We start from the raw sequence: 57671 nt of genomic DNA, 5'->3' as shown, positions 1-57671 counted from the left end.
TCAGAGCGAAACCTGTATGCTCAAAAGGCCATAAGCTGGGCAAAACTTGCCTTGGCAGATATGGACGCTGTAGACTATAGGGACGGACAAAACACCTGCAACGAATGTCGGTGGTACATGGAGCAGACACTTCTAATCCTTGACTGGTGCGATGATGCTCTCTCGGATGACGATCGCGAACTGTTTTATGGTACCCTGGACTCCTTGATACCCATGTGGAACGGGGCAAACTGGGGCAATCCAGAATCGCCAAGAAGTAACTTTAATCATGGCTACTGGAGACAAAGCGTCACTTATGGCCTATTGATTTACAATGAAAACAAGTCACTGGCGGTGGAGCTTTTGGAAAACGGGATCAACCAGCGATTCAAAAACTTTAAAGAATATGCATCTACCGGGGGAATCAGTGGTATCCCTTCCGAAGGTGCTTCATACAATTATGCCATGCTCTCCTATCAAATCTTAGTGGCCGGTATATCTATGGCTAATGCTGGCTATGACTATGTGCGGGACACAAAATTCTATGAAAGAGCCTATATGCATACTATTTACAACATTACGCCCGACAAAACCTACATCGGACCTAATGCCACACATGCGTCCTACCTGCCGTTTCCATACGGTGATGGCGGAGCATTTATGAATACCAACGATTGGGGTGAAGTGCTGGGAGAGGGGCATGCCAATTCGATGCTGGCAGCCTCCCTGCTCTGGAGCGGAGTAGGAAAGCTATCGGAATACTATAGAGGCTGGGTGGATAAATATGGTTTCTTCGAGCACAACTACCCGCCCAAAAAATACTTAGAATCCGTCACCTATGATCTTCCTTCGGCAGACATGGCAGAATTGCCATTGGACTATTTCGGACCCGGAGGTGGGCATACACCCTATGGATATACGAGGACCTCTTGGGATAAAGATGCCGCAGCATTGAGCGTACAACTCGGCAAAGCTCCGGGCGGAGGACATGAGCACTTCGATGCCGGCACGTTCACACTTGTGAAAGGAAATCGTTTTCTAATCGTTCCACCGACAGGTAGGGGGTACGGTAGTGGCTGGATGGTGCCAGATTATGACAACAATCTTGCGGTGAACGTAGAGAGTAGCATTTCAAAAAACACAATACTGTTTGGAAAAGAAGGCTCTCCGTCTAGAGGGTATACCATAGACAGCGTGGATAGATTGATGACACATCAGGATTTTTTTTATGCCGCCAATGATATCACGCCAGCTTACATCAACATTGACAATCCCACTGATCCGAATTTCACAAATGAGCACATTGAAAATTTTGTAAGAGAGACCGTATTCATCAGACCTCTGGAAACGGTTGTGATTTTTGATAGAACCGAATCTAAGAAAGGACAGGATTTCACTAAAACTTCATTGTTGCATGTGCAAGGCGAACCTATAAGGCATTCCGAGCGAAAGTATTCCACAGTAAACGGAGACTACGAAGCTATCATTGATATTCTACTTCCCAGGACATTGGACATTACTGTGATCGATGAGACCTCTGTCAATGGCTGTGATTTTTGCGCACCCAGGTCAATGGATGTTCCCCATAGATTGCAAATGGAAAGCACAGGAGAAAAAAAAGTCTACTTCATGAATGTAATACAGGCAAAAGGTGCAAAAGCAAAAGCGCTGGACGTGGTAGAATTGCAAGAGACGGAAAATACCTTCCTACTCACCCTTTCGCACCCTACAAAAGGGCATGCGGTGGTAGAATTTGAAAAAGGACAAAAATCGAAGAACGGAAGAATCGGGTATGATGCAAATAAGATACCCGATGAAATGATCAGCTTCCCTGAGAAAGCACAGGTCATCGATGTCACGGAAGACGGCCCGGTTTGGTATGAAGTAGGAACTTCACCCATCTCTAACACACCGGAGGTAGTCACCACTGTACCCGGAGAAGAACTACATGATTTCCAGTTTTCTGTGTCAGATGGACAACTTCACTTGGTTTTAGGCAGTGTAGTCAATCAAGTCGGTGAACTCAAAATTTATACGACTAGTGGAGCTATGATACACAAATCTGGGCTGGACGTACGTGATGAGAGAGCCAGCATGACCTTGCCAAAATTGGCAGAAAATACCGTCTACATTTTTGATGTACGAACCCAGGACAGAAATAAAAAATTTAAAATGATATTAAAATAGCTGCAATGCCTGCGTAGATATAAGATATCCAATGCAGGCCAGCCCTTAAATCCTCCAATCCCACAATCAGAAGGTGACATAAAATAGCGATGCAAATGGTCTTATAATTTAAATACTGTTGTCAATCGATTTTTATGTTTAGTGTTAAAAAAGAACCCAGTCTTCGGCTGGGTTTTTTGCTTCTCGGCCATTCGGCTTAATTCCTTAATCTGGTCTTGGAAAGCTGACCATTTGGCGATGAAATTTGTTGACAGACCATTTTTCAAAGTCCAACCATCAAATATTTATATTAAACTGTTGATTATCAGTAATATATCTTATTTAATATTTCAATATTGCCAATAGTCACAGTTAGAATTGACAAAAATCAAAAGAATAGTCCATGGGGTAGATATATTTTTACTTTATACAAAAAAACAAAACTGATCTCAACATTCAGCTCGACTGAATAAGCCAACCGTGGTTCGCCAGGAAGAGCATAGAAAGTTGAAATCACAAAGGCGAATAAGACATATGGAAAAATTGAAAGATCGCGTAGCGATCGTTACCGGTGGATCTGCAGGCATAGGTAGAGCAGCAGTATTGAAATTAGCTGACGAAGGAGCCAAAATTGCTATTTGGGATATTGACGAGGCGCAAGGTCAGGAATTGGCAAATGAATTGTCGAGTAGAAGTATTCAGGCCATCTTTCAAAAGGTAAATACTGCAGATCCAGAAGCTGTAAACAGCGCTGCAGAAGAAGTAATTCGGCAGCTGGGCCGTATCGATATTCTGATCAACAATGCAGGAATCACACGAGATGCTACCATCAAAAAAATGACGAACGACCAGTGGGATCAGGTCATCGCAGTCAACCTGACCGGAGTATTCAACTGTATCAAAGCGGCCAGTCCCAATATGATCGAAAATGGATCGGGGAGAATAATCAATACTTCCTCAGTAGTAGGCCTGGCGGGCAATTTTGGGCAGACAAACTATGCAGCCACCAAGGCTGGAGTCATTGGGATGACCAAGACGCTGGCACGCGAACTAGGCAAATATCAAATCACTGTCAATGCCGTAGCACCCGGATTTATAGCTACTGAAATGGTCAAAGCCATGCCCGAAAAAGTAATCGAAATGATGATCTCCAAAACGCCTCTTGGCCGACTCGGTACACCAGAAGACATAGCCAGCGCTTACGTATTTCTGGCCTCTGATGACGCTTCATTTATTACTGGTACTGTCATTAGCGTCGACGGTGCGGTAACATTATAGACCTAACTCTACAAGCATGAACAAAGCACAGATAACCGGTATAGGCTCGCACGCGCCTGCACGAGAAATTCCAAACAGCTACTTCAATGAAGTTCTTGGTGAAGATGTCGACACCTGGTTGAGAGAAAATGTGAACATCACCACCAGATACTGGTGCGCAGAAGATGAGTCTGTCGCGGATCTCTGTGAAGTTGCAGCAAAAAAAGCATTGTCAGATGCCGGATTGTTTGCGGAGTCCATTGATCTGCTGATCATCTCTACCGACACACCTGAGTATATTTCACCGTCTACCGCTTCGGTCATACAGGATCGATTAGGACTAAAAAATGCCGGAACCTTTGATTTGAATACTGCTTGCGCTGGATTTGTGACTGCCATGGATGTAGCTGCAAAGTACATCAGCGCAGACGACAGATATCAGCACATATTGGTCATCGGCGGATATGCCATGAGCAAGTACCTCAACAAAGAAGATAAGAAAACCGTCACCCTATTTGCTGATGGGGCAGGAGCAGTAGTCATGTCCGCCAAGGATGGAAATGACGGCTGGCTGGCCAGCGACCTTCGAACAGAAGGAAAATACAATAGCTGGATGGGTATATATGCTGGGGCTACGCATCAGCCGACAAACGCTCAGGTATTGGCTAATCATGACCACCAGCTCAAGTTTGTTCACAAATTTCCGAAAGAATTGAACCCTAAAACATGGACCGAAATGACGCTCGATATCTGCAAGCGTATTGATAAGGTCCCTGATGATTTCGATCATTATTTCATTACTCAATTGAACTTCAATTCGATAAACGAAACCATGGATAATCTAGGCGTAGCAAGAGAAAAAGCACATATGGTGATGAATAAATATGGCTATACAGGCTCAGCATGTATTCCAATGGCTCTGGACGATGCTAAGGCACAGGGCAAACTCAAGAGTGGTGATCTGATTATGTTCATCGGCTCTGGTGGTGGGTTGGCCTTTGCAGCGGCTGCTGTTCAGTATTAACTTTGGTTTAAAGGATTAGCTATGCAGAATGTCGCATCTACTGAGCAGGTTACAGCCACATGGATAGTGGTCATCATATATATGGCCGCTATCTTATTTTTTGTAATCAGAGGCTCACTCAAAATCAAAAACATTACTGACTATGCTGTGGGTAGCGTGCATTTCTCGCCATTTGCAGTAGGGTTGGCACTGGCTGCCTCGATGACAAGTGCAGCCACCTTCATCATCAATCCCGGCTTCATTGCCCTCTATGGGTTGAGTGGCGTGTTGTCCTTCGGGATTGTTATGCCTCTGGCCATTTTCGTTTCGCTCATCCTGCTGACCAAAGGATTTAGAAAATATGGCACCAACGTTAGTGCTTTGACAATGGCACAGTGGATGGGAAAAGTGTATGATAGCAAAGCCTACGCATTGTTTTTTGCATTCGTATCCCTGTTGCTGGTGACCTTCATCGTATTGATTTGTGTGGGGCTATCGCAAGTGCTGGCCGGTGCATTGGGTGCAGACCCCGTCACAGTATTGGCCTGCGTGGTGATTTTTGTCTTTGGTTATATGATGTTTGGCGGCGCCAACTCCATGGTGTACACCAATTCGATTCAAGCCGTACTTATGTTCGTAGTGGCCATTGTCCTATTGGCATCTGGGGTAGAGTACTTCGGTGAGGGAGTCAACGGTTTTTTACGGCACCTGGAGTCTATAGGTCCCCATTTTGCTGAATGGACCAACCCTGACAGTTTGCTATTCAGAGATTATTTCGAGATCATTTTTTGTCAAATAGTGATCGGCATCGCCATCGTCTGCCAGCCACATATCATTACAAAGTCACTTTTGTTAAAAAATGACAAGGATGTCAACAGATATCTCATCACTGGAATACTCGTTCTCATCGTTTTTTTCCAAGTCGTAATTGTCGGACTATTCGCTCGATTATACTTCCCAGAGCTCTCCATCAACGGGTCAACGATACCGATGGATGGTATCGTATCCGCATATGTTGTTTCACGATTCCCAACTTATGTGGGGGTGCTTGTCATTCTGGGGCTGATATCAGCAGGCCTATCCACGCTGGAAGGGCTGATCCAATCGCTGAGCTCTTCACTCACAGCAGACCTCATCAATCCCCTCTTTGGTAAATATATCTATGCAAATGGTCAGCGAGATAAACGAGAGATCGCAGTTAACAAAGGGATGATCATATTACTGGCCCTGCTCAGTTTTGGACTGTCCTATGAGCAATTACTGCGTCCCAATTTAAGCGTAGGCATCTTTGCTCAAAATGGAGTCTATGCTTATTTCTCGACCGCTTTTGTGCCTGTCATTTTCGGTATGTTTTTAAAACAAGTCAGGCTCAAAACTGTTTTTGTAGCTTCCATAACGGCATTACTCGTGCACTTTTCTGTCTATTATGGCAGGTTTCTTCCATACATGCAAGAGACAGTCAACAATCCTGCTATTGCGAGTACATGGGCGATTCTTTCTTCTATTGTAGTAGGTTTGATTATGCATTACTCAATCAAAAACAAGGAGGCACATGTATAGAAAAGACTGGTTATCGAAATGGGCCATTTACTCGCCGGATAAGGTCGCCATCACAGAGAGTGAATCCGGTCGAAAAATCACTTACCAGAATATGAATAATCAGGCCAATTTTCTGGCTAATAAATGGATAGAGCAAGAACTTCAGTTTGGAGATCGAATCATGATTCTTGCCGAGCATTGCATAGAATATGTAGTGTTATTCTCGCTGGCGCAAAAAACCGGAATCACGTTGGTGCCCATCAATTATAGGTTATCCACGCAGGAAGTAGATTTCCTGATTAAGGATGCAGGACCAAAATTATTAGTAGTAGAAAGGAAGTTTGAGCATTTGATAAAAGACAGACCGGAGAATCTAAAAGTAGTGTGGATGGAGGATCTGGCAGATACATTGAAAAGTGCAACATCGAGTCATTTTACATCGCTGGAGATTGACGAAGACCATCCGCTATTTATACTCTATACATCGGGTACCACAGGATTTCCGAAAGGTGCCATCTACTCACATAAGATGCTACTATGGAACAGTATAAATACTAGTCAAAGCCTGGAAATCACCCCGACCGATCATACCATCTCATGCATGCCGGCTTTTCATACCGGAGGCTGGAATGTATTACTTACCCCACTCTTGCATAGAGGAGGATCTGTAAGCCTGATGAAAAAGTTTGATCCAGATTTACTTCTGAAGCAGCTTGAGGCAACAAAAAGTCAACTCTTCATGGGCGTACCCACCATGCTCAAAATGATGGCAGAATCGGAGTATTTCGACCAAGTTAATTTGTCCAACATGCGCTATTTTATTGTCGGAGGTGAGGCGCTACCGCTTGATGTGATTCGCACCTGGCACGACAAAGGAGTAAAAATAAGACAAGGCTATGGCCTTACAGAAGTAGGTCCCAATCTGACTTCTTTGCATCAGAGAGAGGCCGAAAGGAAAATGGGGTCTATTGGGCTACCAAATTTCTATACAGATCTAAAAATTCTCACTGCCGATGGAAGAGAGGCAAAGAATGACGAGATAGGTGAGTTGTGTTTCTCGGGTCCGCTCGTAACTCCCGGATATTGGCAAAATAAAAAAGCTACCAACGAAGCGCTCACCGATGGATGGTTTCGTACCGGTGACCTTGCCAAAATGGATGCTGAAGGATTTCTCTATATCGTAGATAGAATCAAATGCATGTTTATCTCAGGAGGCGAAAATGTGTACCCTGCGGAGGTTGAGCGCGTCATAAGACTACTGCCTCAGGTCGATGAGGTCGCCGTTATCGGTGTGCCCGACGAAAAATGGGGCGAAGTGGGCAAGGCTTTTTTGACCACCAAGAACAACTCAACCATCGAACTAGAAGAACTCACTCTTCATGTTGAAAAGCATCTGGCCAAATTCAAAGTGCCCAGGCACCTTGAAGTCTTAACGGCTATACCAAAAAACGAAAGTGGAAAAATAGATCGAAAACTGCTAAAAGCATAAGTCATGAAAATTTCAGTTCAAACTTTAATTATATTCATAGCCATGATCACCGATAATATCAGTTTTGGACAAACCAACGAAACCAACATAAGTGATCAGATTGCGGAGTATAAATACGAGACCAAATACGTGTCCATAAATGACAGTACTAATATTGCCTATGTGGATGAAGGCTCAGGAGATCAGATCCTATTATTTATCCACGGTCTGGCTACTTATTTGCCTGCCTGGTACAAAAATATTGAAGGACTTCAGTCAAAATATAGATGTATAGCCATCGACTTGCCGGGATACGGAAGATCTACAAAATCGAACTCTGGTGCCGGTATGAGTAAATATGCGGATGCCGTTTTGATGGTGATCGAAAAGCTGGACTTGAAGAAGGTGGTACTCGTGGGTCACAGCATGGGTGGGCAAGTCGCTGTGACTGCCGTGCTCAAAAAAGAAGATGCATTTGATAAATTAATTTTGCTAGCTCCTGCGGGTATTGAAACGTTTAGCAGCGATCAATCCACTTGGCTCAAAGCCGTTTTTACTCCTGATTTTGTCAAACTAGCGACCGATGAGCAGATAAGAAAAAACTGGGAATTGAACTTTTATAAGATGCCTGATGCAGTAGATTTTATGATTAAGGATCGTATAGCTATGAAGCAGGCTTCAGATTTTGCTCTTTATGGTCAAACTATTGTGGGTGGACTACAGAGTATGCTAGACGAACCTATTATTGGTCAGCTCAGCACAATTCGTCAGAAAACACTTATAGTATATGGAGCCAATGATGCATTGATTCCAAACAAAAACCTAAATCCTACACTGGATACGCAAAAAGTAGGCGAATTGGGAAAATCTCTAATCCCGAATGCAGAGTTGGTAATGATCCCGGAATGCGGGCATTTTATTTCCTATGACAAACCTGAGGAAATCAATAAATTGCTTGATGAATTCTTAACTAACTAGATTACGATTTGAAGGTAAAGCTCAAAAAATTTACAGTCTTTGCATCAGATATTCTACCCCATGAGGCAGACTATCTGATGAAAATACAACAATTTGATGATGAGCAAAAACTAAGCATCCTCAATAAAATCAGAATCAATGCCCATAATAGAGGCAGCAAAGAGCCATTCAATACCTTTATAGATAAGCGGAAATATTCTGGTATGATCAGATGGGTCCAGGATAGATTGGATGCGATCGACGTAGACAAATACTTCGAGTGGATCAATGAGATGGATAGAAAAGTGATCACGGACGCGATCACCCCTCAAGAAGAAAAAGTACTCCTGCGGCGGATAAAGAACTATCAGCACCCCATTCACAACTTCATGAAGTTTTTTGAAATGGTGATCAACTTCAGACACTTTCTGCTCATCAGACTAAGATATGATGCGTACGAAATGGTCAACAGTTTTATAGAGAAGTACCAGCCACAGTATGATCAGTCCAAGGCCGTAAATAGAAAACTGCATGAGGCCACCGTCAGCGTGATAGATCAGTTTAATAATAAGGTGAAAGACACCAGCGAATGGGAAACCTGGATGCTGTCCCTGTTTCATGACAAGTCACTTGATGGATTCAATAGATACATGGCTGTAATTCGTTTGACTTTCCTATACTTCAACAGCCGAGAGTTTGACAAACTAAAAGAAGTGTACGATGAGCTGGATCAGCTGCTGATCGAAGGCAAGTTCTATACCCGAAGAATTTTGTATAATTACTACGCCAACCGACTGATGCTCCATTCTAAGTTCGATGTACTACAGCAGGCAGAAGAATATGGCTATCTATCCATCAGGCAAAAAAACTCAGATCATGTGCAGTATCTGAGCAATTTCAGCTCAATTCTGATCAGACAAGGAAAAATAGAAGAAGCATTAAATCTCCTCAAAGAGTCATTCTCAGAAATTCGAAACATTGACAATTTTTATCATAAAATAGGGTTCGTCTCATTCTATATAAAATGCCTCAATCTGAATAATCAACCGGAGCGTGGTGAACTCATAGCGGACTCCTTTCTTAGGATTCATAAAAACGATATTCTGACCCAGCGCTGGTATTCTTTCTTCACTGGATATGTCCAAGGACTAATCAGGCAGAAGAAATATGAAAAAGTGCTGCAGGTGTTTAAGCGGTACGAATTGCTGCAAAAAGATCAGCGCGATCAGACCAAGGATATTTACCTCCCCACAATAAAATGGTACTACGAAATAGCCCAACTCAAAACGGGTAAGATAAACGCCGAGACCATGCTAGATTCGATCGTAAGTTTGTCTCGCGAGCATTTCACTGATCCTCACAAATCCTTTATTCTCAACCAGGTGCTCACCGAGCTGGAAAATTACATCCCACGCACCGTAACCCTGGCCAAATCAGAATTGCACGGGCAAGCCAAATAAGCTTAATTCTTTTTGAAATACTTCCAATCCGAATCTGATTCGGACTCAGTTATATTATTGCTTAATTTGGCAGTGTATCCTGATAAATTTACCCATAATTAAGTCGTACCCTATATTATTAGTTGTAAGTATTTGATTATTAGATATTTAAATTGATAATTATTGAAAAAAGTAGCTAAAGTCAATGTTTTCGTATTCAGTCCATCTACCAAATCAGGTTAGGGCATTCTCTAAGTTTAAAGAATTAGCCGACGATACATCGGTTGAGGATGATACACTAAAAAACAAAACAATGAATAGAACATTTACGATTATGCTCGTTAGTCTTCTTTTCGTTTGCTTTCAATCACAAGGACAAGGCACAATTTCAGGTAAGGTATTAGAAGCCGGATCTGATGAGCCGTTGATAGGTGCAAACGTAAGACTAACTGATTCAAATCTAGGCACCATTACAGCAGCTGATGGTACCTTCAAAATTGACAACGTGGCCGATGGCAAATACGAGGTTGTCATTTCATACGTAGGCTACAAAGACCGAAGCCTGGAAGTCACAATGACTGGAAGCGATCAGGACATCGGAACAATCAGTTTGAAAGAGTCCTTATTCTTGAGTGATCAAGTAGTAATCTCTGGAACAAGAATGGCTGAAAAGCTCACGGAGTCTCCAGCCACTATCGGCGTGATTACGGCCAAACAAATTGAACAACTACCATCTTTTAACCCAGGAGAACTCCTGGCCAGAGTCAAGGGGGTTGATTATGTACGGTCTGGAGTCGTAGGCACGGGCGTCAATATTCGTGGATTTAATAGTAATTTCAACTCGAAAAATTTGCAAGTTGCAGATGGGAGATTGGCGTCACTTATAGCAACAGGCCTGCCACTTGGACCACTCAATACGCAGATCAAAGAAGATATCGAGCGGGTAGAGGTGATTCTGGGACCCAACTCAGCACTGTACGGACCTAATGCACACAACGGATTGGTGCATATTATTTCCAAAGACCCAAGAACTTCCGAAGGCACTACTTTGGCCGCCGGAGTAGGTAATCAGAACGTATTCTCGATTCGTGCCAGACACGCACAGGTGATCAATGACAAGTTTAGCTTTAAGCTCACAGCAGAGCACACGCAAGGTGAAGAATTTAACTTTGCGGATTCGGTATACATTGATAGAAATGCCGACGGGATCAAAGAAGGTTATGAAGAGTTTGAATTGGACAATGACTTCAATTTCAACAGGGTAGAAGGAGCTTTGTATTTCAGCCCAACTGCAGGATCAGATTTGATTTTGTCCTCCGGCTATAGCAATAGCACATATCTTGCACCAACCAACGTCGGAAGAAACCAGATCAAAGACTGGAATATTTTCTTTACGCACTTGAGATTCACGTCCAACAATTGGTTTGCGCAGGTATACTATACTTCCAGTAAAACGGATAGCACCTATGCCATAGACGAACGTACCAAGCAATATTACAGAGGCAGAGACGCTGGCATGACACATGCACAAGCCAGTGGTCCCAATTCATATGCCAGTGGTGCAGTTTTTCAGGACGACTCCAAGAGGGTAAATGGCGAGATACAGTATAATCAGGCCTTTGGTGACCTGGAGATGGTCACAGGAATTCAGTACCAACAGGATATGGCCAATAGTAATAATACTTATCTGCTCGACGATACCGATGATCTGAATGTCTATCAGATGGGCTGGTATGGACAGTTACAGTATAAATTTGCCGGAGGATGGAAAGCCGTAGGTGCTTTTAGAGCGGACAATCATGAAATCTACGATTTCAATTTCGTTCCGAAACTCGGGCTTGTTAAAACCATGGGCAATGGCTCGTGGAGGCTTACTTATGGTCAGGGAATAGCGGCACCGACTATCTTAAACATGTATGGTGACCTCTTCAGCGGTTTGATTTTAGGAAATGCTGCTGGTTTTACATTGAGTGATGGTACCAGAGTAGAGAAGCAAAAAGTAGAAAAGATACAGACGTTTGAGCTGGGCTATAAAGGACAAATATTGCCAAACAGACTCTTTCTCGATGCTAACGCCTATTACAACATATCCAAAGATTTCCTGAGCCCAGTGACAGTTGTCGGCGTAGCCACTGAAAGGGGCGATACGCCAATAGATCAGGTGCAATCCGGATATGGAATCTACGGCGGTCTGGTAGCAACCTATATCAATTTTGGTAAAGTCAATACCTACGGTGCAGATTTTGGAATCAATTATTACTTTACTGACAACTTGAGTATGGATCTAAACTATTCCTACTTCAACTACTCAGTGGATGAAAACGATTTGGAAAATGACTTCAACAATGATGGAGAAGTCAATGACCTCGACATCCTGGTCAATTCACCAAAAAACAAAATGAGTCTGGGACTAAATTATGCGTCAGACAAATGGTTTGGTACTATATTCATGAGGTGGGTGCAAGCTTACAACTATTACTCAAGTTATCAGATCGCATCAGAAACTAAGCCAGGCTGGACTTATCGTGGTACCCCAATAGTGGAGAACGCCAGAAGTACAGATACCTGGAACTATGGGCCACTTGGCGGATTCGTCAATGTTGATATCGGCCTTGGTTATAATGTCACAGACTACATGACCGTCTCAGGACAAGTGACCAATCTGTTCGACTCAGAAGTGAGAGAGTTTACAGCTTCGCCATTTATCGGCCGATTGTACAGCGCAGAAATCAAATTTAACTTTTAGGAATAGGATTAGACCTGTGTATGAAAGGCTCTCCATCTGGAGGGCCTTTCTATTTTGGATTCTTTAGTCTGGAAGTATATCTTTGATTAATAAGATAATCAGCCTTTTCAATGAAGAAAGAAGCCAAGAGTAACAAAAAATTTCGACTAGTGCCCGACTGGTCTATGGCTCTGGGTGCCAAAAAAAAGGAAGGCGATCTCATTAGAATTCATCCGCATACACTGATTAGATTTACTCAAAAAAAGTGGGGAATAAGTAAGGCTTGCCAGGTAGCACTACTTCTGATCAAGACTAAATATGATAAGAAATTTAATCGTCTTCACGAAAAAGTGCCAAACATGCTAGACGTATCTTAGTGACGAGTTTCTCGCTACTTCATATTGAGCTTCTCTAAATTATTTCTAAAGTGCATTAAAAGAGAAACAGACTCGTCGTTCTGTATATTTTCGAAATTCACTTTCAGCGCCAATTCATTAATGTCACAAATGGTTGAAATCTCCTTGAATCGGTCAGGGTGACCAACTAATGCGTCCATGTAGTCAAGCACGTTTCTAACACCTATTTTCTGAAGCTCTACCGTCTGATTTTGAAACTCAAGTTGCAATTTGGCCTGCGCCACCCAGTCCAGCAAGGTACGCACTGCAAACGGCGTCTTGATGATCAGCATAAAAAAATTGTACTGTGCTAAATTTTGAACATTGTCAATTCCAATTTCATTGAGTCGGATCTTATGCATTTCACTGATGCCTTCAATTTTGCCCAAAGGAAAATTGATATGCTGATCGTCCATTTTAGATGAAAAAATTGTGATCTTCTCCATTAGGACTCGAAGTCCCGTGTCTGGAAATACGCCCGTAAGAAAAGCCAGTACCAGGATGACATTACTGTTTACGATCGGGGTGTCAGACAATACAAACATGATCATTAGTGAAATAAGGGTAGCAAAGACTATTCGTAAACTCACAGAGAAAAAACTTCCTGGTGTAAGGTCTATGGTAGAAAATCTACGATAAATGTATTGCGAGGCACTTACATAACCACCCATAATAGCGAAGGCTATTACCGCCAAACTTCTCCGCTCAGTCTGCAAGGTGTCCGCTTTGGTCCAGAATTCATTTCCAGAAAACAAGACACTTGAATAATCTCCCTCGATGCCATAGATCGCCCATGAGAGAAACAACATAAACATGCCTAAAAAAGTGAGCATGGTGAGAAAGGTCAGGGGAAGAAAATAATCCCCTGGTGCAAATTCTTTCTTTATTCTTTCATGAAGATTTTCTTTACTAATACTTCCGGTCAGGTTCAGCCTCTCAATAAGAAGCATCAACTCCTCTTTTTTTCGCACCAGGCGAAACTTGAAAAATGAATAAGTCAGAATGGGGAAATATGAACTCAGAATAAGTGTCGCTATGACTTCGAGTATTCGGCCTGTATATTCTTCCAATGTAGTAAGGGTTGGTTACGTAATAATAGAATTTTATGTCCGAAAAACCAATGCGACTACAAGCTTAGGCTTAATTTGAACAAACAAAAAAGTATCAAAATGTGTCGTTTCACGTAGCTAGAGTGAGATATAAATTGCCCCAATTCGGATTCCAGTCAATTTAGTTTATATTTCAATAGGCAATAGCAGGAATCCAATTGTTGTAAGCCTAGGGAATAATTTTATGAAACAAATTTTACTTCTTCTTGGTGTTTGTATTGCTCTTCAGAGCTATGGACAATCCGATTCGCTTCAGCTGGATTCACAAGGTCAAAGCAGGAAGCTATATGGATATATAGGAGGAGTGGTGGAAAACGCATTGGTGGATTCGGAACAGACTACGAGCATTGGGTTGCAAGCGGCTGTCATTCTCAAGCGGCATTGGCAATTGGGTATGTATGGCACCAGTCATACAAGCAACAGTTTTAGAGAACAACTCATCTTCCCTAATTTTTTCCAAATGAATTATAAACATGCAGGTGTGCTAGTTGGCTACAGAACCCATTTAGAAAAAAAGTTCGAGTTCAATCTTGAATCAAAAATTGGATGGGGAGAAGTCAAATGGAATCAAGTGGACTCAGGCCAGCCATTTTTGGCGGATCGGATAGGTATAGTACAGCTTCAGGGTAGTGTGGATTTGATTCTGACTGATTTCCTCGTAATCAATGGATTTGCTGGCTATCGTTGGATGAACGGGCTAGCTATCACAGGCCTTGAGAATGATGATTTTGAAGGTATAAACTATGGTTTGGTAGCTAAAATCGGAATATTCAGATGAAAGTCTACCTCAGCATATCTCTATTAATTTTTAGCTTGATCGTGTCTGGTTGCTATTATTATGATGAACTGCCGCCGGATCAAAATGTCTGGCCAGTAGCGCATCCTACTTCCGTAGCACTAGATGCAGACCGCTTGATGTCTATGGACTCGGTTATTCGCACAAATCCGAATGAGGCCGTTAGTTCAATTGTAGTAATCAAAGAAGGTCAGTTGGTTTACGAAAACTACTATTTCGGAACTGATAGGAGTACATTATTTGACCTTGGAGGCATTGGGAATAGTATTTCAAATATTGCTCTGGGACGAGCCGTAGATATGGGATTAATTTTGTCCACGGATGATTCGTTGTACAAATATCTTCCTGAGTATGCGCAGGAGTTTGAAGATGACCCCCTAAAAAAAGGAATCACTTTCGAACACATTATGACGATGAAAAGTGGATTAAGCTGGAACGAATTTACGAGCATTTTTGACGGACAGGAAAACGATATTGATCAGATTATTAGGAGCGACAATTGGGTGGAATATCTAATTACTAAGCCTGTAGATGCTTTGCCTGGTAGACGATTCTCTCACAATCGAGCCAACCCTCTGCTTATCGCCGCTGCCATAGAAAGTCAATACGGAAACAGCTACAAGACATTTCTACAAGATGAGCTTTTTCAAGATTTGGGAGTCAATGATTTTCAAATAAGCGAATTTAATGGCAATGCCAACAATGCATGGGGGATTTCAATGACTACCCTTGATCTGGCAAAACTCGGCTATTTATACCTAAATGAAGGAGACTGGTTTGGACAAGAAATCATCAGTCAGGAATATGCCGAAGCATCTGTCGATGTTCAATCCAGTGTAGACTATACCAACAATTTCGGATGGATGTGGTGGCGATATGCCGACACCAGCAATTTTCTCAGTGCGCTCAGCCAAAACGATGCTTTTTTTGCTGCCGGAGTGGGAGAAGAGCGACTCTACGTCATACCGCATCTGGATTTGGTGGTAGCCATCACAGGTAAAAACGAGCAAGTAGACTTCACTGTGACGGCTCCGTTCCTCCTTAGAAACTATGTCCTCGACGCAATTCAGTAGAATCAGTCCAACTTAGCTTGGTCGATTTCGTAATTCTACTACATTTGCCTATAATACCTAAACAAGATAAGTGCACATATCAGACGAAGATGAATTGATACTTCGCCTATCCAATCATGATAGGGGAGCTTTTGAACAAATTTTTAGAACCTACTACTCAGACTTGACTAAGTTTTGCCTAAAATATGTGCGAGACGAACAGATAGCTGAAGAGGTGGTTCAAGAGGTCTTTATTAATATATGGGAGAGAAGATCAAATCTCACTATCACTACCTCTATCAAATCCTACCTGTTTACAGCAGTTCGGAATAGATCATTCAATTATCTCAAGCTTCAACTGCCCAAAGAACAAAAGAAAGTCGACCTCGAATCCATTGGCTATATGGAGGAGGAAGACCGGGAGCAAGACTTAATAATGAGTGAGCTCAATGAGCATGTGCATTCGGCGATCCAGAGACTTCCCAATAAGTGCAGAATAATATTCAACCTCAGCAGAAATGCAGGAATGACCTACAAGGAGATCGCAGAGGAGTTGGAGATTTCAGTAAAAACTGTTGAAAATCAAATTGGACTTGCTTTAAAAAAATTGAGGGAACAACTCAACCCTATATGGGACAAAATAATGTTACTCGTTTTAATGAATTTAATTTAAGTTTTTATAGGGGGATCGAATGGTTTGCTTGACATATCAGTGAACGACGAATAAAATGCAAGAATTGGAATTTAACATATTGGCCTATTTAAAGGGAGAGCTCGACGAGACAGAGCGATTCCAGGTGGAGCAGTGGGTAGCTCTGTCCAAGGCGAATAAGAGAGCATTTGATGAAATTGAGAAAATTTATCAAGCCTCACTTATTGATACCGAATACTTCCAGCCAGATGTAGATCAGGCATGGGATACAGTATCTGATGCAATCAACAAGAAATCATCTTCAAGCAAAACCTGGCTATATCGACTAGCTGCCATGATTACTTTGGCTATAGGGTTGGGCTTTGCGGTACACGAACTGCAATTTGACTCAAATCTTTTAGTGGAGCGCACTTCAAATGATGAAACCAGAAAGATAGAACTAGCCGACGGTTCGGTAGTTTGGTTGAATGAAAACTCAGTCTTCAAGTTCTCAAAGTCCTTTGATGAAGATGAACGAGTAGTCACTTTAGACGGACAGGCTTATTTCGATATTGCTAAAGATCCTAATAGACCATTTATTATTTCAGGTGAAAAAACTACGGTAGAAGTTCTTGGAACTTCTTTCAATTTGATCTCCACAGCAAAATATTCAAATATCAATGTTACAAGCGGGCGTGTGGCTTTCGCGCTAGCAGATGATCGTGAAATAGAAGTAGTTCTTCACAAAGGGACGCAAGCTACATTTGAAAAGAATCAATTGATCAAGAACGAATCTTTTAATGATAATGCAGCATCATGGATGACTAAGGATTTTGTGTTCAAAAGCTCTCCCTTATCACAAGTAGTGAATACACTAAGCGAGCATTTTGATGTAAAAATAAAAGTCGATGACACCATCAAAAACTGTCTGATAACATCCTCTTTTGAAAACAAAGATTTAGATGAAATACTAGCAACATTAGAAGCCATAGCCAACATTAAAAACGAAAAGAAAGGTAAAGTCATTAGACTTTCTGGACCAGGCTGCTAATAAAGAAACTCGAAGTACAAAGGACAAACCACGCCGGATGCGTGGTTTTTTTTTGTTATAAATTCTTCCCTTTAGATGCAATGCCTAAATTTGGCATAGAATTGCATCTTTTTAATGGTTTATTTGCGTCGCCCCACTACTAGTAAGTGTTTTTTCTTCTTTATTTCACTACTCATTCTGAGCAGTGAGCTTTGTGCTCAAGACTCTATCCTTGAGAGAGAAGTCATTATTTACAAAAAGAAATATAAAACCAGAGATATATTAGAGTCCTTACTGCCTGACCAGGGTTTCAATATTGCCTATCACGACAATATTATCCCGTTCGACAAAGTCATCGAGTTTGGCAAAACGAAGGAAACAGACGTAAAAGACGTCCTTTCACGAATTTGTCATAATGAGGATTTAGATTTTGCTTATCTAAATGGTCAGCTAATGATTCGATACTATGACCGGCCAGAGAATGAATACAGATATTCGGTGAGTGGATTGGTAGAAGACGAATCGTCCGGTGAGGCGCTGATCGGAGCCACTGTGTATATCAAAAATATAGAAACAGGTCTTGCCACCAATGGCTATGGGTTTTATGCCTTTACGCTGCCAAAGGGGAAATATGACCTATTGGTATCATTTATTGGTTACAAGACAATCAGCTATACTATCGAACTAAACAAAGACTTCCAGTTCAATTTTCAATTGATAGAGAATTCCAAGAAGCTTGATAACGTAACGGTAGAAGAAAAAGAATTTTTTGACATCAAAGCTCAAAATGTGCTACTCAGTTCAAATAAGCTGGACATGGACATGGCTAGTCAGATTCCACATATAGCAGAGGTAGACGTCTTTCAGAGTTCTCTATTGCTTCCGGGAATATCTAATGTAGGAGAGGGAGTCTCAGGAGTGAACGTACGAGGGAGTGCGTCAGATGCCAACCTTATTATGCTAGATGAAGCAGTCATTTACAATTCCAACCATTTTTTCGGATTGGTTTCAGTTTTTAATCCTGACGCCGTCAAAGACGTCGAAATCCTGAAGGGAGATTTACCTGCAAAATATGGTGGTAGGAGCTCTTCTGTCATGCACATCAGGCAGAAAGAAGGCAATGAAAACGATTTTCATTTTTCAGGAGGGTTAGGATTGATTACCAGTAGAATCATGTTCGAAGGTCCAATAATGGATGGAAATGCCAACTACTTACTCTCTGCAAGAAGTACCTTCTGGGATTTAATCCTAAGAAACTCTAACAGCCCCACACTTGCAAATAGTAGAGTCAGTTTTCAAGATATCAATACTAAAATCAAGTTCAATATAAACAACACAAACAAAATTTACTTCTCAGGATATTTTGGGGCGGATGCCAACCAATTTGGAATAGATGCCATTCAGAAATGGGGCAATAGAGTCATCTCCGTTCGCTGGAATCGCATTCATAAATCCAAGCACTTTATGAACCTTACGACGTATTTCAGCCAATATGAATATCGCGTAATAGAAGAAAGTGAAGAAGCCAATTTTGTAGGTACGTCGCGAATATCAGATTTAGCGGCAAAGTTTGACATGAGCTCCTACTATAGTCCAAGAAATATTTTCGGCTTTGGAGGCGAAATCATTACTCATCTGATGAGCCCGGGAGAGCGAGTGCCCGGCCTAAGATCCTCTGAAAATCCCGTCAAACTGAATAATGAGCTGGGAATAGAACCCTCTATATATGTATCCAACGAACGACATTTTGGAGACCTTGCCCTTACCATAGGCGCCAGATATTCTGGTTTTCTCAATTTTGGAAAATCTGATTTATATATCTATGACCCATCAGTGTCCAAATCAATAGACTCAAGGATCGACACAATCGAAGCAGGAACCAGCGGAGCGCGAAAATTCTATCACAATTTTCTGCCCAGACTCTCGGCCAAATATCAACTCAATCCTAATACAGCATTGAAAGTTGGGCATTTTGCTACAGTACAATATATGCATCTACTGTCCAATACCTTGTCGCCGGCTTCATCAGATTTTTGGCAAATCAGTGGCGAATACTTGCTTCCAAGTACTATGCATCAGACGACCATTGGCGTCTATCAATATGTGAAAAAATTTGATATGGATTTATCATTGGAGTTTTACTATCGTAAAATCCAAAATGTTATCGACTATAAAAATGGTGCCGACCTCCTGTTTAATGAGTCCATAGAAACCGAAACACTCAATGGAAATGAGAGAGCTTATGGCATGGAATTGTTCTTAAAAAAGAAGTTCGGAAAACTTACAGGATGGTTGGGATATACACTTTCAAAATCCGAAAGGCAGGTGAATGGCGCACATCCGGAAGAGGTGATTAACGGAGGCAGTTTTTTCCCTACCAATTACGATCGGACTCACGATATAGCGATTACTGGAATATACCAACTCACAGAATACCTTTCCTTGTCTTCAAGTTTTGTATACTACACAGGCAAACCGTTCTCTTTCCCGTCATCCAAGTATGAAATAGATGGACTACTAGTACCGCATTATCCTGACAGGAATCTGGATCGCCTCTCCGACTATCATAGACTTGACATTGCGGCCACCTTGAATTTGAAAAAAATCAGAAAAAATGGCAAAGAAAGGCGAGCAGAAAGTAGCTGGGTATTCTCGATTTACAACGTATATGCCAGAAGAAACGCGCAGGCTTATTACTTTAGAGAAAGTGAAGATCAAGCAGGCGTTTCAATTGTAGAAAAGCTGTCGGTATTAGGAACGATGATCCCTTCTGTCACTTATAACTTTAAGTTTTGAGAAATTTCACCCATCATATCGTCTTTAGTTTGATAGGTTTGATATCATTCTCCTGTTTAGATCAGATCAATTTGGATATCGGAACCGGTTCCTCAAGTGTAGTAGTCTTTGGATGGGTCACCAGTGAGGCCAGGCCGTATGAGATAAAACTTAACCTGAGTAATGGATATTCTGATCAGTCTGGATATCCGCCAATCACCGGAGCGGAGGTTTATGTGACGGATCAAATGGGGAATAGATTTGATTTTATAGAAGTAACTGAATCAGGTCGGTATTTTTCGGACCCATCTACTTTTATTGGCGTGCCTAACAACACTTATCAACTGACGATTATTCATGAGGAACAAACCTATACATCTACCCAGGAATTGATGCCGGCTTTGACTCCCGTTGAAGACGCATTTATCAATTTCATTGCGGATCCTGCAGATTTCCAAATAGACCCTACCGATGAAAATTTCTTTGTTTCGGCCTTTGTCGATGATGACCCTAACGTAGATAACTACTACCGTTGGAAGATTTATGTAAATGGTGAACTCAGAAATCAGCCAGAAGAATTGGTTTTGTTTGATGATAGATTCACAAATGGAAATAAATTTAAGTACGATGCTGGAAATGTGGTTTTTACTCAATCAGACAGGCCTAGTTTCGAACACATGTCATTGACCAAGAGAGCCTACGATTTTTATCAGAATCTCCAGAAACAAACCAGTAGTTCTACCCTGAGTCCACGGACTCAACCAGGGATCATCGAAGGAAACATGAAAAATCAAGACGATCCAAACGATTTGATATTAGGTTTTTTTGGGGCCTCTGAAATCATAGAAGTAGAGGTGCCGTTGTAACAATGTCAATCAAGGACAAGAACCTCGTTGATCTGATCCAGTGCACTAAATCGTATTCTCAATATCTTGGTGTTCGACGTAGAATCAGCACAAGTGAGTCGATAAGTAAAAAATTTCTGACCCCGAGTATATAGATGAGTTTCATCAGGATTACCTAAATATTGGATTAACTCAGTTTCGTTCATGCCTAAAAACTGATCGAATTGTTCCTCCATGGCCTCAATAACGCTCATCCGATATTCCTTACAGGCGCCCTCGGCTGCCCAAAGGCTGCTATCAAAGGTTTCGAATTCTATAGATTTGCGCTCACAACCCATCTGCAAAAGCACAATAAATAGCAGTCCCGCGAAGCGCCGAAACAATCCCATTAAAGTTTGACCAGAAAGCAAATAATAATCACTGAAGCATCGAATTGGTAATTTTGAATTTAGTAATAATTTCATTGCAGATATATTGGATTAAATTAATATTTTGATTGATTATTAGATAATTTTATAGGAAAATACAAAGGACACCATAAAGTTGTTATTTAAAAATAATTCTATACATTTAAGGTGTGATTTATAAGTTTATATTAATTAATAAGGTAATTGCTTAGATATGGCCGACGATAAACTCAACGAAGGTTCGGAAGAAGAAAACAAGTCAAATCAGTCTGATGAGGATTTTGGTTTACCAGATTTGGAATTTGATGAATTACAAGAATTAGATTTCAATTTGGATGACTCAGAAGATACTGAATCAGAAAGTGAAGAACAAACTCTTCCTGAGCCCGAAGGAATAGATATGAGTGTGTTAGACGACATAGATGTTCCAGAATCGTCAGATGACGCAGGGTTACAACCGGGTGATTTGGATCCGCCGGATGGATCTGCTCTGGATGATGGGATAGAGGAAGTAGAAGACGTACTGGACAGCGCTCAGCTCATTTCTGATAGGCTTGGTGACGAAGAAGAAGACCCATTGTCTCCGGATTTTAGTTCTGATATCAATTATGACGACCTGATCGGTGATAGCCCAAGTGGTGAAAGCGATGATGTATCATCGGTTGACGATTTAGGACTTGACCTGTCCTCCGACGACTCGATGGATACTGACGATCTTTTGGCTAACATTGATAGCCCAGATCAGTTGGCCGCTCTTGGAATCCTTGATGACGAGGAAGAAGGGGATTCAGCGATGGAAGCGTCAACCCCAAGTGAAGATATAGGAAGTGATGACATCGGATCCTCGCTATTTGCAGCAGATGATTCTTCCAATGATGGAGATTCTATCTTTGCGAATGATAGTGTTTCCCTTGATGAGCCAGCATTTGAAGAGCCAGAGACTCCTTCATTACCCCCTAATTATAAGCCTTATTCTTATGAAGAGTCTTCAGGAGGTTTTGCTAAAGTAATAATCATCGGAGTATTGATCATTACGATCATAGGTGGAGTATTCTACTATTTCTCAACCTCTAACGGAGAAGAAAAAGTAATAGCGAAAAAAGAGACTCCAAAGAAACGAACCAAGAAACCGCCGACAGAGCAGCCTAAGTCTACTACTCCAGCGAAAACAGAAGAGACCAAGCCTGCACCTGCACCGGTGAAAAAGGAAGTAAAGCCGGTAGAGGTAAAACCTGAACCTAAGGTTGCTACAGCAAACCCGGGTGAAATAATCAGGGTGAAGGAACGAACTTCAAGATCATATGTAATCATAGGAAGTTTTATCGATGAAGACCTGGCAATGGATTATGCCACCGTCCTGAGTAGTCAGGGAAATGGAGTCAAAATCATACACCCTTACGGTAAGTCCAAGAGATATCGTGTATCTATCGCAGACTATGCCAGTTATGGCGATGCTGCAAGTCAGTTGGGCAACTTCAAAGGGCAATATGGAAACGAAGTATGGGCACTGCAATATTGATGTAGATACCCCGTTACCGTAATACTTACAAAAAAATAAAAAAGGTCAAATTGGCCTTTTTTTTGTTTACAACACTTTATGCAAATGTTAAATATGATTGTCAGCACTATGCTACAGGAAGTGCCTGTAGAAGAGGCTCTGGAACAACTATCCGTTTTGGAGTTACTATTTAAAGGGGGATTTATGATGATACCCATTCTTATATTATCTATCATCGGAATTTACATTTTTGTGGAACGCCTGTTTACCATAAAAGATGCAGCTAAGACACCTGAAGCCTTTATGGATAATATAAAGCAAATGGTATTGAATGGAAGTATCACCGACGCAATGACGCTATGCAATAGCACGTCTACACCTATTGCCAGAATGATAGGTAAGGGAATATCCCGGATCGGAAGTCCACTTAAAACAATCGAAGCTTCTATCGAGAACGTTGGTAAAATAGAAATATACAAGTTAGAGAAGAACCTCGGCCTTTTGGCTACAATATCAGGAGCAGCTCCTATGATAGGGTTCCTAGGTACGGTTACAGGGATGATACAAGCATTTATATCTATAGCTCAGGAAGAAGGGGCAGTGAGCCCTAAACTGCTTTCTAGCGGTATCTATGAAGCTATGATCACCACTGCAGCTGGTTTGTTTGTTGGGATCTTGACTTACCTGGCCTACAACTATCTTGTGACCAGAGTAAGTAAGCTTATTCATGGTATGGAATACACCTCAATTGATTTTATTGATTTGCTCCAAGAACCTCAGAAGAAATGAATCTAAATTCAAAACATAAGGTTGAATCTTCCTTTTCAATGTCCTCAATGACAGATGTGATTTTCCTGTTGTTGATATTTTTTATGCTCACCTCATCCTTCATTACACCCTCAGGCTTACCCGTGAATCTACCCACTAGTAAAAGCTCTAATATCGTAATGCAAAAGATCAGCGTGACGATTACGCCGGATTTGAATTACTATGTAAATGATAAAAAAGTATCATTTAGCCATCTGGAATCAACATTGAAAGCAGAGCTTAGTGATAAGGAAGGAGTAGTAGTGCTACACTGTGATAAAACTGTACCCGTAGAACATTTGGTAAACGTAGCCAGTATAGCCACCAAGTTGAAGGCGAAGATTTCATTGGCGACAAAACCCGATTAACATTGGAAAATCAAGAAAATAGAAACCAAAAATTGAGTGCTGCAATTTCAGTCGGAATTCATTTGGCTCTATTGTTGGCTTTTTTCCTTATTCTGGCTTGGACAGAACCCAATCCGCCTATTCCAGAATATGGTATAGAGCTCTCTATGGGATCAGAAGTAGCTCCATCAGATAACCTAGAGCAAGTAAACGAAGTGGTGGAAGAGCAATCTGAGGAGGCAGAAGCCGAAGTGGAAGAAGCTAATGAACAATCAGAGCAAGAGGCTGCGAGTGAAGTAAAGGAACCAATTCAGGAATCCACGGAAAATGAGGCGCAAGAATCCATTACCGAAGACATCAACAGCCCTGATATAGTAGATGAGACGACAGAGGCGCAGGCCAATCAACCAGAGATAATTGACGAACCAGATCAAGGAAGTGATGCACAGACGGTAGAGGCCGAAAAACCAACAGAAGAGGAGCAGTCGGAAGAAAAAATTGTCGAAAGTCCGGAAATTGATGAAAGAGCAATCTTTAAGAAAAGTGATAGCAGCACGAATTCTGGCGGCACCGGCTCAAGTTTAGAATTGGCCGGCTGGGATTGGGATTTTAGACCTGAGCCTGATGACAAATCTTCTGAGAACGGCAAGATAGTTTTTGAAATCACAATAGATGAAGAAGGTGAGATTATTGGGATTAAAACCTTAGAGAAAACAGTATCCCCTGTGGTAGAGAAGGTATACAGGGATGCAGTAATGGAGCTTACCTTCAGTCGAAAATCAGACAATAGGGTAGCTGCTGCCAGATCTATAGGAAAAATTACATTTATTATCCAATCCAAATAGAAATCATGAACTATAAGGAGGTCCTCGACTTCTTATATACTCAGCTGCCCATGTATCAGCGAGTAGGTAAGGTGGCATTCAAAAAAGATCTGACGAATACGTTACTTCTTTCCGAAGTATTAGACCATCCACACTCCAAATTCAAATCCATTCATGTAGCTGGCACAAATGGAAAAGGATCTACTTCGCATATCATTGCATCGATATTACAAACCGCAGGGTACAAGGTAGGCCTATACACCTCTCCTCATTTGAAATCCTTCAGAGAAAGAATCAGAATCAACGGAGAAGAAGTCGACGAACAGTTCATTGTGGATTTTGTTACATGTCACAAGGCTGATATAGAGAAAATTTCACCGTCATTCTTTGAAATAACAGTGATTATGGCGTTTGAGTATTTTGCTCAGCAAGAAGTAGATTTTGCAGTCATTGAAACGGGGCTTGGAGGTCGCTTGGATTCTACTAATATCATTACGCCAATTCTATCCGTCATTACTTCTATCAGCATGGATCATCAGGATATGCTCGGAGATACCATCGAAAGCATTGCAAAAGAGAAGGCAGGAATTATTAAAGACAATATACCGATGGTTATTGGGCAATTGCCCGAGTCTGCGGAAAAAGTCATCAGAGAGGTGGGTAGTGCAAAAGGCGCTGAAGTCATTGGTCCTAATCACGATTCAATACCTGAAATGGATTATATATCAGATTTGGCTACCGAAGTAGTAAACCTAAATATAGGTACTGTGACTAGAGTTTCTCAAGCTTTGAATGCCATGCAAATTTCCATTTCAGATGAGCATTTCAGACATGGGCTTGCCAACGTAGTGGCAAATACTGGTATCAAAGGCCGTTGGCAGACGCTGTCGGCCAACCCGCTAACTATCTGCGATGTCGGCCATAATGAAGAAGCTGTTAGCTGGCTTATGGAAAAAATTTCAAATTTATCTTATAATAAATTACATATCGTTTGGGGCGCAGTCGTAGACAAGTCCATCGATAAAATACTTCCATTATTGATTAAAGACGCAACGTATTACTTTTGCGCTGCAGCTGTGCCTAGAGCGATGGATGCCGAAGCTCTTTGGAAGCAAGCAAGCCCCTATGGGCTCGAGGGCACCACATATGCGACAGTAGATCAGGCATATCAGCAAGCAATAAACAACGCAGGGCCGAAGGATTTAATTTTTGTAGGAGGCAGTACCTTTGTGGTAGCTGAAATAAAAGACATATAAAAAGTGGGAAGAAAAAAACTTGAAAGATTTCAAGACAATGCAGAGCGCTACAATGTGGTGGAAGATGGCAAACCTAATTTTGGAAAACTCATTGGAAAATGGAGAGAGCGCCATTTCAAAAATGGCAACGACCTGGTCGTTGAATTAGGCTGCGGTAGAGGAGAGTATACGGTAGGCCTTGGTGAGCACATGCCTGATACTAACTTTGTAGGAGTGGATATCAAAGGTTCTAGAATATGGGTAGGTAGCTCTTATGCTGTCGAAAATAACCTGTCGAACGTTGCATTTTTGCGCACCCAGATCGAACTACTGGAAAATCATTTTGGTGAAGAAGAAATTAGCGAAATATGGGTGACGTTTCCCGACCCAAGACCCAAAGACAAAGATGAAAAGAAAAGGTTGACAAGTCCAAGATGCCTTAATACCTACAAAAAACTACTCTCCAAAGATGGGTGGGTAAAGTTCAAGACAGACAATACTTTTATTTTTGATTACACGCTTGAGCTGTTTCAGAATAAGCAGATTGAAGTGAAAAATCTTGAATATACCCATGACCTATACAACTCCGAATATATGGACGAGCATTTTGGAGTCAAGACGAAATATGAAAAGTTATTTTACGATCAAGGAGAAAATATCAAATACATGAAATTTCAATTCGCTTGATAAACTAACCCAAGACCAGCGAGATGCTTGGGTAGCTCCTTTTGAAGTTGTCGGTAAAAATTATCTCAGGACCAATTTTTAAGTGCTTGCCAAGATTTCTGAATAGTGAAACTTTGATGGTAGTATCCTGAAATAGTTGACCATCCGGGTTGATTAGATAACCCGCTCTTGAAGTCCACCCCTTGTTTGTTTTCTTGTTTAAAGAGGTAAATTCAAAATTAAAAAAGGTGTGCGGATGTATCTTCCTTTCGCTCGTTTCGCTATTGGTGAAATTGATTTGTGTAGATACTCCTAACTTGTATATTTCTCTCCTCTTGGCGGTGTAATTTTCGGCTACTTTAAAATCAATTCCCATCTCAGGTGTAAGCCCCTCAGCTTGAAAGTTTACTTTGGCAAATCCAGATACAAATGGATTGGACAAAGGAGAAATTTCTACCTCCTGGATTTCTTTTTTGTCACGAACCAAAACTGTTTTTTCTATTGGGCTCAGTTTAGGAGTGATTTGAATTCTTTGGTTTTTTGAAATTGGCATCGAAACAGGCACAGCGTTGAATTTACTGATAAGTACCGGACTTAATTGTGTTCTGCTCAACTCAGCAATCTTTTCACCTGTTCCGATTTGTGCGCTTGGAGCAATTTCATCTTTTATGAAATTCCACTCAGGCAGAGATAAATTTGCTGCAACTAAAAGAGAGAAGGAGGCCGCCATTGCAAGTCCCCATGTTACGAATCGTTTGTCTACCTGACCCAGTCGTTGTGATAGTTTCTCCCAGGTCTTTAGGGGATCAAAATTTTTGACAGGCACCTCTTCAACCACACGAACAGCTTGCTTGCTTACCTGATCTGTTGATGACTCGTTTGAATCTAACTGATCATGGGACTGAGACTTATTTTTTCCGTTGATTTTCATATTGCACCTATTTCTGTTAATGATTTGGAAAGAGAGGCTCTCGCCTTACTTAACTGAGATTTAGACGTATTTTCACTGATATTCAATTTTTCGCCTATTTCCTTGTGTGAATACCCCTCTATCACATACATATTGAACACTGTTCTGTATCCGTTGGGTAGATCCTGAATCACATTGACGATGGTTTCTTCCATAAGCTGGGATTCGGCATTCTCACGACCAGATGACAAGTGATGAACCTTGTCCAGCTCAACCTGATCCATCTTTCTTTTTCTAAGCAGCATGAGAGATTCGTTTACCATTATTCTTTTGATCCAACCTTCCAAACTTCCTTTACCTCTAAATTCAAACGTGTCAATTTTCGAATAGACCTTCATAAACCCGTCGATCATAGCATCCTCAGCTTCCATCTCATCATTGAGATAGCGAAGGCATGTACGCATCATCTTGTTAGCATACTTTTCATATAGTGCCTTTTGAGCCATTGAGTCTCCGGCCTTGCACAAGTCTGTTAGTTGACTGTCGTCCAAAATGATGTTTTGATTTGAGATATATCCTTGCTTGTTCAATGCTTGCAGATTAAAAAAGGTTGCTTTGCAGAAATGCATTTGCAAAATATCACAAGAACAAACGTCGTACCGTTAACGGATCGTTAAAAGGTGTTAATAATCGTTAAAGAAAAGAAAGACTGTTGGTGAATTGTCTTCTTACAGACGAGTCATGTATAGGAATACACAATAAGCTACAAATCCAACCAGATAAAGAGCACCCTCAGCTCGATCCAACTTATATTTCTGGAGTGTAAACATGAATATGAACAGCATCAGAGTTCCAATCATTACAATATATAAATCCAGATTGAGATCTAAATCATATGAAATTGGTGCGTTCAATGTTGCAGTGGCTCCGAGAACCAAAAGCAGATTGAAAATATTAGATCCAACAATATTGCCAACTGCCAGATCTGATTTTTTGTGAAACGCCGCTACCGCGGTAGTGGCTAGCTCAGGCAGGGATGTTCCGGCTGCCAAAATTGTAAGCCCTATTACTTTCTGACTGATATTAAAATGTTCGGCTATGATGATGGCGTTGTCTACAATGACCTGACCACCAATGGCCAACCCTGCTATGCCAAAGACAATCATGAGCGTAGTCTTAAGGCTACCATACATTTCAATCTCATCCATATCACCACCAAGATCTCCGGTTCGTCTCATGTTTTGGAAGACGTAGATCAAGAAGGCAACGAACATAACGAGTAGAATGACACCATCAATCAAGCTCAGCGCATTGGTATCAGCACCAAGTATTAATTGATCATTAACAAGCAAGAAGAGTACTACTGTAGCTAATAGAGAGTATGGCACCTCTTTCCAAAGTGCATTTTTCTGAACAGTCAATGGGTAAATTACGGCCGCAATACCCAAAATCAGAAACATATTAAATATGTTCGATCCAATGATGTTGCCAAATACTATATCATCGTTTTCACCCGAGGCACCTGAAATAATGTTGACCACCAATTCGGGCGCGGAGGTGCCCATAGCTACAACAGTGAGTCCTATGGCAATGTCCGAAACGTTGTATCGCTTGGCAAGTGAGGAAGCTCCATTCACTAAAAAATCGGCTCCCTTGATAAGCATTACGAAACCGACAATGATGAGCAAAAAGGGCACTACCATATTTGAATTAATTTATGTTCAGGTGGTAAAATAATTAGAATTGAAATATAAATATATTCAGAATATTTTAATCATTTTTTCGATAAATAAACAATGCTTAAAATGTTTGACGAAAATATCGCTATTCATCCAAATTAATGCACAAATTCATTGCAATATATTCAAAACATTTTTTTTCATGAATATTAGTGGCTGGTAAATTCAAAATTTATCATAAATACCAGAAAATGAGCTTGTTGATTACAGTAAATTAAGCTCTTCTTTAATTTTCGCAATTTTGTTATTTAGTAGCTGTCTTTCCTCCTCAAAATCTCTTTCTGAGTCCGAACCTGACCTTACACTGATATAGAACTTTATTTTGGGTTCTGTACCGGATGGTCGCATGGATACCTTTGATCCATCTTTGGTTACAAATTGCAAAACATTAGACTTTGGAAAATTAATCTTTTCTTCAGAATGACTCAAAAGATTCTTTGCCGTAGAATCCTGATAGTCAATTAACCATTCAATTTCGGAATTTGCGAGTTTCGATGGTGGGTTCGATCTGAAAGTATGCATCATTTGCACGATTTCTTCGGCCCCGGATTTACCTTTTTTGGTCAGAGAGATGAGGTCTTCCTGATACATTCCGAATTGCGAATATACTTCGTCCAGTAGCTCGTTGAGGCTTTTATCATTGTCTTTTGCCCAAGCTGCCATTTCTGCTATCATTGCACAAGAAGCTACTGCGTCTTTGTCTCTTACAAAATCTCCTATCAGGTACCCATAACTTTCTTCGCCTCCACCAATGAAGGTTCGCTGACCTTCCAGTTTCTTGATGAGGCCAGCAATATGCTTAAAACCGGTCAGGGTGTCAAAGCAGTCTACTCCGAAATATGTAGCGATGTCTTTGATGAGCTCGGTGGTGACCACCGTCTTCACTACGTACTGACTTCCGTCAAGCTTGCCATTCTCTTTCCATTTGAGGCACAGATAGTAGATGAGTAGTGCTCCAGTCTGATTGCCACTGAGCAGTGAGAATCCTCCGGTTTCATTTTTAATAGCAATACCCACACGATCAGCATCAGGATCAGTCGCCATCACCAATTCTGCTCCTATGGCTTGGGCTTTCTCCAGAGCAAGCGTTAAGGCCTCTTTCTCCTCAGGATTAGGATACACGACGGTTGGAAAATTTCCGTCAGGTTCGGATTGCTCTTCGATGATAGTAACATTATCGAAACCGAATCTTTCAAGGATTTTGGGAACCAGCGTAATGCCTGTACCGTGGATAGGAGAGAATACGATGGAGAGATCAGACTGATTCTTTATTGCCTCGGGAGATAGGCTTAATTTAGAAACAGCGTCAAGATATTTTTCATCTATTTCTTCACCGATGGATTCTATCAACTCAGGATTGGCCTTAAAATTAATCTGGTCAAAACTAGTGATTTTTCTAACTTCCTCAATGATCAGGTTATCGTGTGGCTCTATGATCTGAGCGCCATCATCCCAGTAGACTTTGTATCCATTGTACTCCTTGGGATTGTGTGACGCCGTTACTACTATACCACTCTTGCATCCCAGTTCTCTAATCGCAAAGGATAATTCTGGAGTAGGTCTCAAATCATCAAAAAGATAGACCTTAATGCCATTTGCTGAAAAAATATCGCTCACTATTTGCGCAAAAAACCGACTGTTGTTTCGAGAATCATGCGCGATTGCAACGGATACTTGTTCATTGGCAAACTGCCCCTTGATGTAATTGGCCAGTCCCTGAGTGGCACTACCCACCGTGTATTTGTTCATTCGGTTGCTACCGATGCCCATGATTCCACGTAGCCCACCAGTACCAAATTCCAGTTCTCTATAGAAGGAATCTGTCAATTCCGTATCATTGCCACTTTCGATAAGTGCTTTGATTGATTCTTTGTCTGATTCGTCGATGTTGCTATTCAGCCACTTGTCGACTACTGATTTGATATTTTCATCCATAGTTTAAAACCCAATAGTGTTTTTTACTCTTGCCATTACCTCATGAGCAATTTTTCTTGCTTTTTCTTCTCCTTCCTGAAGATGTTGTTCTATTTCAGATTCATTCTCCATAAAATGATCGAACCGTTCACGTTCTTCTTTGAACTTGTCCAACAGCAATTCAAAAAGTGCTGTTTTAGCATGTCCGTAGCCATAGTTGCCGCCTTCATAGTTTTTACGCATGTCAGCTTTTTGCTCACTAGTGGCTACCGTTTTATAGATGTTGTACACATTACAGGTATCAGGATTTTTGGGTTCCTCCATAGGTGTACTGTCAGTCACGATAGACATGACATTTTTCTTTAGCTTTTTCTCTGGTAAAAATACGTCCAGAATGTTTCCATAGGACTTACTCATTTTTTGACCATCCGTACCGGGAATAGTCATGACTTCTTCATCAATTTTGGCCTCTGGAATCACAAATATATCACCAAACTGATGATTGAATGCTTTAGCAATATCTCTGGTCATCTCTATGTGCTGTTGTTGGTCCTTCCCTACAGGTACTATATTGGCGTCGTAGAGCACAATATCAGCAGCCATTAATACTGGATAATCAAAGAGCCCAGCATTGACATCAGAAAGCCTATTGGCCTTGTCCTTGAATGAATGAGCATTCGCAAGCATAGGATATGGCGTTACGCAGTTCAGATACCAAGTTAGTTCACATACTTCTGGTATCTTTGATTGTCGATAAAAAATCGACTTGGAGGTATCCAATCCACAGGCCAACCAGGCTGCTGCGATAGATTTAGTATTTTCTATTCTTGTTGCAGGGTCTTTGATTGTGGTGAAGGAGTGAAGGTCAGCAATAAAAAGCAAAGATTCCTGCTTTTCACTATTGGTAAGATTGATTGCTGGCAAAATTGCCCCTAGTAAGTTTCCGAGATGAGGTCGTCCCGAACTTTGTATCCCTGTTAGTACTCTTGCCATGGTAAATTTTTTGCGCAAATTAATAAAATTATTTCCCTTTGTTACGTTAAGACATTATTGTTTATTTGCGCCTTACCAATCATGAAAAATATGCTGCAGTTCATAAAATCGACGTTATTTGTTTTTCTCATTACTTTTTCAAACACGATCCTTGCACAAGATAAAGGAACCCTTGAGTTTATAATTTCGGATCATGATTTTGGTGATATTAAAGAGGAAGACGGCCCGGCAACTTATGAGTTTGAATTTATAAATGCGGGTAAGGCTCCACTGGTAATATCCAACGTACGTGCCTCTTGCGGATGTACTACTCCAGCATGGTCTAAAGAACCTGTGCTGCCAGGAGAAAAGGGCTTTGTAAAGGCTCAATACAACCCAAGAAACCGCCCCGGGACATTTAGAAAGTCATTAACAATTACTACCAATGGAAACCCTGCTGTCGTACAGGCATATATTCGAGGCAAGGTGATTCCTAAGGTGAAGTCATTGGAAGAACAGATGACCGTGCAAATTGGTAAGACAAGGTTCAAAAGCAGGTCAGTAAATATTGGGCGACTTACAACTGAGAAAATGGTCAGGATACCTTTCGCTGTATATAATGATAGCCCGGATACACTTAGATTTAAGAGTGAATATGAAGCCCCTGATTTTATCCAATTATCATTTGAGCCGGACGTGCTTGCGCCAAAGCAAGTGGGATCGGTAGTGATTGCTTACAATCCTGACCATGATGATAATCTTGGTCACAATAGTCATGGAATTCAGTTTTATACCGATGAAGAAGGTGCTGACGCAAAGAAAATAAATGTAATAGCTTCTATCACAGAATATTTCCCGCCATTGTCGGAGGAAGAAAAGGAAAAGGCTCCTAAGCTGGCCATCACTGATAGATTGCAGGATATTGGTCAAATGAGATCTGGTGAGAGCAGAGAAGCTGAATTTATTTTGACAAATACAGGTAGATCAAATTTGAATATTAGAAAGATAAAATCGAATTGTGGCTGTTTTGTTGCCGAGCTGAATAAATACGATATCAAGCCAGGTAAATCCGCTGTGCTAAAAGGAACATTTAGTTCTGTAGGTAGAAGAGGAAATCAGAATAAGTCGATAACGGTTTTTTCTAATGATCCGGTGGACCCTGTACAGGTGGTTTCAATTAAAGCCTCGATATTATCAGCAAATTGATAAGATTCCTTCCATTTATCTAAGCTTTCGATTTAAGTTTGCAGAAAAATTAAGAAATGAAATATTTGATGGCGTGGGCACTATTGATCGTGCTGGTGGGTTGTGAGAATGATGAAAGAACTAAAGGGGATGATTTGTTCAGCGAGGGTAATTTTGCTGAAGCCATCACGGCATATAATGAATATCTGGAATTGCATCCCTCGCATGTAAAATCGCTTTACAATCGAGGAAGATCTTTTGAGGAGTTGGGAAAATTTCAAAAAGCCTTTGACGATTTCACCCAAGTGCTTGATATAGACAAGAAGAATACTTCCGCACTGCTGAGTTTGTCAAAATTTTATTATCGAGATCATAAATTCGAAAAAGCTAAATACTACGGAGAATCTGCAGTTAAAATAAACGACAACTTACCAAGTGCACATTTTTGGTTGGGGAGAGCGCAGCATCAGATGGGACTCTTTGCTGAGGCTTTGACGTCGTACAACAATGCCATCAATCTTGATCGCGAACTAGGTGAGGCCTATCTCTATCGTGGTGCGATAAAGATGCAAGCAGATAGAAAAAAGTCGGCTTGTTCAGATTTTAAAACAGCTAAAGATTTGGGAGTAAGGGAAGCAGAAGCAGCTCAGAAGAAGTATTGCAAATAAGTCAGAGTATCAGACGATTTATTTCTGATTATTGACTATTTGGAATCGTTACTTCGAAAATACTGCCTAATCCTATTTTACTAGTGATTGCTAATTCGCCATTTATTTCCTGAAGATACTCCTTGACTAGATTTAGTCCCAATCCAGTGCCTTTTTCCTCTGCAGTACCTTGTGTGCTTTCGGCACGTTCCGATTCAAAGAGCCTCGCGATTTGTTCGTCTGTCATGCCTACTCCGTGGTCAACGACGGTAAGTTTAATGTTACTGGTATTCTGTTCAAGTTTTACGTTGATTTCTCCATTTTGAGTAGAGAATTTTACAGCATTAGCTAGCAAATTTCTGATTACAAAATTGACAATTCCTTCGTCGCTATCAATTTTGATTGGCCCTTCAGCCTCATACTCAATATTAATAGACTTTATTTCAGCAGGGTTTTTCATTAGCATAATAATGTCCCGGAGGATTTGGACAACGTCTATTTTTTCGATCTTGACCTTTACGCCTTTGCGCTGTCTCGTAGTCCAAAAGAGAATATTATCCACCATTCCATTGGTTCTACTCAAGCTGTCATCTATCTGCTTTATAAAATTTGATAGTTTTTCCTGAGTTATACTTTTTGAATGATAAAGCGATAGAAGCCCTCTCAAGTTATTCAATGGGCTCTTTACATCGTGTGATATCACCGAAAGTAAGCGATCTTTTATTTTGTTTGAGTTTTGAAGATCCGATGTACGTTCATTGACTTTTGCCTCAAGTTCCAGTTTAATTACCTCAAGGGATTTGAATGAATTGGCGTAGTGATTGGCTAGCATGTACACCTGAAAGATCAGGAATACCAACAGTCCTGTTTCTACCAAATATCCGAAACGGATATTAAAATCAATTAACGCTGTATTCTTGAGAATTTCCAAAAGGATAAAGGGAAAGGAAGCTATGATTCCCAGGAAAATATACAGTGCATCTGGGTTTTCCTGTTTCAGCCAGGCCTTGGCTATTGTATAGATAGCAAATATAAATGCTGCAATCAAAGCAATATGAGAAACATCGAGTAATTGGCCATAGACGTGCTGATCTGTAAATATCACTGGCAAAATCAAGAGTATAGAGCTAGCCACAAATACCTTGACAGTTATTTTTGATGAGCTGGTCTCGAACAAGTGATGTACATATAATGGAAAGAGAGCAACGATAAGATAGATGCCACCAAATTCTATTTTTTTCCAGATTTCAAAAGATACTAATGGGAATATGGATGGGAGCAAAAAAGACCCTCCGTTGAGAATCATACTTCTCAGGGCAACCACGAGACAGATCAGCGCGAGCCACAAATTTGGTTTTCCTCTGTTGTACAAAAAGAACAAAAACAGCTGATAGATAAAAATGGCAATCAGACTACCCGCAAATACATTCTCAATTCCATTGCGCAAGGTTTTTTCTTTGATAATAGCGGCAGTATTCCCGATGATAGGTGTACCTAGTAGTCCTGAGCTAAAGTAGGTATGGTTAGCCACCTGGATTACAATCTCAAGGGTGTCCTTCCCATCGGGGAGAGGTACATAATTGTTGGTAAGTTGGGCCTTGTAGGTATCACCATCTTCACTGATTAGGCCAGAGGTAGATCTAAGTTCTCCATTTACCCATATTTTGGATGATGAAGTAATCATCGAAATGTAAAGAAGCAATCCATGATAGGAGGCAGGCATAATTGTCTGGCATCTATAAGTTGCCTTGCCAAGCAAGGGAAATTCTTCTTGCGAATGCCACGACTTCGGTACTAAAAGGTAGTCCTTGGGGGATTTTGTTGAAAGCTCATTTGGAGAAAGTAGTTCGTCGTAATAAAACTCCCAAGAGCCAGCTAACGAAACGAATGCTGAATCGAAATCAGCTTCTTTCAAGTCATAGATGGCTTCAGAATAGTTTTGACTCAGAGAGGTATTGAATTGAAAATTCAATAATAACACCAAGATCATATTATACCAGAATTTTACCATACTACTGCAAAGTAATATAGTCTGGTTTGTCTAAAAATGATGAGAGTTTAGATATAAAGCCTACTTCCAAAGGGTGTAGTTGTAAGTGCTTTCAATTTTGTTTTCAAGTTGGTCAGGAACTATTGGGAAGAAATCCAGACCAGTGACTTTCTCTACGTCATCGATACTCATGGCGTATTCGCTTAGTGATTGAGTAGCTTTTTTATTTTCCAAAATAAACCCGATGCCTTTCACCTCTTTTCCATTTAGCTCTAATACAACTTTGAAATATTGATTTGGAACCACTACTTTGTTTTTACCAATTTTTTCATTTTTACCATTGTAGATGGGGCCTGTCACTACATAGACTTCGCTATTGCTCTTTGCCCAATCTCTTACCTTTTCTTCCAACATTCTCCAAATGCCTCGATTAAATCCCGGCTCTTGTGGACTCATATTGCTCATGAAAAAGGACTCACTCATACCGTCTTTGGTCCATGAAAAATCTGCTGCAGGGGCCAAATGACCTCGATCGTATCCAGAGCCTTTATAATCGCTGGTACTGGCTGATTTGGTTTTTACGTCTGGATCCATTCTGAAATTATTGCTGCGTTCGAATTTAGACTTGTTTAAATCTACGGCCTTGAGCCTGTAAGCCACCCAGTCGGCCTGTTCGGTTTTTTCGTTGTACCTAAGTGTATAGTAAGCGTGTTCGACTATCTGATCATCTTGGGTATATGCTGGCCAGGCAAAGTCAAAACTTGAGGAATAGTAATAATTGTCGTCTTCACTATAGACAGGTAGATTAGAATTTATCTTGGCTGTTTCTTTTGCTCCGTCTTGGGCATTGATTGCCTTATCGTCGAATTTATCTCTGCTCGCAGTGGTAGATGTGCTTGACTGGCTTGATTTGTTTTCTGCAGTATTGTTCTTAGTCTCCTTCTGACTATTTTTTGATGTTTGAGTCTTGGCGGTTGTATTACCGGTGGTCTTATCTTTTTGGATAGTCTCCGATGAAGTTAGACTATCAAACTTCTTACTCCAATCCGGATTTTCTTTGACAGCATAGATGGCTATCATTGCTATTATAGCTAAGATTACAAAGATGGCGGGCAGGTTACTGCCGCCACCTTTACTTTTTTTACCAGAAGGTTTACTTTTTCTTGCTTTCGCCATTTATTTCTGAAATTGCTTGGATACAGTCAGATCTTTAGATCCAGCCACATATTTATAAAATCCTTCACCAGACTTAGCGCCAAGTACGCCAGCTTCTACCATATTCACCAATAGCGGGCATGGTGCATATTTCGGGTTGCCGAAGCCATCGTGCAATACTTTCATGATCGACAAGCATACGTCTAGTCCAATAAAATCAGCCAGTTGAAGCGGACCCATAGGGTGAGCCATTCCCAGTTTCATTACGGTGTCAATTTCTTCTACACCAGCGACTCCTTCATATAGTGTATAAATGGCTTCATTGATCATAGGCATAAGTATCCTGTTGGCAACAAAGCCAGGATAATCATTGACCTCGACGGGTACTTTAGAAAGCTTACGCGACAGTTCCATGACGATCTTTGTAGTTTCGTCACTGGTACTATATCCTCTAATGACTTCTATCAGCTTCATGACCGGTACAGGATTCATGAAATGCATTCCGATTACCTTATCCTTCCGGTTTGTAGCGGATCCGATTTTGGTGATCGATATCGATGAAGTATTGGAGGCCAAAATGCATGAACTTTTGGCGTGTTGATCAATTTGTGAGAACAGATCAAGCTTGATTTTCATATTCTCAGTAGCTGCTTCTACTACTAGATCGGCGTCTTTCACACCTGAGGCCAGGTCTGTAGAGGTAGTAATGTTGCCAAGGGTTTCTGATTTCACCTCCTCAGTGATTTTTTCTTTATTGATCAATCGATCCAGGTTTTTGCTGATCGTAGCTGTGGCTCTATCAAGTGCTTCTTGAGAAATGTCAATGAGGTTGACTTGATAGCCTGTTTGTGCAAATACATGAGCGATTCCATTGCCCATGGTTCCGGATCCGATGACTGAAATGTTTTTCACTGTTCTGATTTTTGGGTTTGTGTACTCTGATATTAAAGTGACAAAAATGTAATTAAATGATCAGTGTTCAAAATGATTCGAATCAAGAAATTTTATTTATAAATAAAAATAGCACCGGTATAAAACTCGGTGCTATTTAATATTCTATCCTAAAAATTGAATTATTATTTTAGGAACAGCCAGTGATATGGATTGTTAGGCGTTGCGGTTGATGTTGTTGAGATCCTCAAATGCATCTTTCAATCTAGCAACGAATGATTTCTCAGCTTCTCTAGTCCATACCCTTGGGTCATAATACTTCTTATTTGGGCCATCGCTAGCGTCTGGGTTTCCTATTTGTCCTTGTAGGTAGCCTTTCTTGTCCTCATAATAATTTTTGATACCTGCCCAGTATGCCCATTGCAAATCAGTATCAATGTTCATTTTGATAGCACCATAAGAGATAGCTTCTCTGATTTCTTCTCTGGTAGATCCAGATCCACCATGAAATACAAAGTTTACCGGATTTGGTCCGGTGCCATATTTCTCCTGAATATAATCCTGCGAATTTTTCAAAATCTTTGGAGTCAGTTTCACGTTGCCAGGCTTGTATACACCGTGCACATTTCCGAACGCCGCAGCGATAGTAAATCTGTTGCTTATTTTACCAAGCTCTTCGTAGGCGTAAGCCACCTCCTCGGGTTGTGTATACAGTCTTGATTCATCTACATCCGAGTTATCTACACCATCTTCTTCACCTCCGGTGATACCCAATTCGATTTCCAGAGTCATGCCCATTTTAGTCATTCTCTCGAGATAAGATTTACAGATATCGATGTTCTCCTCAATTGGCTCTTCCGATAAATCAATCATGTGAGAAGAGAAAAGAGACTTGCCGGTACGGGCATAAAATTCTTCTCCTGCATCTAACATACCATCGATCCAGGGTAAAAGTTTCTTTGCACAATGATCAGTATTCAATATTACTGTCACACCGTAGGCTTCTGCTAGCATGTGCACATGATGTGCACCGGCTACTGCTCCGGCGATTGCTGCTTTTTGTCCATCATTTGACAATCCTTTTCCAGCATTGAAGGCCGCTCCTCCATTTGAAAACTGGATCATTACTGGTGAGTTCAATTCAGCGGCCGTTTCCAGCACGGCGTTGATTGAGCTGCTGCCTATTACATTGGCTGCGGGAAGAGCGAATTGATTTTCATTCGCATAGTTCAATAATTCGGTCACTTCGTCCCCAGTGAGAACACCTGATTTGAATTTCATTTCTTAGTATTTTTAGTGGTCTGATGTCTCTGTTTAATAAAAGACCTCGGATAAAATAATTGGATAGTTAAGGGGGGCAAAGATATGTATTTGTATGAAAATAGCATGAAAATGAAGAAAGACTATCCCGAATTGCAACGCTGACTTTGAATTATTGAAATAATGTCAAATATCTGAGTGGATATTATGAATATTGTAATATTCTGGTCGAAAAAATGCTATTTGGCTGAACTTGATTCTATGATACTGCCAAAAAAAAGCGCATTTAGAAAGACTCTGCTGCTCCCGAGCCAATACGCTCTAAAATTCAAGTTATCGATGAAAGCTATTGTCAACCCTTGCCCATAAGCAGATAATGATACGGCCGGAGTATCGGGAATTCGCACTAAGTTCTCGTCTGAAATATAACCTGCCAACAACGGAGCACTTGAATAGTGTATAGGTTGGGAATAGGGATTTTTAGCTAATTCCATGGTCATCACCCCTTTTTTGAAAAGTGGTAGTTTTCCATCTTGAAATCCAAAGCACAAAGGATGTGTAAGATCAAGATCCGCCATAAATATAGATCCGCCGATACGCTGGGCTCCGGTAGATTTAACTCTTTCGTTATATGGCAGATATTTACGAGTGGAGTCTGAAGCAATTTTTTTGAATTTCACCTTCGATAGTCCTGCTTCTGAGAGCCACTTGCTTCCACCTTTTGAGGCTATTATCTCCCCGCCAGATTGTAGCCATGTTTTGATTTTCGATTGGGAGAGGGTTCCATAACTCCCACCTACAAGTATGATCTGATCATATGAGCTAAGCTCAATGCTATTGAGCTTTTCTTGTGTGACCATTGGTAGAGCAAGGCCTATTCTCTGGTCCATGAGGTGCCATACCTCGCCCGCTTCGTAAGGGTTTATCCCTGATCCAATGACCAGCAATGGCTTGGGTTTGCTTAAAGCTTTGAACTTTGGACTACCTAGGGCTAAGTCAGGATTGTCACCGGAAGAAATACTGACTATAGAGATTTTGTGCTTATGCGCCAAATTGATCAGTAGTTGATAGATCTCCTGATCTCTTAACGGCTGATTCTGTGCAGGGATCACGATGGCCCCACGATCGAATTTCTGCTGGTTTTTAGTTGTCCAGGGTTCAGTAGAGACCATGGTACGTAAGCCCTTGCTTTGAATATCATAGAGCAAGGCGGGAGATTGGCTGTCCAGCCAATGAAAAGCATAAGCGTACTGGCTTGGCTCAAATCCTAAATCCGAACTACTAAGATTAGTAGTTTCAACTCTTTTGCCCAGCAATGAGGAGCCAAAATCTTTTTGTGTCAAGGGAACACAATCTAAATCAAAAGCTAACGGTAGAGTCCACGCTGATACATCATAAAACAAACTGTCATTGAAGGTGGTCCGTGTTTCGAAAATTGCTTGCACCATTCTAAACTGATTTTGCTTTAAAGGAATAATAAAGGAATCTTCTGCTTTGAAACCAGAGATACTTTTGTTGGATTTGTATACCTCTATCTGATGCGTTTCTAATATTGACAAGAACGATTTCAATTTACTCAAATCGTTGGGTGATTTAAAAATAAAACCCTTGATGGTGCTCCTGTCGGCCAGATATGGAATGTCATTATAGAATTTCTGCTGATGCGCAAGAATCTCGTCCTTTAGCTCAAAGCAAGCTCTAAGTGTGGACAAAGAGGTTGTAAAATGGTTGCGTATGGCAAATGGAAAGCTCCTTTTGCCATGAATCGTGTTTAGGGAATGGCCCTTGGTACTGGCCTGTTCGAATAGAATTCCAATGCCTCCATTTATATCCGGGTAGCTCGAACCCTTGCCGATATAGAAGTCATCGAACGACTCTTTGGAATAATAAAACGACCCGATTTCATCTAATGCTGCCGCATGGTGTTTAGCAATCTTTTGAGTCAGGACATAGTTGTTTTCGGGAGTCAGGGGATTGTTTCTACTTGGGATTCCTGGTTGGAAAAAAAATGTATTGTTCGAACCCATCTCATGATGGTCAGTGAGGATATTGGGTTTCCACCGATGGTATATCGATACTCTCCCTTTTGACTCGGGATGTTGTACTGGTAGCCAATCTCTATTTAGATCAAACCAGTAATGGTTGGTTCTGCCTTCTGGCCAGGGTTCGTTTTGTTCAATATTGCCAGGGTCTGATACCAGGTTTTTACTTTTCTTGCTGTTTACCCAGTTCGCAAATCGATTCAATCCATCAGGATTGTAACTCGGATCTAGTAAAACAATAGTTTGCTCCAGCCATCGATCCACTTCATTGCCTTTTGCTGCTGCTAAATAATAGGCGACCAAAAGCGCTGCATTGCTACCGCTGGGCTCATCACCGTGTACACTATAACCAAGATAGACCACCGCTGGCATGTTGTCCAAACTCAAGTCACTCGATTGCCGGTAGTCCGAAAGCTTACTGTGCTCGATTTGTAGTTGGTCAAGGTTCTTGATATTGTCTTCGGACGAAATCTTGAGTAGGAGCAGGGGTCTGTTTTCATAGGTTCGTCCATATTCTTCGATTTTGATACGCTCAGAAGTCCTGGCCAGCTCATACATATAATAAACCAGTTTATCATGACTGACGTGCCAGTCGCCAACTTCATGTCCAAGCACTGAAGCAGGAGTGGGAATATTTGGATCGAGTATGACATTCTGGGGTAAATAGTACTCAAGATTGACCTGTGCAGTTGCAATTATTGCAGTGAGAACTGCAAGTAGAAGAGAGATAATTTTTTTATTCATTTATGCTTATTTCAATCAAACATAACCTTTTTGACATTTTCTAAGGTTTTTTTCTAAAAAATCTATTCATCAATTAAACCTTTGGTATCTGTGGTAGTCAAAGAGCCAAACAAATTTGAAAAAGACAACCATTAAATATTTTAATTATGAAAAAGATACTAGGATTTTTGTTAGGAATTGCTGCTTTCACTTTTTACTCATGTACCGATGATAACGAAAACCTGTCTGATAGTGCCATCGATATAGCTATTGAGGACGCCAGTTTTGAAACCTCATCAAATGAGCTTTACGAAGAGGTGGATGAAGTGGCTGATTATGCTACAAGCGCTCTGGATGTGTCTGGAGGTCGCATACTTTTTAGAGGTGGAAAAAGGTTCGGAGATTGCGTTACTGTGACTGAGGATGAAGCTACATCCACAAAAACTATCGATTTTGGCGAAGAAGGATGTGAAGGACGAGATGGTCGGGTGAGAACTGGTAAGATCATTATCACACATGAAGGGGAAAGAGATGTCCCGGGATTCAAAAGAACAATCACACTCGAAGACTTTACCGTGGACGGTACTGAAATCGAAGGCGTCCGAGTGATGACTTATGTGTCTGGAACCGATACAGAGAAAGAATACAACGCAACATTGACAGGCGGTAAAATCACTTTTGAAGACGGGAGCTCAGCCACTAGAGAAGCCGATCATACAAGGATAGCTACGCAGGACGAGGACGGTGAAAAAATTCAAGTGGTACATTATGGAACGGCTACTGGAGTGAATTTCGACGGTCTTACTTATGAGAATGTAATAGATGAAACTACTCCGATTCTTACACTAAGTGCCTGTAGAGAAGAAGGATTTTTTGCTCCGGTTTCAGGAATACTATCAATCAACGTGGAAGGAGAAAGTGAGAAAGTGATTGACTTTGGGGATGGCACTTGCGACAATATGGTGACCATAACTCAAGACGGTGTATCAGAAGAAGTAGAGATCGATCCGAAGCAAAAACGCAGAAGAAGATTTAGAAATAGAGGATAAGTAATCATTTAAGTTTAGGTTAAAGTAGGATGAAGGTCTGCCCCATTGGGGTGGGCCTTTTGTGCTTCTAAAGGTCATAACTCGAATTGAAATTAACCGTTTAGCACTTATTGTTTTTTTCTTAATTTATAGCCGACTATTATTGTTGCAAAATAAAATATACCTATGAGTGCATTCCGATTGCTTACTTTATTGTTAGCCCTTTTCATTACACAACAGACCACTGCACAAAAACCCAAAAAGCCTAATGCAGCCGAAATTCAGCTGATGCTTCAAAAGCTTAACGTGTTAGGTTCTGTGCTCTATGTGGCTGCTCATCCTGATGATGAAAATACCAGAGTGATTGCCTATATGGCCAACGAAAAGAAATTCAATACGGCATATCTATCTGCCACCAGAGGTGATGGTGGGCAGAACCTGATCGGATCAGAAATCAGAGAGCTATTAGGATTGATTCGTACGCAAGAATTGCTAGCTGCTAGACGCACGGATGGAGGTCAGCAGTATTTTAGCCGGGCGAATGATTTTGGCTACTCGAAAAATCCAGAAGAGACATTCAATATTTGGGAAAAAGACAAGGTACTCGCAGATTTTGTAAGGATATATAGAAAACATCGGCCGGATATCATAATCACTAGATTTCCAGGTAACGGACTAGGTGGTCATGGTCATCACACGGCCTCTGCGATCCTAGCCAAGGAGGCGTTTGAGCTAGCTGCCGACAAGAAGAAATATCCAGAGTCAGCGGCACAATTCGGGACTTGGCAGCCCAAACGGTTATTGTTCAACACGCATCCATTCTTTTACCAAAGATCAGGACTGGAAATGGACACGGCTTCACTGGTTACACTTGACCTGGGTGCCTACAATCCACTTTTAGGAAAGTCATACCCAGAGATCGCATCTTTGAGTAGAAGCATGCATAAGAGTCAGGGCTTCGGGTCTACAGGCAGCAGAGGCACACAAATTGAGTATTTTGACCATACCGCAGGCGAAAAGTCATTAGACATGTTTGCTGGAATCGATACCAGCTGGAAAAGAGTCAAAGGGGGTGAGAAAGTAGGATTTCATGTGGATAACGCGATCATGCACTATGACCCTGCTAACCCTGCTATAATAGTTGAAGATTTGATTCTTGCATATAAGGAGTTGGCGAAGGTTCGAGATCAGTACTGGAAAAATATCAAACAACAAGAAATCAAAGATCTGATTAAAGCCTGTACCGGTCTATACATGGAAGTAAAAGCAGATCAATTTGCCTATGTTCCGGGAGATTCAATTTTGCTCAGTGTTGAATCCATCAATAGATCAGATGTGGATATGCGACTGGCCACTATCAAACTTGGAGATTATCAGAGTTTTACCATCCGCCAAAAGCTGCACAACAATCGGCCATTTAACATGGACATGAACTATGTCCTAGATCAGGGAGCAGCCTACTCAGATCCGTACTGGCTCAAGCAAGTAGGCACTTTGGGCATGTATAAGGTAGCAGATCAAAATTTGATTGGATCTCCAGAAAATGCTGCGGCGCTGTCATGGGTGGCCACTATAGAAATCGATGGCACGTTCCTGGAATATGAGCTACCAGTTATTTATAAGGAAAACGATCCCGTAGCAGGGGAGGCTTATAGGCCGATTGAGATCACTCCGCCGATATTCTTGGATATCGCAGAGAAGGTCTATGTTTTTGGAAATGGAAAGTCTAAAACAATAAATGTGCGTTGTATGGCAGGCAAGTCGAATTTGCAGGGTGAGGTCTCACTACAAATACCCGAGGGATGGGCTGTCTCGCCTGCTAGCTACCCATTCGAGCTTGGAGACAAAGGTGCAGAGGCAACCTACAGTTTTGAATTGACACCACCAGCTACAGCCCATACGGGGGAAATCGGTGCGGTAGCGAAAATAGGTGGCAAAACTTTTAACAATAGTCTGGTTAGAATAGAATATGATCATATTCCAATACAAGCCTTATTTCCGGTGTCTAAAGCAAAAGTAGTGAAGGTAGAGTTGGAAAAGAGGGGATCAAGCGTAGGCTACATAGTTGGATCAGGTGATGAGATTCCTGCCAGCTTGGAGCAGATTGGTTACGAGGTGACCCTTCTCACTAATGGAGATATCACCGCCGAAAAAATGAAAGCTTATGATGCAGTGATTGTTGGTATCCGTGGTTATAATACGAACGACAGACTGAAGTTCTACCAATCTGAGCTTATGGAATATGTGAAAAACGGCGGAACCATGATCGTGCAATACAATACAGCACACCAGCTAGTGACAAAGGATTTAGGACCATATCCTTTGAAACTATCAAGAGATCGAGTCACTGTAGAAGAGGCTGAAGTTAGGATATTGAAGCCTGACCATCCAGTGTTGAACTATCCAAATAAAATATCTGAAGCTGATTTTCAGGATTGGGTGCAAGAGAGAGGACTCTACTTTCCCAATGAGTGGGATGAAAATTATGAGGCCATATTGTCGTCCAACGACCCTGGTGAAGAGCCAAGAAACGGAGGACTGTTGGTGGCTAAGTATGGAGAAGGATACTACATCTACTCTGGCTATTCATGGTTTAGGGAGCTGCCAGCCGGTGTATCCGGTGCCTATCGCATATTTACCAATATGATTTCTATTGGCAAAGAATAATTATTCACGCTAAACCTATTTGAATTGGATTCATTAGACAAACCCCCTTTTTTTAAAACCTGGAAAGCCATCTACCTACTGGTTTTGGCAAATCTGGCCGTAGTCATATTATTGTTGTATTGGTTTAGCGTATCATTCGGATGAGTACAGTCGATTTAATTGTATTATTCGGAACCCTCGGACTTATCGTTGGATATGGAGTCTACAAAACACTCGGTACCAGTAGTATGGACGGCTATCTGCGTGGAGGCAGTAGTATGAAATGGGGCACGATTGGCCTCTCTGTGATGGCCACCCAAGCTAGCGCTATTACTTTTATCTCTACACCGGGTCAAGGATATGAGAGCGGTATGGCCTTCGTTCAAAACTATTTTGGACTTCCCATAGCTTTGATAATAGTAGCGTTTGTATTTATACCCATTTATTATAAACTCAAGGTATATACAGCCTATGAGTATTTGGAGAAGCGATTTGATAAGAAAACCCGACTCCTCGGTGCGTTCTTGTTTCTAATTCAGCGAGGATTAGCTGCAGGAATCACCATATACGCACCTGCGATTATTTTATCTACCATTCTGGATTGGAGTCTGTCTTGGACTATCCTTCTAGTAGGAGTACTTGTAATCATCTATACAGTAAGTGGCGGAACAAAAGCTGTGAGCTTGACGCAAAAACATCAGATGACGGTCATACTGATCGGAATGGGTGTTGCCTTTTTCTATATCCTTTACTACCTGTCCGACTTTGTATCCATGACTGAGGCGCTGCATATCGCTGGTAGTTTGGATAAGCTAAACGCAGTAGACTTTTCTTTTGACGTTGAGAAAAGGTATACTGTTTGGTCAGGGATTTTTGGCGGACTGTTTCTATCGCTATCCTACTTCGGCACAGATCAATCTCAGGTACAGCGATATCTTGGAGGTAAAAACACCACAGAAAGTAGAATGGGATTGATGTTTAATGCGGTGATGAAAATCCCAATGCAGTTTCTCATTTTGCTGACTGGGGCTTTACTCTATGTGTTTTACATTTTCTATCAACCCCCTGTGCATTTCAACCAGCAGAGTATAGCGATAGTAGAGGAAAAAATTGGCACCGAGCAAATAGATCTTATCACAGAAGATCACGATTTTTGGATTGAGAAAAGAAAGGAATCTGCGCTGTCCTACAAAGAGGCTATGCAATCCGGATCGAACGACGAACAAGAAATCGCCGTACAAAAATTGCAACTCACCGCAGAGCGTGTAAATGACTCCAGAGCTGAAATGAAAAATCTAATCACGTCTGTAGATGACACGCTCAAGATCAAGGATTCAGATTATGTCTTCCTTACCTTTATTCTCAATTATTTACCACAAGGTATTATCGGACTTCTGATAGCGGTCATATTCTCTGCTGCTATGTCATCTACCTCTGGCGAACTCAATGCTTTGGCCTCGACTACAGTGATAGATTTTTATAAAAACCTAATCAATGCTGAGGCCTCCGATCAAAAGTACGTTTGGGTATCAAAACTTATGACTGCTGGCTGGGGTATACTAGCCATTTGCTTTGCATTCATGGCGCATCAATCTGAAAATCTCATAGAGATGGTCAATATACTTGGGTCTCTTTTCTATGGCAATATCCTCGGTATTTTCCTTGTGGCTTTTTTCTTCCGGTTAGTTGCTGGTACGGCTGTTTTCTGGGCAGCCATTATCTCCCAGGTCACAGTTGTCGTCTTGTTCCTTCGTACTGATATTGGTTATCTGTGGTACAATCTGATAGGATGCTTGGGAGTGATTCTTCTAAGTATGATACTTGAGTTTGTTTTGCGATTGAGAAAGTCCTCACGAAGTATGGAATAGATAGAATGGCACAAATAAGGATATAAAAAAACCACACCTTAGGTGTGGTTTTTTTAGTTGAATATTATTGAGTTCTTCTTAGAACATGAAAGTTGCACCTATATTGATTGCAAGGTTAGCTTTTTCATCTCCAGAGAAATCCTGAGCTTTCTTAGTATTATATTTCAATTGAGCATGGATACCTACGGCATCAGCAATAGGATAAATGGCACCTAATCCCAGGTTTAGACCAGTATCAGAAGCGCTTCCAGCTGCACCTAAATCGACTTTAACAAATCCAAGACCTGCAAGACCATATACTTGAAGATCGTCAGTCATGAAATAGTATCTGTAATCAATGTTGAATGAGCTGTATTTGTACTCACCACCATTTTCTTCAGTTTTGAAGTAGAAATCATAAGATGCGTTTGCACTCATAGCATCAACAAATACATATTCAAAACCAGGAGTGATCCCTAACCCCATTTTAAATTCACCATTGTTAGTGTCAATCCCTGCAATAGATCCTAATGCAAGACCTATGCTGGCTCTCATGTCACCTTGCTCTTGTGCTTGAACCGAGCTAAATGCGAAAATACCAACTAAGGCTAGTACGAGTAATTTAGTTTTCATAATTGTAATTTTAGGTTTAAAGATTAACCGGCGTCATTGAGAATCCTCCGGCGTGATAATTAACTTATTGTAATATTGCACTTTTTACATAAAATGCAATGGATTATTCACAAATTTATGTGAAAGGAGAGGTAGGTTGATGTGGACAATTTAATCAAAACTAACGATCGAGAGAATACCGATTTTTAAGTATTTTTTCAGCTAATTTATTCTGTGGAGTAAATTCACTATTTTGATCGCCACCTGTAGTAGAATGTTTGTAATGCCATTTCCAGGCAAATCCACCAGCAAACCAGTCTTGATTCCAATACGTTTTGAATAGAGCATCATATGCATTCGCCTGGGCAGTTAGGTTAATATTAATCTTTTTGTCGTGTGAAACCCAATGTCCTGCGGCACAAAAATCCACACTTTTGAATCCGAATTCTGTGAATAGCACTTTTTTAAGATGGACGACTGAAAATTTTTCCAATTCGGATTTAATCAACTGATTGTTATCTATTAGTTCCTGCACTGCTGGAGTTTCAGTGTCAGCTGATGGAAAGTAAGCATCTATGCCGATATAATCCAAGTCATCCCAGAATGTTACATTTTGATAGTTATCCCAGTTGGAGGAATACGTGATTTCCCCGCTGTAGATAGTCCGAATCTCCTTGATCAACTTTATCCAAAAATCCGGGTTTGATTTGACAATCCACCGAACTTCAGTTCCAATGGAAAACAATTCAACATTAAGCTCCTCTGCTAAATGACTAAAGTGAAGGATGTACCTCGAGTAGCTCTGCATCCAAGCGTTCAAGTCTGATGCGTTGTCGAAATTTAAATCGCCGGCCCAACCCTGACCGAGTACCCATAAATGAGGCTTTATCATTATTTTCAGACCAGACTCTTTAGCCAGAACAACGGCCTGACGGATGCCTTCCGTTCGTTCGCCCCACCATTGGTTTGGATGATCAAACGTGACCTTTGGCTTCTGCGGACTGCAAAACGCATATGGAATCACCGCTACCCAGTTGGCCTTCGTGGCCAATATGGGTTCGTAATACTCCTTTTTAATTTCAAACGACGGAGCTACCAGACAAACTCCATTGATTTTGGAAGGCTTTTTTTCTTGAGGTCCAGAGCAAGCCAGCAAACAAAAAATTATAACAACTCTTAGAATCATTTGAGTCTTTTTTTATTCGGAAGCCACCAGAGTATAAGTAGCGGTAAAAGATATAAATCAGCAAGCAACGCAGTTGCAAACGAAATACTTACAAAAAGCCCCATGTAAAAGGAAGCACTAAAACTCGAAACACAGAAAACCAAAAAACCAGTGGTTAGCAGAATTGTTGTAATTAATATCGGCTCACCCGTGCCAATTATAGATCGCTTGAGAGCATATATTTTGTTATCACTTCTTTGAAATTCATGTTTGAACTTGCTCAAGAAGTGAATGGTATCGTCAACAACTATTCCGAATGAAATTGCGAATATGATGGACGTGCTAAGATTTAAAGGAATTTGGAAGTATCCCATAGTTGCTGAAACTAGCAGAATTGGAAAAATGTTTGGAATCAAAGTAATTATTATCATTCGGCAGGATCTGAACATAGTCGCTGAGATGATAGCAACGATGATCATCGCAAATAAGAGCCCTTTGATCAGGTTAGTAGAAAGCATTGCATGGCTTTTGTCCACCAGCAGGGTAGTGCCAGTCATACGATACCCAAGCAATTTATGATCTACCCTGGTGTCTAAGTCGGCCAACAAGTTCTGATATTTGGATGTGGCATCCCTGGATCCAAAATCCTGAAAGTAGCCGGTGATCTGGGCGGTGCCAGGAGTACTTACTTTAATGCTTTTTGACTCAGGTCTTAGTTTTTTAATCCAGGTAAAGGCCTGTCGCCATTCTTGAGGGTTTTCTGGTAGTTTATAATAATCCGGTGACCCTTTATGCAAGCTTTGATTCGCAAGTTTTACAAAATGTACTGGTGACAGCAGGTCTCCTGCGCTCACCACACTTCTGACTGATTGCTCTACCACATCGATCTCTGAGATTATCTTTTTGCTATAAATGGAGTCCTCTGAATCCAGTACCCAAAGACTCAGGGTCAATGGTTTCGATCCGGAAAATTCCTCATCAAAAAATATGAAGTCTTCCTTGACCAAATTGTCTTTTGGTAGATCGTTGACCAGATAGGCATCTATTTGCAATTGCAAAAGACCGAGCACCCCAAGTACCAAAAAAGCCAAGGTAGTGAAAACAATGAGCTTTCCTTTTTTCATTACGGAAATAAAAATTGCTCTCATTATGGGTTCAATATGCATACTGAGCTTTTGATGACCTAAGTTGGGTTGCCTAAGGAATAGAATAGAAGGAAACAATAGGTAGGTTAGAATAAAAGCAATTACTATTCCTATGGCCGAATAAATACCTAAATCAATAATGGGTTTTACGTTGATCGTGATTAAAGCAAGAAACCCTACGGCCGTCGTAAATGAGGTAAGCAGAGTAGCGAATCCAACCTGCTTTACTGCCATTCTAATGGCTTCTGTCAAATTGCCGGATACTTCCACTTCCTTCTGTATATGTGAGTAGAGGTGTATGACGTCCGACATAGATACTACCAACAAGATAGTGGGAATCAATGAAGACAAAACATCTATTTCTTTGCCGACCAGAGCCATAAGCCCGATGGTAGATACCACTGATAAGCCTGGGATCAGCAAAGAGGTTATTATCATTGGCAGATTGCGCATGTAGATAATCAACAGGATGAAAATCAAACCCAAAGCAATTAAAATGAACAGTGCGAAATCACTTCTAACGGCCTCGACAAAAGCATTTTGAGCAATCGCTTTTCCTGCCATTCTTACTCTCGGAGTGGAATCGTATAATAACTCAGAAATCTCTTTTACGTATTCATCAGCCGCCTCTTTGCTATCAAATCGCTTATGGATGACGATGGTTTTTAGTTGACTGCCTGATTTAGAAATGAACATTTGCTTGTACAGCGGGTGACGATAAAATTTTGCGCTATCGAGCTTTAGCTTCTCTATGTTGTTGAGATGCAATGCAGGAATAGGTAAATGACCAAGAGGGGTTTTTATAATGCTCTTTATATGAAGGGGAGAGAGGATTCTGACTGTACCTTCCAAGTGGGAAATACTGTCCAATTTCGTTTCTAAATCGGTCAGGAATTGTTGATCAAAAATGCCATTTTTTGCTTCGAATCCTAGCAGCAGGTAGTCGTTGTCATAACCATAGTTTTTTGAGAAATCTTGATAATAGGTTAAATCAGAATCATTTTTTTGAAAAAACTGCTCAAGTTCATAGTCAAATTTCAGCTTAGGAAGCTGAGCCGCCAGTAGCCCAATTACCAATACAGCCAGGAAAAGTGAGTAGGTTGTTGTTCGCTTATTAATCATAATTATTTTGACACCAACTGAGAAATTTAGCGAATTCTAATTAACAATTTGCTACTAGGTATTTTTACCTATATAAAATAGCGGTATCAGTACCTATTTCAATAGACTCAAACTAATCCTACATTTGAATATTGATAAACAGTTAGTTTATTAATGAAGGAAATAAACCGACCTAACCTTTAATTATTCTCAATGGTAGTTGAGATGTTATAACCTAACTGACAAATTTGCTTCATTATTCTTTGGCCAGTTCATAACGTTGATCTGGCTTTTTTTTACCCAAGTGTTTTCCCGTGAATATCATTTAATTATAAATGTCAAGAACAGAGGGACAAGCATGAAGAAAAGGTTGAAAACCGGAGATTTATTCTCCGGTTTTTTTATTTCTGGTATTATCGGCTCAGTCAGTAAAGTTGGGGGCATGGTTTAAATTATTTTCTTTACCAGAAAAAAGAGCATTGGAAAAGCTTCTCGATTATTGTTACCTGTAAGGTTTAACTACTCTCATTCTTCGACCATCGGTAAGTGCATCGCCCATAAAGTCCATGCTCCATGTTTGATTTGGACTAACAGGTAGTGCATGCAAAGGTTCCTTGACAGCGTGGCTTACCACTTTTTTGAAAGGATATCTTTGAACATGACGTTATCCAGACTCAAGTCAGCATACATTTGTTTTAGTCGTCTGTTCTCTTCCTTAAGTTCTTTCAACTCCTTTAATTGACTCTCATCCATCCCTGCATACTGCTCTTGCCAGTTGTAAAAGGTTCCCTTATGGATACCAAACTCCGGGCAGATCTCTCAGATTTTCGGCCTTTTTCGGTCTCTTTAATCGCTTAGATTATCTGGCTCTCTGTAAATATTGATTTCTTCATTTTGACAGTTTAGTTACTAATTTGTTCGATTATAAACTGTCCGATTTTTAGGTAAGGCTACCTGCTCTCCAGGGCATAAAAAAAGCTCCGGGTTTCCGGAGCTTTTGTGATTCGTCTGGGGCTCGAACCCAGGACCCACGCCTTAAAAGGGCGTTGCTCTACCAGCTGAGCTAACGAATCATTATGCTTAAAGGCAATAAAAAACTCGGCTACGGTGCCGAGATCTTTTTTCTTGTTATAAAAGCAGGTCTTTAATGACCGACCATTATCAAATCAATGTGATTCGTCTGGGGCTCGAACCCAGGACCCACGCCTTAAAAGGGCGTTGCTCTACCAGCTGAGCTAACGAATCTTTTTTCGCACAGGAAAGTTTCATTTTTGTTGATCCTTCCCTTATTTTGCGGTTGCAAATGTAGGCACGAGATGAGTAAAAAACAAAACAAAATCTTCAAAATTCTTCCAATAATAATTACGGCATTGATCATGGCTTCATTTTCCAATGCCATGGCCAAACCCAACCATGAACTGACCACCGCAGATTCATTGTTTAGGCTTCAAAAGTACACCGAGTCCTTTGAGCTCTATGAAAAAATCATGGACGAAAAAAATGAAGCTTCTCCTCAGATGCTGATGAAAATGGCCTACATCAAAGAGGGGTTGGGTGACTACAGTCAGGCGCTCATATACCTCAATAAGTATTTTATGCAAACTTCCGACAAACGAGCGCAAAATAAGATGCATGAATTGGCCGAAGAGCATGAGTTGTCAGGATTTGCCGTTTCGGATACCACCTTTTTTAAAGGGCTAATCAATAAGTACTATATAGGATTCAATCTGATAATATTTGGGATTGCATTGTTTTTTGCAGCAGTATTCTTATTTAGAAAATGGAAATCCAAACCAAATGCGGCACCTTTTGGATTGGTAACAGTGGTCATTTTACTGGTGTTTTATTGGGTGATAAATTTCCAGCTTGACGAACCACAAGGCATTATCACTGAAAACTATGTCTATCTGATGACCGGACCCTCAGCCGGGGCAGATTTGGTCGAAGTAATAAAAAAAGGCCATAGACTGAATATACTTTCCGAAGAGGGGGTTTGGGTCAAAGTAGACTGGAAAGGCCAGGAGGTTTATATTCGCTCGACCACCATCAAACGAATCAGTTAGATTTTAGAGGAGAGTCGGGCTCTTTAGCCAATACATTGTAGACAATCTTGTCCATCAGCTTGGGCACGAAGTGATTGAGAAAATTGAGCCACCAGCCCAGAGGTGTAAGGATAAACCCACGTGTTTTTTTCTGCTGTCCCTTATAAATGCGCATGGCTACTTGCTCAGCAGTCATCATCTTGCTTTCATCTTTTGGGGATTCCCCTTGTATTTTACCGTCTGCAGTCAGTGCCGTATTTCTAATGTTGGTGCCTGTATAGCCAGGGCTGGCTACCAGGATATGTACTCCACGATAAAGCAGTTCGGTACGCAAAGCTTCAAAAAAACCTTCCATGGCAAATTTGGACGAAGAATAGGCAGTTCTGGCCGGAGTACCACGATGACCATTGATAGAAGAGATACCAACAATAGAACCCTTTGATTTTAATAGATGGGGGAGCGCATACTTGACATAATTTACAGTACCCATGAAGTTGATTTCCATCACTTCTCTGAACACTTTCAGGTCCAGATCTTCAAACAGAGCACGCATGGATACGCCGGCGTTACATATCAACACATCGATAGAGCCAAATTTTTCGATTGACTGCTCGACCACCTCAGCTGCCCGCTCTTCACTAGCAGCATCGGCCTGGATTCCCAGCGCCTGATGTCCTGCAGCGATCAAAGTTTGTGTGACTTCATCCAGTCGTTCTTTGTTTCGACCGGTGATTACAATATTGTATCCTTTTGAAGCATAGAGTTCGGCACAGGCTTTACCTATTCCTGACGTTCCGCCTGTAATGATGACAGTTTGATCCTTGGGCATGTTCACTAATAATTCTGCTCGAATTTAATAAGACTAGATGTAATACTCGTTTTTGAGAGAAATTGTTTCTAGCATCTATTTCTTTATTAATTTGGCAAAGATACCAGACAAAGAGAGCAACACATGCGTGCATTATTGAAATTCGGATTACCATTAGCCCTGATAACCTTGCTATGTGCGAAAGGACTGGCCTCCGAACTCTTTGGTACTGTTACAGATCCTAGCGGGGTGCCATTGCCCTATGCTACGCTTTACATTCTAAATACCACCAATGGCACGACTACTAATGTTGAGGGCCGATATACGCTAGAGTTGGACCCGGGCAACTATGAAGTAGTCTATCAGTATGTGGGCTACAAGAAGCAGCAAATACCGATCAAGGTAGATCATCGAAGAATTATGCTCAACGTAGTGCTGGAACCTGAAGTACTTCAACTGCAAGAGATAGTGATCAATGCCGACGGACCCGATCCAGCTTATGCCGTAATCAAAGCAGCCATGGAGAAAAGGAAGTATCATCTCGAAGAGGTGAGGGCCTATCGATGCAAAGTATACATCAAGGGCATGCAGACCCTGGACGAGCGCCCCAGCCAAATCCTCGGAGTCAATGTGCCGCTAGACACAGGTATCGTATACCTGTCTGAATCTGTCTCCGAATTAAGTGTGGCCAGACCCGACAAAGTCAAAGAAATAATGATTTCGTCCAAAGTAAGTGGTGGACAGTCAGCCTTTAGCTACAATCAGGGCTCGCAGATGCTGATATCGTTCTATGACAATCTACTGACCTTTCCGGGCCTTTCTGAGCGCGGGTTTGTATCCCCGATTGCCAACAACGCGCTGCTGTTTTATAACTATCAACTGGAAGGCACCATGATGGAAAGTGGCCTGCTGATCAACAAGATCCGCGTGATTCCTAAAAGAAGCAGCGATCCGGCCTTCGAAGGGTTTATCTATATCATCGAAGACAGTTGGCGCATTCATAGCGTGGATTTTACTTTGACCAAAGAGCATCAGATCGAATTTATAGATCGGGTAAATATTCATCAGGTCTACGCACCTGTAAATGATAATATCTGGATGCTGCTTTCGCAACGTTTTGCTTATTATCTCAACGTACTGGGATTTCGGGGAAATGGAAATTTTGTCGGAATTCATTCCGACTATCAAATAGAGCCAAATTATGATTTGGTAAAGAACAAACCCAAAGACCAAATTCAGCTTTTTCCATCTGGATATTTTGACAATGAGATTCTTAAAATAGAGGCTGAAGCCAACAAAAGAGATCTTTCATACTGGGAAAAGATAAGACCTATCCCGTTGACCAAAATAGAGACTGTTGATTACCAACGCAAGGACAGCCTGGAGCAACTCATGAAATCCAAGCCCTACAGAGACTCGCTCGACAAAGCCCTCAATAAATTCAATTTTGAAAATTTGTTTGTAGGTGGATACATCTATCAGCAGTCGTTTAAGGAGCGCTACTTTAGATTTCAGCCCATCCACGAGATTCTACAGTACAATACGGTGGAAGGGGCTGTGATCAACCTCAAGGCACAATACATCCAGGAGAAGGAGGGAATATGGAAGTATCAGTGGATTCCAACGGTACGTTATGGATTCTCAAGCGAAGATTGGTATTACCGTTTGAAATATGCCTACCAGTTTAACCCAATCAAAAGAACCCGGGCTTTTGTAGAAGCGGGCAACTACGTCTCGCAATACAACCAATATGTACCTATTACTCCACTGATCAACACTTTGGAAACCATGCTCAATAGGCAGAACTATATGAAATTGTACCAAAAGAGATTTGCCAAACTGTATTATTCCAGTGAATTGGTAAACGGCGTGACCTTAAAATCCAGCCTGGAATATGCCCAACGAGAGTCTCTGGAAAACACGGCAGACTATTCTTTGTTCTATCGAGACGATCGGGACTTCACTGCGAACCAACCCTTCAATGAAGAACTTCCCGACGCCTCTTTTGATACTCACAATGCACTGATATTTACCACAAGTTTCACAATCAAATTTGGGCAGAAATACATCACCAGACCTGATATGAAATTCAATTTGGAAAGCGCCTATCCAAGTCTATTTATACATTATAAAAAAGGAATATCTGCTCTCGGTTCAGAAGTGGATTTCGACGAGGTGGTTATGAGAATCTATCAGGAGATGAATTATGGTCTGTTTGGTAGTGGTAACTATACAGTTTGGGCTGGTACCTTTCTCAATACAGATCGAATGACCTTTGTGGATTACAAACATCATACGGGCAATCGATCTATCCTTGCCAATTTTGACAACGACAACTTCCAACTGCTGCGCTACTACCAGTTCAGCACCAACGGGTCCTGGTTAGGGCTGCACGTAGACCATCATTTTAATGGGTTTGTAATGAATAAATTGCCTTTTATCCGTAAATCCAAAGCGCAGGTAGTGGCTTCACTCAATTATCTCAAGACCGATGCGGCTGATCATTATTTCGAATATGGAATAGGCTTAGAGCATCTCTTTAAAGTGATTAGAGTAGACTACTTCGGTGCTATCGAGGATGGCGGCAATTACGGACAAGGTTTCCGCCTGGGCCTTGGGTTTTGAGATTAGCGTACTAAGGTAATTGTACCCTTGAAGTCATTATTGAGGTAGTCGATGTAGTAAAAGTAAGTGCCGGTGTCTGCGCCTTCTCCTGTCCATACAAACTCTCGATTGGCCGATTGAAAAACCTTGCCTCCTGCACGATCAAAAATGACAATAGACTGAAATTGATCTCCGCAGTTGTCTGGAGGGAGATTGTAATCATTGTCTGTTAGATTGTTTAGCGTGTAGGTATCGTTGCGCCCATCTCCGTTGGGAGTAAAGGCATTGGGTGGAG

45 protein-coding genes and 2 tRNA genes (2 of these 47 only partly in view) are annotated in these 57671 nt (G+C 41.1%); 28 read left to right on the top strand and 19 right to left on the bottom strand.

Annotation, left to right across the window (positions count from 1 at the left end; genetic code table 11):
- The 9 genes from ABJF11_RS18640 to ABJF11_RS18600 all read left to right on the top strand — a co-directional run.
- On the top strand, window positions 1–2166 hold the 3' portion of the coding sequence (locus ABJF11_RS18640) for a hypothetical protein (RefSeq protein WP_348121685.1). It extends 294 nt beyond the left edge of the window; the window shows 2166 of its 2460 coding nt (coding positions 295–2460); the start codon falls outside the window, past its left edge; the stop codon is at window positions 2164–2166.
- A 513-nt stretch (window positions 2167–2679) separates the two neighbouring features.
- A complete protein-coding gene (fabG, locus tag ABJF11_RS18635; protein WP_348121683.1) occupies window positions 2680–3423 on the top strand; it encodes a 3-oxoacyl-ACP reductase FabG in 744 nt (247 codons plus the stop codon).
- 16 nt (window positions 3424–3439) lie between these two features.
- Window positions 3440–4426, top strand: coding sequence for a ketoacyl-ACP synthase III (locus tag ABJF11_RS18630; protein WP_348121681.1), 987 nt, complete (start codon window positions 3440–3442; stop codon window positions 4424–4426).
- Window positions 4427–4447: 21 nt separating this feature from the next.
- Window positions 4448–5965 (top strand): sodium:solute symporter, encoded by a 1518-nt coding sequence (locus ABJF11_RS18625; RefSeq protein ID WP_348121679.1) that lies wholly within the window; start codon window positions 4448–4450, stop codon window positions 5963–5965.
- Window positions 5958–7433: an AMP-binding protein gene (locus ABJF11_RS18620; RefSeq protein ID WP_348121677.1), complete on the top strand. Its 1476-nt coding sequence runs from the start codon at window positions 5958–5960 to the stop codon at window positions 7431–7433. The genes ABJF11_RS18625 and ABJF11_RS18620 overlap by 8 nt, the downstream gene beginning before the upstream one ends.
- Window positions 7434–7436: 3 nt before the next feature.
- The gene (locus ABJF11_RS18615; RefSeq protein ID WP_348121675.1) at window positions 7437–8390 is read left to right on the top strand and encodes an alpha/beta hydrolase; all 954 of its coding nucleotides are present in this window, start codon (window positions 7437–7439) and stop codon (window positions 8388–8390) included.
- 8 nt (window positions 8391–8398) lie between these two features.
- Window positions 8399–9829: a hypothetical protein gene (locus ABJF11_RS18610; protein ID WP_348121674.1), complete on the top strand. Its 1431-nt coding sequence runs from the start codon at window positions 8399–8401 to the stop codon at window positions 9827–9829.
- Between the two features lie 292 nt (window positions 9830–10121).
- The gene (locus tag ABJF11_RS18605; protein ID WP_348121673.1) at window positions 10122–12554 is read left to right on the top strand and encodes a TonB-dependent receptor; all 2433 of its coding nucleotides are present in this window, start codon (window positions 10122–10124) and stop codon (window positions 12552–12554) included.
- Window positions 12555–12664: 110 nt separating this feature from the next.
- Complete coding sequence (locus ABJF11_RS18600; RefSeq protein WP_348121672.1) at window positions 12665–12910, top strand: hypothetical protein; 246 nt, start codon at window positions 12665–12667, stop codon at window positions 12908–12910.
- 14 nt (window positions 12911–12924) lie between these two features.
- On the opposite strand, the gene ABJF11_RS18595 is transcribed toward ABJF11_RS18600, so the two are convergent.
- Window positions 12925–13998: a hypothetical protein gene (locus tag ABJF11_RS18595; RefSeq protein WP_348121671.1), complete on the bottom strand. Its 1074-nt coding sequence runs from the start codon at window positions 13996–13998 to the stop codon at window positions 12925–12927.
- A gap of 223 nt (window positions 13999–14221) precedes the next feature.
- On the opposite strand from ABJF11_RS18595, the gene ABJF11_RS18590 reads away from it, so the two are divergent.
- The 6 genes from ABJF11_RS18590 (at window position 14222) to ABJF11_RS18565 (ending at window position 21187) form a co-directional block, all read left to right on the top strand.
- Window positions 14222–14815, top strand: a complete 594-nt coding sequence (locus tag ABJF11_RS18590) for a hypothetical protein (protein ID WP_348121670.1) — start codon at window positions 14222–14224, stop codon at window positions 14813–14815.
- A complete protein-coding gene (locus ABJF11_RS18585; RefSeq protein WP_348121669.1) occupies window positions 14812–15906 on the top strand; it encodes a serine hydrolase in 1095 nt (364 codons plus the stop codon). Before ABJF11_RS18590 ends, ABJF11_RS18585 begins: the two co-directional genes overlap by 4 nt.
- Window positions 15907–15976: 70 nt before the next feature.
- A complete protein-coding gene (locus ABJF11_RS18580) occupies window positions 15977–16558 on the top strand; it encodes an RNA polymerase sigma-70 factor (protein WP_348121667.1) in 582 nt (193 codons plus the stop codon).
- Between the two features lie 64 nt (window positions 16559–16622).
- Window positions 16623–17567: a FecR domain-containing protein gene (locus ABJF11_RS18575; RefSeq protein WP_348121665.1), complete on the top strand. Its 945-nt coding sequence runs from the start codon at window positions 16623–16625 to the stop codon at window positions 17565–17567.
- 114 nt (window positions 17568–17681) lie between these two features.
- Complete coding sequence (locus ABJF11_RS18570) at window positions 17682–20342, top strand: TonB-dependent receptor (RefSeq protein ID WP_348121663.1); 2661 nt, start codon at window positions 17682–17684, stop codon at window positions 20340–20342.
- Window positions 20339–21187 carry a DUF4249 domain-containing protein gene (locus tag ABJF11_RS18565; RefSeq protein WP_348121661.1) on the top strand — a complete coding sequence of 283 codons (849 nt, stop codon included), beginning with the start codon at window positions 20339–20341 and terminating at the stop codon, window positions 21185–21187. The genes ABJF11_RS18570 and ABJF11_RS18565 overlap by 4 nt, the downstream gene beginning before the upstream one ends.
- A gap of 5 nt (window positions 21188–21192) precedes the next feature.
- Here ABJF11_RS18565 and ABJF11_RS18560 read toward each other — a convergent pair whose 3' ends face one another.
- A complete protein-coding gene (locus ABJF11_RS18560) occupies window positions 21193–21630 on the bottom strand; it encodes a hypothetical protein (RefSeq protein WP_348121660.1) in 438 nt (145 codons plus the stop codon).
- A 157-nt stretch (window positions 21631–21787) separates the two neighbouring features.
- Between ABJF11_RS18560 and ABJF11_RS18555 the strand changes: the two genes are divergently transcribed.
- The 6 genes from ABJF11_RS18555 to trmB all read left to right on the top strand — a co-directional run bounded on the left by ABJF11_RS18555 (window position 21788) and on the right by trmB (window position 26971).
- Window positions 21788–23092 (top strand): SPOR domain-containing protein, encoded by a 1305-nt coding sequence (locus tag ABJF11_RS18555; protein WP_348121659.1) that lies wholly within the window; start codon window positions 21788–21790, stop codon window positions 23090–23092.
- A 93-nt stretch (window positions 23093–23185) separates the two neighbouring features.
- The gene (locus ABJF11_RS18550; RefSeq protein ID WP_348121995.1) at window positions 23186–23860 is read left to right on the top strand and encodes a MotA/TolQ/ExbB proton channel family protein; all 675 of its coding nucleotides are present in this window, start codon (window positions 23186–23188) and stop codon (window positions 23858–23860) included.
- Window positions 23857–24246, top strand: coding sequence for a biopolymer transporter ExbD (locus ABJF11_RS18545; protein WP_348121658.1), 390 nt, complete (start codon window positions 23857–23859; stop codon window positions 24244–24246). Before ABJF11_RS18550 ends, ABJF11_RS18545 begins: the two co-directional genes overlap by 4 nt.
- 2 nt (window positions 24247–24248) lie before the next feature.
- Window positions 24249–25070 carry a hypothetical protein gene (locus tag ABJF11_RS18540; RefSeq protein WP_348121656.1) on the top strand — a complete coding sequence of 274 codons (822 nt, stop codon included), beginning with the start codon at window positions 24249–24251 and terminating at the stop codon, window positions 25068–25070.
- 5 nt (window positions 25071–25075) lie between these two features.
- Complete coding sequence (locus ABJF11_RS18535) at window positions 25076–26305, top strand: folylpolyglutamate synthase/dihydrofolate synthase family protein (protein WP_348121655.1); 1230 nt, start codon at window positions 25076–25078, stop codon at window positions 26303–26305.
- Between the two features lie 3 nt (window positions 26306–26308).
- Entirely contained in the window at window positions 26309–26971 is a 663-nt protein-coding gene (gene trmB / locus ABJF11_RS18530; RefSeq protein WP_348121654.1) for a tRNA (guanosine(46)-N7)-methyltransferase TrmB, read from the top strand.
- 4 nt (window positions 26972–26975) lie between these two features.
- Here trmB and ABJF11_RS18525 read toward each other — a convergent pair whose 3' ends face one another.
- The 5 genes from ABJF11_RS18525 to trpS all read right to left on the bottom strand — a co-directional run bounded on the left by ABJF11_RS18525 (window position 26976) and on the right by trpS (window position 32506).
- Window positions 26976–27881, bottom strand: coding sequence for a hypothetical protein (locus tag ABJF11_RS18525; RefSeq protein ID WP_348121653.1), 906 nt, complete (start codon window positions 27879–27881; stop codon window positions 26976–26978).
- Window positions 27878–28450 carry a sigma-70 family RNA polymerase sigma factor gene (locus tag ABJF11_RS18520; protein ID WP_348121652.1) on the bottom strand — a complete coding sequence of 191 codons (573 nt, stop codon included), beginning with the start codon at window positions 28448–28450 and terminating at the stop codon, window positions 27878–27880. Before ABJF11_RS18520 ends, ABJF11_RS18525 begins: the two co-directional genes overlap by 4 nt.
- A gap of 138 nt (window positions 28451–28588) precedes the next feature.
- Window positions 28589–29563 carry a calcium/sodium antiporter gene (locus ABJF11_RS18515; RefSeq protein WP_348121651.1) on the bottom strand — a complete coding sequence of 325 codons (975 nt, stop codon included), beginning with the start codon at window positions 29561–29563 and terminating at the stop codon, window positions 28589–28591.
- Window positions 29564–29803: 240 nt separating this feature from the next.
- Complete coding sequence (locus ABJF11_RS18510; protein WP_348121650.1) at window positions 29804–31534, bottom strand: phospho-sugar mutase; 1731 nt, start codon at window positions 31532–31534, stop codon at window positions 29804–29806.
- Between the two features lie 3 nt (window positions 31535–31537).
- Window positions 31538–32506 (bottom strand): tryptophan--tRNA ligase, encoded by a 969-nt coding sequence (gene trpS / locus ABJF11_RS18505; protein WP_348121649.1) that lies wholly within the window; start codon window positions 32504–32506, stop codon window positions 31538–31540.
- Between the two features lie 90 nt (window positions 32507–32596).
- On the opposite strand from trpS, the gene ABJF11_RS18500 reads away from it, so the two are divergent.
- Complete coding sequence (locus tag ABJF11_RS18500) at window positions 32597–33691, top strand: DUF1573 domain-containing protein (RefSeq protein ID WP_348121648.1); 1095 nt, start codon at window positions 32597–32599, stop codon at window positions 33689–33691.
- A gap of 56 nt (window positions 33692–33747) precedes the next feature.
- Window positions 33748–34338: a tetratricopeptide repeat protein gene (locus ABJF11_RS18495; protein WP_348121647.1), complete on the top strand. Its 591-nt coding sequence runs from the start codon at window positions 33748–33750 to the stop codon at window positions 34336–34338.
- A 28-nt stretch (window positions 34339–34366) separates the two neighbouring features.
- On the opposite strand, the gene ABJF11_RS18490 is transcribed toward ABJF11_RS18495, so the two are convergent.
- The 5 genes from ABJF11_RS18490 to ABJF11_RS18470 all read right to left on the bottom strand — a co-directional run bounded on the left by ABJF11_RS18490 (window position 34367) and on the right by ABJF11_RS18470 (window position 42399).
- The gene (locus ABJF11_RS18490; RefSeq protein WP_348121645.1) at window positions 34367–36307 is read right to left on the bottom strand and encodes a sensor histidine kinase; all 1941 of its coding nucleotides are present in this window, start codon (window positions 36305–36307) and stop codon (window positions 34367–34369) included.
- A gap of 81 nt (window positions 36308–36388) precedes the next feature.
- Entirely contained in the window at window positions 36389–37483 is a 1095-nt protein-coding gene (locus ABJF11_RS18485; protein WP_348121644.1) for a DNA/RNA non-specific endonuclease, read from the bottom strand.
- Window positions 37484–38374 carry a 3-hydroxybutyryl-CoA dehydrogenase gene (locus ABJF11_RS18480; RefSeq protein ID WP_348121643.1) on the bottom strand — a complete coding sequence of 297 codons (891 nt, stop codon included), beginning with the start codon at window positions 38372–38374 and terminating at the stop codon, window positions 37484–37486.
- Between the two features lie 195 nt (window positions 38375–38569).
- Window positions 38570–39634 (bottom strand): class II fructose-bisphosphate aldolase, encoded by a 1065-nt coding sequence (fbaA, locus tag ABJF11_RS18475; protein WP_348121642.1) that lies wholly within the window; start codon window positions 39632–39634, stop codon window positions 38570–38572.
- 218 nt (window positions 39635–39852) lie between these two features.
- Window positions 39853–42399 (bottom strand): M14 metallopeptidase family protein, encoded by a 2547-nt coding sequence (locus tag ABJF11_RS18470; RefSeq protein WP_348121641.1) that lies wholly within the window; start codon window positions 42397–42399, stop codon window positions 39853–39855.
- Between the two features lie 146 nt (window positions 42400–42545).
- On the opposite strand from ABJF11_RS18470, the gene ABJF11_RS18465 reads away from it, so the two are divergent.
- From ABJF11_RS18465 to ABJF11_RS18455, 3 genes are all read left to right on the top strand, one after another.
- Window positions 42546–43427: a hypothetical protein gene (locus ABJF11_RS18465; RefSeq protein WP_348121640.1), complete on the top strand. Its 882-nt coding sequence runs from the start codon at window positions 42546–42548 to the stop codon at window positions 43425–43427.
- Window positions 43428–43592: 165 nt separating this feature from the next.
- Window positions 43593–46073 carry a PIG-L family deacetylase gene (locus ABJF11_RS18460; RefSeq protein WP_348121639.1) on the top strand — a complete coding sequence of 827 codons (2481 nt, stop codon included), beginning with the start codon at window positions 43593–43595 and terminating at the stop codon, window positions 46071–46073.
- Window positions 46074–46213: 140 nt separating this feature from the next.
- Window positions 46214–47920 (top strand): sodium:solute symporter, encoded by a 1707-nt coding sequence (locus ABJF11_RS18455; protein WP_348121638.1) that lies wholly within the window; start codon window positions 46214–46216, stop codon window positions 47918–47920.
- 78 nt (window positions 47921–47998) lie between these two features.
- On the opposite strand, the gene ABJF11_RS18450 is transcribed toward ABJF11_RS18455, so the two are convergent.
- From ABJF11_RS18450 to ABJF11_RS18430, 5 genes are all read right to left on the bottom strand, one after another.
- Window positions 47999–48532: an outer membrane beta-barrel protein gene (locus tag ABJF11_RS18450; RefSeq protein ID WP_348121637.1), complete on the bottom strand. Its 534-nt coding sequence runs from the start codon at window positions 48530–48532 to the stop codon at window positions 47999–48001.
- 160 nt (window positions 48533–48692) lie between these two features.
- A complete protein-coding gene (locus tag ABJF11_RS18445) occupies window positions 48693–49697 on the bottom strand; it encodes a hypothetical protein (protein ID WP_348121636.1) in 1005 nt (334 codons plus the stop codon).
- Entirely contained in the window at window positions 49694–51943 is a 2250-nt protein-coding gene (locus tag ABJF11_RS18440; protein ID WP_348121635.1) for an MMPL family transporter, read from the bottom strand. Before ABJF11_RS18440 ends, ABJF11_RS18445 begins: the two co-directional genes overlap by 4 nt.
- A gap of 979 nt (window positions 51944–52922) precedes the next feature.
- A tRNA-Lys gene (locus tag ABJF11_RS18435) sits at window positions 52923–52995 on the bottom strand.
- 99 nt (window positions 52996–53094) lie between these two features.
- Window positions 53095–53167, bottom strand: a tRNA-Lys gene (locus tag ABJF11_RS18430).
- A 71-nt stretch (window positions 53168–53238) separates the two neighbouring features.
- Between ABJF11_RS18430 and ABJF11_RS18425 the strand changes: the two genes are divergently transcribed.
- Complete coding sequence (locus ABJF11_RS18425; RefSeq protein ID WP_348121634.1) at window positions 53239–53985, top strand: SH3 domain-containing protein; 747 nt, start codon at window positions 53239–53241, stop codon at window positions 53983–53985.
- On the opposite strand, the gene ABJF11_RS18420 is transcribed toward ABJF11_RS18425, so the two are convergent.
- Window positions 53978–54793, bottom strand: coding sequence for an SDR family oxidoreductase (locus tag ABJF11_RS18420; RefSeq protein ID WP_348121633.1), 816 nt, complete (start codon window positions 54791–54793; stop codon window positions 53978–53980). The genes ABJF11_RS18425 and ABJF11_RS18420 overlap by 8 nt on opposite strands.
- Before the next feature lie 123 nt (window positions 54794–54916).
- Between ABJF11_RS18420 and ABJF11_RS18415 the strand changes: the two genes are divergently transcribed.
- Window positions 54917–57397, top strand: coding sequence for a DUF5686 and carboxypeptidase regulatory-like domain-containing protein (locus ABJF11_RS18415; protein WP_348121632.1), 2481 nt, complete (start codon window positions 54917–54919; stop codon window positions 57395–57397).
- 2 nt (window positions 57398–57399) lie between these two features.
- Here the strand turns inward: ABJF11_RS18415 and ABJF11_RS18410 are convergent, their stop codons facing one another.
- A protein-coding gene (locus tag ABJF11_RS18410; RefSeq protein WP_348121631.1) for a gliding motility-associated C-terminal domain-containing protein crosses the window boundary here: on the bottom strand, window positions 57400–57671 show its end. 2308 nt of this gene lie beyond the right edge of the window; only the last 272 of its 2580 coding nucleotides appear in the window; its start codon lies off the right edge, out of view — the gene reads right to left on this strand; its stop codon occupies window positions 57400–57402.

Source organism: Reichenbachiella sp. (assembly GCF_039941815.1).
GTDB lineage: Bacteria > Bacteroidota > Bacteroidia > Cytophagales > Cyclobacteriaceae > Reichenbachiella.
Note: the sequence above shows the minus strand (reverse complement) of the source record. Positions and strands in the feature narration are given on the sequence as shown.

What these genes read in the sequence shown, in the direction of transcription:
- fabG (WP_348121683.1), top strand. Translation starts at nt 2,680, where the DNA reads ATGGAAAAATTGAAAGATCGCGTAGCGATCGTTACCGGTGGATCTGCA.
- ABJF11_RS18525 (WP_348121653.1), bottom strand. Translation starts at nt 27,881, where the DNA reads ATGAAAATCAACGGAAAAAATAAGTCTCAGTCCCATGATCAGTTAGAT.
- ABJF11_RS18460 (WP_348121639.1), top strand. Translation starts at nt 43,593, where the DNA reads ATGAGTGCATTCCGATTGCTTACTTTATTGTTAGCCCTTTTCATTACA.
- ABJF11_RS18450 (WP_348121637.1), bottom strand. Translation starts at nt 48,532, where the DNA reads ATGAAAACTAAATTACTCGTACTAGCCTTAGTTGGTATTTTCGCATTT.
- ABJF11_RS18445 (WP_348121636.1), bottom strand. Translation starts at nt 49,697, where the DNA reads ATGATTCTAAGAGTTGTTATAATTTTTTGTTTGCTGGCTTGCTCTGGA.
- ABJF11_RS18630 (WP_348121681.1), top strand. Translation starts at nt 3,440, where the DNA reads ATGAACAAAGCACAGATAACCGGTATAGGCTCGCACGCGCCTGCACGA.
- ABJF11_RS18585 (WP_348121669.1), top strand. Translation starts at nt 14,812, where the DNA reads ATGAAAGTCTACCTCAGCATATCTCTATTAATTTTTAGCTTGATCGTG.
- ABJF11_RS18490 (WP_348121645.1), bottom strand. Translation starts at nt 36,307, where the DNA reads ATGATCTTGGTGTTATTATTGAATTTTCAATTCAATACCTCTCTGAGT.
- ABJF11_RS18615 (WP_348121675.1), top strand. Translation starts at nt 7,437, where the DNA reads ATGAAAATTTCAGTTCAAACTTTAATTATATTCATAGCCATGATCACC.
- ABJF11_RS18415 (WP_348121632.1), top strand. Translation starts at nt 54,917, where the DNA reads ATGCGTGCATTATTGAAATTCGGATTACCATTAGCCCTGATAACCTTG.
- ABJF11_RS18455 (WP_348121638.1), top strand. Translation starts at nt 46,214, where the DNA reads ATGAGTACAGTCGATTTAATTGTATTATTCGGAACCCTCGGACTTATC.
- ABJF11_RS18515 (WP_348121651.1), bottom strand. Translation starts at nt 29,563, where the DNA reads ATGGTAGTGCCCTTTTTGCTCATCATTGTCGGTTTCGTAATGCTTATC.
- ABJF11_RS18550 (WP_348121995.1), top strand. Translation starts at nt 23,186, where the DNA reads ATGATTGTCAGCACTATGCTACAGGAAGTGCCTGTAGAAGAGGCTCTG.
- ABJF11_RS18560 (WP_348121660.1), bottom strand. Translation starts at nt 21,630, where the DNA reads ATGAAATTATTACTAAATTCAAAATTACCAATTCGATGCTTCAGTGAT.
- ABJF11_RS18605 (WP_348121673.1), top strand. Translation starts at nt 10,122, where the DNA reads ATGAATAGAACATTTACGATTATGCTCGTTAGTCTTCTTTTCGTTTGC.
- ABJF11_RS18510 (WP_348121650.1), bottom strand. Translation starts at nt 31,534, where the DNA reads ATGGATGAAAATATCAAATCAGTAGTCGACAAGTGGCTGAATAGCAAC.
- ABJF11_RS18485 (WP_348121644.1), bottom strand. Translation starts at nt 37,483, where the DNA reads ATGGCGAAAGCAAGAAAAAGTAAACCTTCTGGTAAAAAAAGTAAAGGT.
- trpS (WP_348121649.1), bottom strand. Translation starts at nt 32,506, where the DNA reads ATGGCAAGAGTACTAACAGGGATACAAAGTTCGGGACGACCTCATCTC.
- ABJF11_RS18420 (WP_348121633.1), bottom strand. Translation starts at nt 54,793, where the DNA reads ATGCCCAAGGATCAAACTGTCATCATTACAGGCGGAACGTCAGGAATA.
- ABJF11_RS18625 (WP_348121679.1), top strand. Translation starts at nt 4,448, where the DNA reads ATGCAGAATGTCGCATCTACTGAGCAGGTTACAGCCACATGGATAGTG.
- ABJF11_RS18545 (WP_348121658.1), top strand. Translation starts at nt 23,857, where the DNA reads ATGAATCTAAATTCAAAACATAAGGTTGAATCTTCCTTTTCAATGTCC.
- ABJF11_RS18620 (WP_348121677.1), top strand. Translation starts at nt 5,958, where the DNA reads ATGTATAGAAAAGACTGGTTATCGAAATGGGCCATTTACTCGCCGGAT.
- ABJF11_RS18535 (WP_348121655.1), top strand. Translation starts at nt 25,076, where the DNA reads ATGAACTATAAGGAGGTCCTCGACTTCTTATATACTCAGCTGCCCATG.
- ABJF11_RS18425 (WP_348121634.1), top strand. Translation starts at nt 53,239, where the DNA reads ATGAGTAAAAAACAAAACAAAATCTTCAAAATTCTTCCAATAATAATT.
- ABJF11_RS18570 (WP_348121663.1), top strand. Translation starts at nt 17,682, where the DNA reads ATGGTTTATTTGCGTCGCCCCACTACTAGTAAGTGTTTTTTCTTCTTT.
- ABJF11_RS18495 (WP_348121647.1), top strand. Translation starts at nt 33,748, where the DNA reads ATGAAATATTTGATGGCGTGGGCACTATTGATCGTGCTGGTGGGTTGT.
- ABJF11_RS18590 (WP_348121670.1), top strand. Translation starts at nt 14,222, where the DNA reads ATGAAACAAATTTTACTTCTTCTTGGTGTTTGTATTGCTCTTCAGAGC.
- ABJF11_RS18600 (WP_348121672.1), top strand. Translation starts at nt 12,665, where the DNA reads ATGAAGAAAGAAGCCAAGAGTAACAAAAAATTTCGACTAGTGCCCGAC.
- ABJF11_RS18500 (WP_348121648.1), top strand. Translation starts at nt 32,597, where the DNA reads ATGCTGCAGTTCATAAAATCGACGTTATTTGTTTTTCTCATTACTTTT.
- fbaA (WP_348121642.1), bottom strand. Translation starts at nt 39,634, where the DNA reads ATGAAATTCAAATCAGGTGTTCTCACTGGGGACGAAGTGACCGAATTA.
- ABJF11_RS18555 (WP_348121659.1), top strand. Translation starts at nt 21,788, where the DNA reads ATGGCCGACGATAAACTCAACGAAGGTTCGGAAGAAGAAAACAAGTCA.
- ABJF11_RS18440 (WP_348121635.1), bottom strand. Translation starts at nt 51,943, where the DNA reads ATGATTAATAAGCGAACAACAACCTACTCACTTTTCCTGGCTGTATTG.
- ABJF11_RS18465 (WP_348121640.1), top strand. Translation starts at nt 42,546, where the DNA reads ATGAAAAAGATACTAGGATTTTTGTTAGGAATTGCTGCTTTCACTTTT.
- ABJF11_RS18470 (WP_348121641.1), bottom strand. Translation starts at nt 42,399, where the DNA reads ATGAATAAAAAAATTATCTCTCTTCTACTTGCAGTTCTCACTGCAATA.